49 protein-coding genes and 1 tRNA gene (1 of these 50 running past the window's edge) are annotated in these 52,451 nt (G+C 44.6%); 24 read left to right on the top strand and 26 right to left on the bottom strand.

All coding sequences use genetic code 11. From position 1 onward, the window contains the following. Positions 1 to 138: 138 nt before the first annotated feature. Entirely contained in the window at positions 139 to 858 is a 720-nt protein-coding gene (locus DDR33_RS03375) for an RluA family pseudouridine synthase (protein WP_109414350.1), read from the bottom strand. Between the two features lie 82 nt (positions 859 to 940). Here DDR33_RS03375 and DDR33_RS03370 point away from each other — a divergent pair, with 82 nt between their 5' ends. Beyond that, entirely contained in the window at positions 941 to 2,470 is a 1,530-nt protein-coding gene (locus DDR33_RS03370; protein ID WP_109414349.1) for a malate:quinone oxidoreductase, read from the top strand. A gap of 15 nt (positions 2,471 to 2,485) precedes the next feature. On the opposite strand, the gene DDR33_RS03365 is transcribed toward DDR33_RS03370, so the two are convergent. Next, a complete protein-coding gene (locus tag DDR33_RS03365; RefSeq protein WP_109414554.1) occupies positions 2,486 to 3,664 on the bottom strand; it encodes an MFS transporter in 1,179 nt (392 codons plus the stop codon). 114 nt (positions 3,665 to 3,778) lie between these two features. Here DDR33_RS03365 and queG point away from each other — a divergent pair, with 114 nt between their 5' ends. Then, the gene (gene queG / locus DDR33_RS03360; protein ID WP_109414348.1) at positions 3,779 to 4,747 is read left to right on the top strand and encodes a tRNA epoxyqueuosine(34) reductase QueG; all 969 of its coding nucleotides are present in this window, start codon (positions 3,779 to 3,781) and stop codon (positions 4,745 to 4,747) included. 3 nt (positions 4,748 to 4,750) lie between these two features. Here queG and DDR33_RS03355 read toward each other — a convergent pair whose 3' ends face one another. Beyond that, complete coding sequence (locus DDR33_RS03355) at positions 4,751 to 5,767, bottom strand: 3'-5' exonuclease (RefSeq protein ID WP_109414553.1); 1,017 nt, start codon at positions 5,765 to 5,767, stop codon at positions 4,751 to 4,753. A 216-nt stretch (positions 5,768 to 5,983) separates the two neighbouring features. On the opposite strand from DDR33_RS03355, the gene DDR33_RS03350 reads away from it, so the two are divergent. After that, on the top strand, positions 5,984 to 7,960 hold the full coding sequence (locus tag DDR33_RS03350) for a DUF3857 domain-containing protein (protein ID WP_109414347.1): 1,977 nt from the start codon (positions 5,984 to 5,986) through the stop codon (positions 7,958 to 7,960). Continuing rightward, a complete protein-coding gene (locus tag DDR33_RS03345; protein WP_238387649.1) occupies positions 7,957 to 9,858 on the top strand; it encodes a DUF3857 domain-containing protein in 1,902 nt (633 codons plus the stop codon). The genes DDR33_RS03350 and DDR33_RS03345 overlap by 4 nt, the downstream gene beginning before the upstream one ends. On the opposite strand, the gene DDR33_RS03340 is transcribed toward DDR33_RS03345, so the two are convergent. From DDR33_RS03340 to mutS, 4 genes are all read right to left on the bottom strand, one after another. Next, entirely contained in the window at positions 9,855 to 10,463 is a 609-nt protein-coding gene (locus tag DDR33_RS03340) for a thioredoxin family protein (protein WP_109414345.1), read from the bottom strand. The two genes, DDR33_RS03345 and DDR33_RS03340, sit on opposite strands and share 4 nt — an antisense overlap. 7 nt (positions 10,464 to 10,470) lie before the next feature. Then, positions 10,471 to 10,956, bottom strand: coding sequence for a TlpA disulfide reductase family protein (locus DDR33_RS03335; protein ID WP_109414344.1), 486 nt, complete (start codon positions 10,954 to 10,956; stop codon positions 10,471 to 10,473). Positions 10,957 to 11,012: 56 nt separating this feature from the next. Continuing rightward, entirely contained in the window at positions 11,013 to 11,585 is a 573-nt protein-coding gene (locus DDR33_RS03330; RefSeq protein ID WP_202913644.1) for a C40 family peptidase, read from the bottom strand. A 61-nt stretch (positions 11,586 to 11,646) separates the two neighbouring features. Continuing rightward, a complete protein-coding gene (mutS, locus tag DDR33_RS03325; protein ID WP_109414343.1) occupies positions 11,647 to 14,256 on the bottom strand; it encodes a DNA mismatch repair protein MutS in 2,610 nt (869 codons plus the stop codon). A gap of 212 nt (positions 14,257 to 14,468) precedes the next feature. Here mutS and DDR33_RS03320 point away from each other — a divergent pair, with 212 nt between their 5' ends. Continuing rightward, positions 14,469 to 15,788 (top strand): DUF6600 domain-containing protein, encoded by a 1,320-nt coding sequence (locus DDR33_RS03320; RefSeq protein ID WP_109414342.1) that lies wholly within the window; start codon positions 14,469 to 14,471, stop codon positions 15,786 to 15,788. A 96-nt stretch (positions 15,789 to 15,884) separates the two neighbouring features. Here DDR33_RS03320 and DDR33_RS03315 read toward each other — a convergent pair whose 3' ends face one another. Further along, positions 15,885 to 16,361, bottom strand: coding sequence for a hypothetical protein (locus tag DDR33_RS03315; RefSeq protein WP_109414341.1), 477 nt, complete (start codon positions 16,359 to 16,361; stop codon positions 15,885 to 15,887). 555 nt (positions 16,362 to 16,916) lie between these two features. Here DDR33_RS03315 and DDR33_RS03305 point away from each other — a divergent pair. From DDR33_RS03305 to DDR33_RS25530, 6 genes are all read left to right on the top strand, one after another. Then, positions 16,917 to 17,267 (top strand): hypothetical protein, encoded by a 351-nt coding sequence (locus DDR33_RS03305; protein WP_146198693.1) that lies wholly within the window; start codon positions 16,917 to 16,919, stop codon positions 17,265 to 17,267. A gap of 89 nt (positions 17,268 to 17,356) precedes the next feature. Continuing rightward, positions 17,357 to 17,881 (top strand): ferritin, encoded by a 525-nt coding sequence (locus DDR33_RS03300; RefSeq protein ID WP_109414338.1) that lies wholly within the window; start codon positions 17,357 to 17,359, stop codon positions 17,879 to 17,881. A 66-nt stretch (positions 17,882 to 17,947) separates the two neighbouring features. Beyond that, on the top strand, positions 17,948 to 18,166 hold the full coding sequence (locus DDR33_RS03295) for a YtxH domain-containing protein (protein ID WP_158280626.1): 219 nt from the start codon (positions 17,948 to 17,950) through the stop codon (positions 18,164 to 18,166). 83 nt (positions 18,167 to 18,249) lie between these two features. After that, positions 18,250 to 18,933 carry a DUF3291 domain-containing protein gene (locus DDR33_RS03290; protein ID WP_109414336.1) on the top strand — a complete coding sequence of 228 codons (684 nt, stop codon included), beginning with the start codon at positions 18,250 to 18,252 and terminating at the stop codon, positions 18,931 to 18,933. Between the two features lie 40 nt (positions 18,934 to 18,973). Beyond that, positions 18,974 to 19,222, top strand: coding sequence for a hypothetical protein (locus DDR33_RS03285; protein ID WP_109414335.1), 249 nt, complete (start codon positions 18,974 to 18,976; stop codon positions 19,220 to 19,222). Between the two features lie 304 nt (positions 19,223 to 19,526). Beyond that, positions 19,527 to 19,823 (top strand): hypothetical protein, encoded by a 297-nt coding sequence (locus DDR33_RS25530; protein ID WP_146198692.1) that lies wholly within the window; start codon positions 19,527 to 19,529, stop codon positions 19,821 to 19,823. A 1,078-nt stretch (positions 19,824 to 20,901) separates the two neighbouring features. Here the strand turns inward: DDR33_RS25530 and DDR33_RS25710 are convergent. The 4 genes from DDR33_RS25710 to DDR33_RS03260 all read right to left on the bottom strand — a co-directional run bounded on the left by DDR33_RS25710 (position 20,902) and on the right by DDR33_RS03260 (position 23,544). Further along, on the bottom strand, positions 20,902 to 21,057 hold the full coding sequence (locus DDR33_RS25710; protein ID WP_158280625.1) for a hypothetical protein: 156 nt from the start codon (positions 21,055 to 21,057) through the stop codon (positions 20,902 to 20,904). After that, complete coding sequence (locus DDR33_RS03270) at positions 21,054 to 21,971, bottom strand: IS1595 family transposase (RefSeq protein ID WP_109414332.1); 918 nt, start codon at positions 21,969 to 21,971, stop codon at positions 21,054 to 21,056. The genes DDR33_RS25710 and DDR33_RS03270 overlap by 4 nt, the downstream gene beginning before the upstream one ends. A gap of 350 nt (positions 21,972 to 22,321) precedes the next feature. Then, positions 22,322 to 22,543 carry a helix-turn-helix transcriptional regulator gene (locus DDR33_RS03265; RefSeq protein WP_109414331.1) on the bottom strand — a complete coding sequence of 74 codons (222 nt, stop codon included), beginning with the start codon at positions 22,541 to 22,543 and terminating at the stop codon, positions 22,322 to 22,324. A gap of 128 nt (positions 22,544 to 22,671) precedes the next feature. After that, positions 22,672 to 23,544 carry a fructosamine kinase family protein gene (locus tag DDR33_RS03260; protein ID WP_158280624.1) on the bottom strand — a complete coding sequence of 291 codons (873 nt, stop codon included), beginning with the start codon at positions 23,542 to 23,544 and terminating at the stop codon, positions 22,672 to 22,674. 80 nt (positions 23,545 to 23,624) lie between these two features. Between DDR33_RS03260 and lepA the strand changes: the two genes are divergently transcribed. Both lepA and DDR33_RS03250 read left to right on the top strand, forming a co-directional pair. After that, on the top strand, positions 23,625 to 25,412 hold the full coding sequence (lepA, locus tag DDR33_RS03255; protein ID WP_109414329.1) for a translation elongation factor 4: 1,788 nt from the start codon (positions 23,625 to 23,627) through the stop codon (positions 25,410 to 25,412). Positions 25,413 to 25,439: 27 nt separating this feature from the next. Next, positions 25,440 to 26,321 (top strand): bifunctional 5,10-methylenetetrahydrofolate dehydrogenase/5,10-methenyltetrahydrofolate cyclohydrolase, encoded by an 882-nt coding sequence (locus tag DDR33_RS03250; protein WP_109414328.1) that lies wholly within the window; start codon positions 25,440 to 25,442, stop codon positions 26,319 to 26,321. Between the two features lie 91 nt (positions 26,322 to 26,412). Here DDR33_RS03250 and DDR33_RS03245 read toward each other — a convergent pair whose 3' ends face one another. Beyond that, positions 26,413 to 26,850 (bottom strand): hypothetical protein, encoded by a 438-nt coding sequence (locus DDR33_RS03245; protein WP_109414327.1) that lies wholly within the window; start codon positions 26,848 to 26,850, stop codon positions 26,413 to 26,415. Between the two features lie 140 nt (positions 26,851 to 26,990). On the opposite strand from DDR33_RS03245, the gene DDR33_RS03240 reads away from it, so the two are divergent. The 3 genes from DDR33_RS03240 to DDR33_RS03230 all read left to right on the top strand — a co-directional run bounded on the left by DDR33_RS03240 (position 26,991) and on the right by DDR33_RS03230 (position 30,384). Then, positions 26,991 to 27,614, top strand: a complete 624-nt coding sequence (locus DDR33_RS03240) for a 7-carboxy-7-deazaguanine synthase QueE (RefSeq protein ID WP_109414326.1) — start codon at positions 26,991 to 26,993, stop codon at positions 27,612 to 27,614. Positions 27,615 to 27,693: 79 nt separating this feature from the next. Continuing rightward, positions 27,694 to 28,467 carry a dienelactone hydrolase family protein gene (locus DDR33_RS03235; protein ID WP_202913643.1) on the top strand — a complete coding sequence of 258 codons (774 nt, stop codon included), beginning with the start codon at positions 27,694 to 27,696 and terminating at the stop codon, positions 28,465 to 28,467. A gap of 15 nt (positions 28,468 to 28,482) precedes the next feature. Further along, positions 28,483 to 30,384, top strand: a complete 1,902-nt coding sequence (locus DDR33_RS03230; protein WP_109414325.1) for an OmpA family protein — start codon at positions 28,483 to 28,485, stop codon at positions 30,382 to 30,384. A 4-nt stretch (positions 30,385 to 30,388) separates the two neighbouring features. Here the strand turns inward: DDR33_RS03230 and DDR33_RS03225 are convergent, their stop codons facing one another. Both DDR33_RS03225 and alaS read right to left on the bottom strand, forming a co-directional pair. Beyond that, complete coding sequence (locus DDR33_RS03225; protein ID WP_109414550.1) at positions 30,389 to 31,078, bottom strand: sterol desaturase family protein; 690 nt, start codon at positions 31,076 to 31,078, stop codon at positions 30,389 to 30,391. 124 nt (positions 31,079 to 31,202) lie between these two features. Further along, a complete protein-coding gene (alaS, locus tag DDR33_RS03220; RefSeq protein ID WP_109414324.1) occupies positions 31,203 to 33,851 on the bottom strand; it encodes an alanine--tRNA ligase in 2,649 nt (882 codons plus the stop codon). A 110-nt stretch (positions 33,852 to 33,961) separates the two neighbouring features. Here alaS and DDR33_RS03215 point away from each other — a divergent pair, with 110 nt between their 5' ends. The 4 genes from DDR33_RS03215 (at position 33,962) to DDR33_RS03200 (ending at position 36,925) form a co-directional block, all read left to right on the top strand. Next, positions 33,962 to 34,297 (top strand): MerR family transcriptional regulator, encoded by a 336-nt coding sequence (locus DDR33_RS03215; protein ID WP_109414323.1) that lies wholly within the window; start codon positions 33,962 to 33,964, stop codon positions 34,295 to 34,297. Positions 34,298 to 34,311: 14 nt separating this feature from the next. Next, complete coding sequence (locus DDR33_RS03210) at positions 34,312 to 35,202, top strand: diacylglycerol/lipid kinase family protein (protein WP_238387647.1); 891 nt, start codon at positions 34,312 to 34,314, stop codon at positions 35,200 to 35,202. A gap of 313 nt (positions 35,203 to 35,515) precedes the next feature. After that, entirely contained in the window at positions 35,516 to 35,743 is a 228-nt protein-coding gene (locus tag DDR33_RS03205) for a hypothetical protein (RefSeq protein WP_109414321.1), read from the top strand. 12 nt (positions 35,744 to 35,755) lie between these two features. Next, positions 35,756 to 36,925, top strand: a complete 1,170-nt coding sequence (locus tag DDR33_RS03200; protein ID WP_109414320.1) for a baeRF7 domain-containing protein — start codon at positions 35,756 to 35,758, stop codon at positions 36,923 to 36,925. Between the two features lie 76 nt (positions 36,926 to 37,001). Here DDR33_RS03200 and DDR33_RS03195 read toward each other — a convergent pair whose 3' ends face one another. The 7 genes from DDR33_RS03195 to DDR33_RS03165 all read right to left on the bottom strand — a co-directional run bounded on the left by DDR33_RS03195 (position 37,002) and on the right by DDR33_RS03165 (position 45,960). Further along, entirely contained in the window at positions 37,002 to 37,625 is a 624-nt protein-coding gene (locus DDR33_RS03195) for a DUF4142 domain-containing protein (protein WP_109414319.1), read from the bottom strand. Between the two features lie 68 nt (positions 37,626 to 37,693). Continuing rightward, positions 37,694 to 38,674 carry an MBL fold metallo-hydrolase gene (locus DDR33_RS03190; protein ID WP_109414318.1) on the bottom strand — a complete coding sequence of 327 codons (981 nt, stop codon included), beginning with the start codon at positions 38,672 to 38,674 and terminating at the stop codon, positions 37,694 to 37,696. A gap of 76 nt (positions 38,675 to 38,750) precedes the next feature. Further along, positions 38,751 to 39,764 (bottom strand): Gfo/Idh/MocA family oxidoreductase, encoded by a 1,014-nt coding sequence (locus DDR33_RS03185; protein ID WP_202913642.1) that lies wholly within the window; start codon positions 39,762 to 39,764, stop codon positions 38,751 to 38,753. 36 nt (positions 39,765 to 39,800) lie between these two features. Then, positions 39,801 to 41,450: an AsmA family protein gene (locus DDR33_RS03180; RefSeq protein ID WP_109414316.1), complete on the bottom strand. Its 1,650-nt coding sequence runs from the start codon at positions 41,448 to 41,450 to the stop codon at positions 39,801 to 39,803. A 162-nt stretch (positions 41,451 to 41,612) separates the two neighbouring features. Next, the gene (locus tag DDR33_RS03175) at positions 41,613 to 42,182 is read right to left on the bottom strand and encodes a DUF4142 domain-containing protein (protein WP_109414315.1); all 570 of its coding nucleotides are present in this window, start codon (positions 42,180 to 42,182) and stop codon (positions 41,613 to 41,615) included. 86 nt (positions 42,183 to 42,268) lie between these two features. Beyond that, complete coding sequence (locus DDR33_RS03170) at positions 42,269 to 44,839, bottom strand: phosphoenolpyruvate carboxylase (RefSeq protein WP_109414314.1); 2,571 nt, start codon at positions 44,837 to 44,839, stop codon at positions 42,269 to 42,271. A gap of 245 nt (positions 44,840 to 45,084) precedes the next feature. Beyond that, entirely contained in the window at positions 45,085 to 45,960 is an 876-nt protein-coding gene (locus DDR33_RS03165) for an SDR family oxidoreductase (protein WP_317047411.1), read from the bottom strand. A gap of 98 nt (positions 45,961 to 46,058) precedes the next feature. Between DDR33_RS03165 and DDR33_RS03160 the strand changes: the two genes are divergently transcribed. Further along, positions 46,059 to 46,673: an IMPACT family protein gene (locus DDR33_RS03160; protein WP_109414313.1), complete on the top strand. Its 615-nt coding sequence runs from the start codon at positions 46,059 to 46,061 to the stop codon at positions 46,671 to 46,673. 95 nt (positions 46,674 to 46,768) lie between these two features. Here the strand turns inward: DDR33_RS03160 and DDR33_RS03155 are convergent, their stop codons facing one another. The 4 genes from DDR33_RS03155 to DDR33_RS03140 all read right to left on the bottom strand — a co-directional run bounded on the left by DDR33_RS03155 (position 46,769) and on the right by DDR33_RS03140 (position 50,842). Then, a complete protein-coding gene (locus DDR33_RS03155; RefSeq protein ID WP_109414312.1) occupies positions 46,769 to 47,032 on the bottom strand; it encodes a hypothetical protein in 264 nt (87 codons plus the stop codon). A gap of 110 nt (positions 47,033 to 47,142) precedes the next feature. Continuing rightward, the gene (locus DDR33_RS03150; RefSeq protein WP_109414311.1) at positions 47,143 to 49,362 is read right to left on the bottom strand and encodes a Tex family protein; all 2,220 of its coding nucleotides are present in this window, start codon (positions 49,360 to 49,362) and stop codon (positions 47,143 to 47,145) included. Positions 49,363 to 49,500: 138 nt separating this feature from the next. Continuing rightward, complete coding sequence (locus tag DDR33_RS03145; protein WP_109414310.1) at positions 49,501 to 50,208, bottom strand: DUF3307 domain-containing protein; 708 nt, start codon at positions 50,206 to 50,208, stop codon at positions 49,501 to 49,503. Between the two features lie 4 nt (positions 50,209 to 50,212). Next, positions 50,213 to 50,842, bottom strand: a complete 630-nt coding sequence (locus DDR33_RS03140; protein ID WP_109414309.1) for a hypothetical protein — start codon at positions 50,840 to 50,842, stop codon at positions 50,213 to 50,215. A gap of 200 nt (positions 50,843 to 51,042) precedes the next feature. Between DDR33_RS03140 and DDR33_RS03135 the strand changes: the two genes are divergently transcribed. The 3 genes from DDR33_RS03135 to DDR33_RS03125 form a co-directional block, all read left to right on the top strand. Further along, positions 51,043 to 51,113 (top strand) — tRNA-Gln (locus DDR33_RS03135). A gap of 188 nt (positions 51,114 to 51,301) precedes the next feature. After that, the gene (locus DDR33_RS03130; RefSeq protein ID WP_109414308.1) at positions 51,302 to 51,772 is read left to right on the top strand and encodes a DUF6265 family protein; all 471 of its coding nucleotides are present in this window, start codon (positions 51,302 to 51,304) and stop codon (positions 51,770 to 51,772) included. 218 nt (positions 51,773 to 51,990) lie between these two features. Beyond that, positions 51,991 to 52,451 carry the start of a PAS domain S-box protein gene (locus DDR33_RS03125; protein WP_109414307.1) on the top strand. Its footprint extends 2,422 nt past the window's final position, so only the first 461 of its 2,883 coding nucleotides appear in the window; its start codon is at positions 51,991 to 51,993; its stop codon lies off the right edge, out of view.

The following is a 52,451-nucleotide window of genomic DNA, read 5'->3' as shown; positions in this document are numbered from 1 at the left end:
CCTGTGGTTTTCAGGACTTTTTACTTTCTATCTGGACTTGGATTTTAAGCCTTCTAATTTTTGACTCTCATTTTGAACTTTCACCCTTGAATTCCAGACTTTGAACTTTTTACTTTCAACTCTGAACATTCAACTTTTTTATATATCAAATCTCTCCAGCTGCTTCAGCAGTGTAGCGAAGTCCTTCGGGTAAGGAGCTGTTACTGTGATTTCTGTTTCGGGGGCTATATGAAAAGTGAGTTCTTTAGCATGTAATGCAAAGCGCTTCATGATCGGCAGTTCTTCCTGATCCTTTCCAAGATGGTATCCCCTTTTGATATGAGAGAGGAATACGGGTTTGCCGCCGTACATTTCATCTCCGGCGATCGAAGCTTTCTGGGTGGCAAGGTGAATGCGGATCTGGTGCATCCTGCCCGTTACGGGTTGACATTCGATCAGGGTGTAATGCTTGAAGTATTTTATAGAATTAAAAAGCGTTTCTGCAGGTTTGCCTTCCTGTCTGCTGATGCTAACGTTTTTATTGCCAAGATTAAGGATGGGAAGGTCTATCCGGAGATCGTTAAAGACGTGAGTGCCGTTCACTACAGCGTGATAGACCTTCTTTATTTTGCGCCGTTCAAATTGCATGGAGACAGAACGGTAAGCCTCCGGTTTCTTTGCTATGATGAGGCAGCCCGAAGTTTCTTTATCAAGCCTGTGGCATACCTGGGCGTCGGCCGAATATTGCCTGGCAAGGCGTAAGATGCTTAGTTCCCCTCCTTCGCGTTCATCCAGCGAACTGATGAACGGCGGCTTATTCACTACAAATAGATCGTCATTTTCAAAAAGGATCAAATCCTGTATCTTCGGTATCTTCACGGCGCAAAAATACGCATTAAAGGGATAGTTTGGGTATGTGGCATATTTTTTGACTTTGTCAGGGTATCTATCTGTAAATAAAATGAATCAATCAAAGATATCCGGAGAACCGCGTACTGACGTGGTCCTTATCGGCGCTGGTATCATGAGCGCAACCCTTGGTATTATGTTAAAACAGCTTGAGCCAGAGTTAAGTATAGAAATTTATGAACGAATGGATGCGGCGGCGACGGAAAGTTCGGATGCCTGGAATAATGCGGGGACAGGTCATTCTGCTTTCTGCGAGCTAAACTATACACCCCAGCTGCCCGACGGCACAATCGAAACAGCGAAGGCTGTGAAAATTGCAGAATCCTTTGAGATATCCAAACAGTTCTGGGCTTCAACGGTGCAAAGCGGCTATATATGCCCACCTAAGAACTTCATCCGCAGCATCCCGCATATCAGCTTTGTGTGGGGAGAAAAGAATGCGGAGTATCTTAAAGAACGGCATGAAGCGATGGTCCAGCACCCTCTATTTAAAGAAATGGAGTTCTCTGATGATCCTGCAGTGCTCAGGAAGTGGATTCCTCTCGTCATGGCCGGGCGCAGTAAACAGGAGAAGGTTGCAGCAACCAGGATGGCTATTGGCACCGACGTGAATTTCGGAGCCCTCACTAAATGTATGTTTGCTAAGCTGAAGGATCTGCCGGATACAAACCTGCATTTTAAGCATGAAGTGAAGAAACTTCACCAGGGCAGCGACGGCACCTGGAACATCGAGGTAAAAGATCATGTGACTGGCAAAAGCCGTAAAGTGCGGGCAGGGTTTGTCTTTATTGGTGCCGGAGGAGGCTCACTACCACTACTTCTGAAGTCGGGAATTAAGGAAGGAAAGGGTTTTGGCGGCTTTCCTGTTAGCGGCCAGTGGCTCGTATGTACAAATCCGTCTGTTATTGAGAAGCACCATGCGAAAGTCTATGGAAAAGCGGAAGTTGGCTCTCCTCCCATGTCTGTCCCCCATCTGGACACCAGGGTGATCAACGGGCAAAGGGCTTTGCTGTTCGGGCCTTATGCAGGGTTTTCAACTAAGTTCCTGAAGCAAGGATCATTCCTTGACCTGCTCCTTTCGATACGGTTAAATAATATTATTCCTATGATCTCTGCGGGCCTTGCCAATATTCCGCTTACCCGGTATCTCGTAGGGCAGGTTGTGCAATCGCCGGAAGACAGAATCAGAGCTTTGAGAAGCTATTACCCCGAAGCGAAGGCCGAAGACTGGAAGCTTGAAGTGGCCGGGCAACGGGTTCAGGTAATTAAGAAGGATCCGGAGAAAGGGGGAATTCTGGAATTTGGAACCGAGGTGGTGAGTGAAGCAGATGGTTCCTTAGCCGCCCTCCTCGGGGCCTCGCCGGGAGCCTCTACTGCTGTTGCCATCATGCTTAACCTGTTAGAGCGATGCTTCAGCGGGAAATTCAAATCAGAAAAATGGCAGGCAAAACTAAAGGAGCTGATCCCTTCTTTTGGCCTTTCACTTGACGAGCATCCTGAACGTTGTGCGGAGCTAAGAGAGTGGACAAGCGCTGTCCTTAGTTTACATACAGAAGAAAAAGAACAGGTGAATGCAGTATAGCCGGGTGATTAGTGGCTAGATGGCTTCGGTTTTTTTTAATTTGTCTTTTCCAAGGATGTATAGCAAGGCTGCAAGCGATACTACAGCTGCAATATAAAAGTTCAGCGGTATCCTGCTTACCTCATTCTGATAGATCCATCCGGCCAGAAGTGCACCTATGCCAATGCCTGCTTCCAAAGCAATATACATTGTGGCCATCGCCATCCCCCGGCGTTCCGGATGGCTCAGATCTACCGTCCAGGCATTGATTGCCGGAGACAGGATCCCCGAGGCAATGCCATATACAACCGATGCAACCAGGAACGAAGCGGTCGAATCCGCCTTTCCTATCAGCACAAAAGCCAGGCAGAGCAAAACTAAGGCTACTTTAATTACTTTCACCCTCCCGTAACTATCGGATACTTTTCCCGCTATAAACCGGATCAACAGCGATGATATGGTGAAGGTCATGAAGAACAGACCTTTATTTGTCATTCCCAGGTGTTCCCCCTTGTCGGGTACCAGCGTGATCAGAACGCCGTACCCAAGGTAAGAAAGTAATGTGACGAGTGCCGCCGGGAATACTCTCCACTCAATGATCTCATTCCTGGAGATCTTTAAAAGGGAGGTACTGAAGCGCTGCTTCTGAGGAACAGTTTCTTTCATGTTCATCAGGATGATGATCGACATCAGTGCAAACGCCGAGGAACAGTAAAAAAGTACATTTATAGAGTAGCTCCCCGTTATGGCGCTTCCAATTGCAGGGCCTATGGCCATGCCCGTACTGAAACAAAGCCCGTGTATTCCCATGGCTTCCCCCCAGCGGTTTACCGGTACGATGTCTGCAACATAGGCTGCTGTGGCGGTAGGCTTAAACCCCGTTGAGAATCCATGAACCAGGCGCAGGAATAAAAAGCCCGAGACACTCGTAAGCACCGGGTAAAGAAAACCGCAGACAAAACATACAATGGATCCGACTGCCATTACAGGCACCCTTCCTACCGTATCGGTCAGTTTCCCGCTAAAAGGCCGGGAGATCCCTGCTGTAAGAGTAAATAAAGCTATGATCAATCCCTTATACTCAGCCCCTCCTATTTTTGTCAGATAAGCCGGCAGTTCGGGAATCAACATGTTAAAACTGGCAGAAAAAAGTAAGGAACTGAAGCAAAGGAGGCCGAATGACCAGTTATAAATAGGGTGACGCTGAATGGACATAGTAAGCTGCAAAAGTACAACCTCCGGGGGGATAAATGTCTTTTTATTTGAAAAGTGATGCCCGAATGATGAAATATTGATTGTAAAGCATAATTTTTGTGGTTTGATATCCTGATGTTCAGCACCGCCGCGCAATACAGCAAATTTATTAAAGATGAAGCCAGCAGGCTCGGCTTTGTATTTTGTGGTATTTCGAAAGCTGATTTCCTGGAAGAAGAAGCGCCCCGCCTGGAAAGCTGGCTAAAAAACAGTTTTCATGGAAAGATGGGATACATGGAGAATCACTTCGATAAACGGCTGGATCCCCGGAAGCTGGTAGAAGGTGCTAAATCCGTCATCTCCCTTGGATTTAACTATTATACAAAGGAAAAACAGGCTGATCCGGAGGCTCCGAAGATATCGAAATATGCCTACGGACAGGATTACCATGATGTTATAAAAAGCAGGCTGCGGGAACTGCTTCACGCGATGTCGGAAAAGATAGGTGATGTCGGGGGGCGGGCATTTGTTGATTCCGCGCCGGTGCTCGACAGAGCCTGGGCCAGAAAATCAGGACTTGGGTGGATTGGTAAACACTCCAATCTGATTAGCAGAAAGCACGGATCTTTTTTCTTTCTCGCCGAACTGATCGTTGATGTTGACCTCGCATACGATGTTCCTTTAACGAAAGATTATTGTGGTTCCTGTACACGTTGCCTGGATGCATGCCCTACCGAAGCGATCTTATCTCCGGGAATAGTAGACGGCAGCAGGTGTATCTCTTATCTTACGATAGAATTGAAAGACGAATTACCCGGTGGGTTCCGGGGAAAGATGGATAACTGGATGTTCGGGTGTGATGTGTGCCAGGATGTTTGTCCCTGGAATCGTTTTTCTTCCAGTCACGAAGAGCCTGCGTTCCGCCCGGCTGAAGGAATACTTGAGATGACTAAAGCTGAATGGCAGGAGATAACGGAAGATGTTTTCCGGAAGATATTTAAAGGATCTCCGGTAAAGAGAACCAAATTCAGTGGCTTAAAAAGGAATATAGACTTCCTTAAGCCTGTAAATTATTCTCCTTCCCCGGGGGAGGAAGGAGAATAAATACTATTTACCAAATTTCTGTTTCAGAAGTTCGAGCATGTCGTCAGTAATGGGTTCAGTCTTTTTCTTCGGCCCTTCTTCCCTGTTGCCCCTGTTATCAGGCCGGAAATTTCCTTTTTGAAACTGCGGCCGCTGTTCGCCACGGTGCTGATTGTCCTTAAGATCAGCACGGTCAATCACCACAGTTTTCTCTGTCTGTTGCTTGATGATTACCTTCTTTTCATTCCAGCGTACCCAGATCTTCTCCAGACAACGTTTGGTATACAAAGGAAAATCACCCTGCTGCATCCATGAGTAGTAGCTCGGTTCAGCCTGGAAAACCTCCTCCACGCATTTTCCCTTATGCTTACCGAAATTGAACACTTCAATTCCGTCTTCATTGAAGACAATTCTGCCCGCAAAATCTACCGGACGGCTCAGGTTTGTGAATGAATGAAGAGCCTCGATGTCGTTTTTTACAGGGACAGATTTGTTACCTTTCCTGTCTTCCCATTCCCTGCCTTCATATTTATCCAGCTGCGCCAGCAGCACCTCGTAGGTGGCCATCGTATCGGCCTCAGCAGAATGTGCATTTTCAATCGCTTTCCCGCAGTAAAACTGGTAAGCAGCTTTTAAGGTACGTTGTTCCATCTGGTGAAAGATGTTCTGGACATCAACAAACCGCCTGTTTTCCAGGTCAAATTCTACCCTCGCCCTTAAGAATTCCTCCATCAGCATCGGGATATCAAACTTGTTGGAATTGTAGCCTGCAAGATCACAATCTTTCAGGAATTCAGCCAGTTCAGGGCCAATTTCCCGGAAGGTCGGAGCCTCTTTTACATCCTCGTCAAAGATCCCATGGATCATAGACGTTTCGTAAGGTATAGACATCCCGGGATTAACCCGGGTGCTTTTCATCTCTTTTGTATCATCAGGAAATACCTTCAAAATGGCTATTTCAACTATTCTGTCCAAGCCAATAACTGTTCCTGTTGTTTCCAGATCGAAAAAAGCAATAGGACGTGTAAGATTGAGTTTCATCAGTGTTTTATTAAGGGCAAAAGTCCGCTTGCCCTCTATCGTTTTTTTCAAATGTCGGAAAATTAATGGGATTTACGATCTTTGATTAATGTTTTATGAATAATTCAGCAGGCGGGATCCAACATCTGTCGGTTTGAAGATCTTAAATAAAATACAAACAATCCTTGTATATATTTGTATCGGTGCCTATCTTGTCACGGGCTTATCCTTATTTCAATGAATAAACTAATTTATGCGATTTTACTCCTGAGCGTGACATCGGTTACTGCCCAGGAAACAGACTTTCCTTTCGGAAAACCTACCCAGGCTGAATTTGAGTTAAAGAGGTATGATAAAGATACCACAGCCAATGCTGTAGTGCTCCGTGAATTTGGCACCGCTTATGTCAGCACAAATGTCGATATCAGCGTGGTATTTGAGCACCATGTCAGGATTAAGATCTTTAATGAAAAGGGCTTTAAGAACGGTACGGTCAGCATCGTGCTCCATAAGAACGACGCAAACGTTTTTGAGAGAGTGAGTGATATTGAAGCTGTTACCTATTACCCGGACGAGCAGGACCTGATGAGGTCAGCCGCCCTCGATCCGAAGCAGGTATTTAAGGAAAACAGAAGTAAATACGCTGATATAACCAAATTTACCATGCCTAACCTCCGCAACGGGTGTATCATTGAATATAAATACCGTATCGAATCGCCCTTCCTGCGGCATTTCCGCAACTGGGAGTTTCAATCGGATATTCCAAAGATATACAGCGAATACCTGGCCCGTATTCCCGCTGTCTTTTCCTATAATGTATCGTTACGCGGCCCTTACAAGCTCACAAAAAACACCGGGACCGTAGAGAGGGAATGTTATAACGCCGGGGGCGGCTTTAAGGCGGATTGTTCGGCGCTGACTTATGCCATGGCAGATGTTCCGGCATTCATAGAAGAGGATAACATGACGGCTTCCTCTAATTTCCTGTCCGCCATGTTTTTTGAGTTAGCAGAGTATGTGGATTCCAGGGGCGTGAAACATAAAGTCACGCAGGAATGGAATGCCATTGACCGTGATCTGAGATCGAGCGAGGAGTTTGGTAGTCAGATGAAGAAGAAGGATTATTTCAAAGAGAAGCTTGCTCCGCTGACAGGTAATATCACAGATCCTCTGCAGAAAGCCCGCGCGATCTATGATCATATCCGGAACTGGTACAGGTGGGATAATATTTATGGGATCTATACAGAATATGGGATTAAGAAAGCGTACGAGAGTCATACAGGGAATGTAGCGGATATTAATCTGTCCCTGACCGCCGCACTGTTATCCGCCGGGCTGGATGCTGAAGCGGTACTTCTTTCTACCAGATCTAACGGCTTAATTAATAAACTTTTCCCGGTAACCAGTGACTTTAACTATGTCATTTCAAAAGTGAATATCAGCGGACAGTCCTATCTGCTGGACGCTACAGAACCGCTAATGCCTTTCGGACTAATCCCAATCCGGTGTATAAACGACCAGGGCCGGGTCATGAGCCTGAATAAGCCATCTTACTGGGCTGACCTGAAGGCTTCTCAAAAGGAATCCAAGACTTATACATTTGATCTTACTCTTGAAGAGAACGGCCTGTTAACCGGTAAGATGTCGTTTATCTCTTCCGGATACGCGGCGTATTCAAAACGTCAGTCTATGAAGAAGAGTACATCGACGGATGAATATATTGAAAAACTCGAAGAACGGTGGCCTAAACTCAAGATCCTGAAATCCCGGATAGACAATGTAGACTCCCTGGATAAACCGGTCACTGAAGTATATGATATTGAGATCAGGGCTTTTGACAATTTGAATAAAGACCGGATATTTCTAAACCCGTTTCTGATGGACCGGGTGAACGAAAACCCCTTTAAGCTGGCTGAGCGAAGCTACCCTGTTGACCTGGGTTCCGCGTCTGATACAAGGGTGGTACTGCATCTCCAGTTTCCTGCGAAGTATGAGCTGCAAAGTAAGCCGGAGACTATTGCACTTGCCCTACCTAATAAAGGTGGAAAGTTCATTATGCAGGCGAACCAGGAAGAGAATTCCTTTAACTTTTACCAACTTACTCAATTGGAAAAAGCTATCTATCAACCGGATGAATACCTTTATCTGAAAGAGCTGTTTAATAAGATCGTTCTGGTCCACAAAACAGATATTGTGCTTAAGAAAAAGATATGATGAGGTTTTTGCCCATTTTCGTGGTATTGTTCTGGTCCCTTCTGAGCTCTGCACAGGAGCGTTATGCTGTTTCTGTAATTCCCAAAAGCCTCATTAACAGGGCGTCTGCTGTGGTACGGGATCTGGATTATGAGGTGATTATGAACAAGCCTGACGATCTTGCTTATAAAGTGAGATCGGCCGTTACGGTGATGAACAGTGCCGGAGATGACGAAGGAGAGGTTGTTATTTTTTATGACAAGCTCTTCCAGGTAAAGTCGGTGAAAGGGATCATATACAATGAGTTCGGTCTTCCTGTAAGTAAATTTACTGAGAAGGACTTTAAGGATGTGAGCGCTGTAAGCAACGTCTCTCTGTATGAGGATGACCGCGTGAAGTATTTCAGACCTGCCATGACCACCTATCCCTATACAATCGTATATGAATCCGAAATCAGATCCAGGCAAAGTCTGTTCCTTCCCACCTGGCGCCCTGTGCCCTCAGAAGGCGTTGCTATCGAGAAAAGCACCTTCAGGTTTACCGGCCCTGCTGATTATAAGCTCAGGTACAGGGAGTATAATTATCCCGGAAAGGTTGAGGAGAATACGGAAAAAAATATAAAAACGTATAAATGGCAGCTATCTGATATTCCGGCTGCCAGGTTAGAGCCCTATAGTCCCGATCCCGACAGATACCGGACGCGGGTAAGGCTGGCGCCCGAAACATTCGCTTACCGCGGCATTACAGGTAAGTTCAGTAACTGGACGGAATTTGGTACCTGGGTGAACGAAAATCTGCTGAAAGGCCGGGATGTTTTAAGCCCGCTCACCAAACAGTATATCAGCGAACTGGTGAAAGATACGAATGATCCAAAGGCTAAAGCCAAAATGATCTATGAATACATGCAGAATAAATGCCGGTATATCAGTGTACAGATCGGAATCGGCGGGCATCAACCCTATCCGGCTATCGATGTTGATCGTCTTGGTTACGGCGATTGTAAGGGCCTTGTCAATTATACCAAGGCTTTGCTGAAGGCCGCAGGCATAGAATCATATTATTGTATTGTAAATTCCGGCGCTTTTAAAAAAGATGTCTCTCCTGACTTTGCTTCTTTAAATGACGGGGATCATATCATTCTATGCCTGCCATTTAAAAATGACACAACATGGCTGGAATGCACCAGCAAACACTATCCTTTTGGTTTTCTGGGTGACTTCACAGACGACCGCCTCGTTCTTGCCTGTACACCTGAAGGAGGTAAGCTTCTGAAGACACCTAAGTTCGCAGCTTTGGAGAACCGGCAAACCCGGAAGGCCAGTTTTAAGCTGGCGGAGGGCGGTGATCTCAGCGGTAAGATTCAGACGCGCTTTGAAGGGACCCAGTATGACAATCACGATATGCTCGAAGGTGAGCCATTTAAAGAGCAGGTGAAGGAGCTGGTCAAGCTCTATCCGCTTCCGAATCTTGAGATTGAGGCGTTTGAGTTTAAAAAGGAAAAGGGCTTAAAACCTGTTACCATTGAAAATATTGATTTCCAATCCAGGGCCTACGCCGCACTAAGCGGGGGGATTATGTATATCTCTTTAAATCCGGTAAATAAAGAGAAGCGGGTGATGCCGGATCTGAGGATCCGCAACAACCCGCTTTTTATTAACAGAGGATACATTGATGAAGACGAGTATACATTCGAACTTCCTGCGAAGGCTAAAATTGAATACCGTTCCGGCAATACCACCCTGGAAAAGCCGTTTGGCAAATATACAGCGACAGTAAATGTCAAAGATAATATTGTTACCTACCGGAGGGTACTGCAAATGAATGAGGGAACATATCCCAAAGAGCAGTATGCTGAGTTTGTGAAGTTTTACCAGGATATCGTGCAGGCCGATAACGACCGTCTGATACTGAAGTTTTAACTTTTCTTCCACTTGATGGCGCAGCCAACCGCTTTGGTAGTGCTGGTGGCAGGCTTCTGTCCTGTTGCGAGTGCATTAACCGCCTCTTCTACATAATTAGTTCTGCCGGTATTAGTTCCTTCAGTGTCGTTATCAATAGCGCCTATGTAAGATACCCTGTTTCCTGCAGATGTCTTTTGTAATATAAATACATGCGGAGTCTTTGTGGCGCCAAACCTTTTGGTCACCAGGTGATCCGGGTCGAGCAGATAAGGGAATGCATATCCTTTTTCTGTTGCCCGTTCCTGCATTTTTTCGAAGGAATCACCCGGCTGTACACCCGGATCATTTGGATTTACAGCAATTACGGGGTAATCCAGTTTACTGTATTTTGTATTCAGCTCTATTATACGCTGTTCGTAAGCATTGGCTACAGGGCAGGTATTGCAGGTAAAGATTACAATAAAGCCTTTCGCTGTTTTAAAATCTGAAAGAGAGACGGTCTTTCCATCTACATTCTTCAGGCTGAAGTCTTTGGCTATATCCCCTACCTGGTAACCGGCTACCGGTTGCGCCTTCAGGAACAAGCCCGTTAATACGAAGCATAATGTCATTAAACTTTTCATGGCTGTATTATTTGAATGATTGATATATGGTATTCAGTTCTTCAAATGTTAGTTCCTTTTCATAAAATTTACGCACCTTCTTCCCTCCGTTCGCGAACAGGGTGGCTGGAATTGCCCCCGACCAGTCTTTGCTGATTCTGTCGATGTATTCCTGCTGGTTGCTTTCATTCAGCAATAAAACTTCATTTTTCAGGCCGGTCTTTCTCACAAAGGGCTTTACCGCAGGCTCCAGCTTTGATTTGAAATCAAGGCTTATGAGCAAGATCTTCAATGGCTTACCTTCGTACGCGAGCCGGAGTTTTTCAAATCCCGGAAGTTCGGCTACACAGGGTGCGCACCATGTCGCCCAGAAATTAACGATGTAAGTGGTGTCTTTTCCGCTGGCAATACGCTCCTCCAGCTGATGGATGGTGATCAAGCGAACTTCCTGTGCTTTCATAGCGGTCGTAGAAAGCAGCAATATTAGCCCAATGATTATTCTTAATGAATTCATTATCAAACATAAAATAACAAAGCCAGGAAGAGCCTGGTTTGAATATAACGAAAAAATTACCAGCTTGTTGTTTTCCGGTCTCCGGCAGCTACTGTCTCCTTTACAGATCCGCACCGCGAAAAATACTTATAATACCACGGATCTTTCAGGTCGCTGATAATGACACCTTTGCTGGTGGAGACATGAACGAATTTGTTATTTTTAAGGTAGACTCCCACATGGTCGAACTTTTTACTGAAATCAAAGAAAACGAGATCCCCCTCCTGCAGCTCCTCCTCATACTTACGCTTTACATTTTCCGCCATATCGCGGGCGGTGCGGTCGACCTTCCTGTTGTAGATTTCCTTCTGGAGAATAGTTGTAAAGCCAGAACAGTCAGTTCCGCCTTTATCCATTCCGCCGCCACGGTGGGGCACTCCCATCCAGGAGTCAATGAACTTATACAGCTTCTCGTTTGTGATCTCCCTTTCAGGTACATTCAGTAAAGCGGAGTATCGCTGGGTGAGGCTTCCCGATACTGCTTTTCCCCTCATCCCCGATGCATCCGTCAGAATCTTCCTGCTCCCGCAGGAGGAGAAAAATAATGTAATGGTTACCAGGGCTGCAAAAGTTGTTTTCAAATGCTTCATCTTTCCTAATAGTTAGAGTCTCATATTCAGAGATCCCGGGTTGTCCTTACCCCTGTGGTGATCAGCTTTTTAATAATCTTTGTATATCGTCCAGCTTCATCAGTGCTTCTACAGGAGTTAAAGTATTTACATCAAGATTGTTGAGCATATCACGAATCTTGACCAGTACGGGGTCATCAATAGAGAACATTTGTAATTGATATGCCTGTTGCTGTACCTTCTTTATGCTGTCTTTTATATGCTCACCCCCGGTCCGCTCCTGCTCCAGCCTCTTCAGGATCTCATTTGCCCGGCCGATCAGTTTTGGCGGCATGCCGGCAAGCTTCGCGACGTGGATACCGAAGCTGTGCTCACTGCCTCCGGGAACTAATTTCCGAAGGAAGATCACTTTATTGCCTGCTTCTTTTACCGAGACATTAAAGTTCTTTACCCGGTTGAATGAATTGGCAAGTTCATTGAGTTCATGGTAATGAGTTGCAAACAAAGTCTTCGCACGTGCTCCGGGATGATTATGCAGATATTCCGCTATCGCCCAGGCGATTGAGATCCCGTCGTAAGTAGACGTCCCCCGCCCTATTTCGTCGAGGAGGATCAGGCTGCGGTTCGAAAGATTATTGAGGATACTTGCGGTCTCATTCATTTCTACCATGAAGGTTGATTCGCCCGAAGATAAATTATCCGAAGCTCCCACCCTGGTGAATATCTTATCCACCAGGCCTATCCTCGCCTGTTTGGCCGGTACAAAACAACCGATCTGTGCCATCAGTACGATGAGACCCGTTTGTCTTAAAAGGGCGGACTTACCCGCCATGTTAGGCCCTGTAATAATAATGATCTGCTGCGTTTCCGTATCCAGGAACACGTCGTTCGTAATATAATCCTCACCTACGGGCAGCTGTTTTTCAATCACAGGATGCCGGCCGCCTTTGATATCAAGTACGTTATCTTCCGTTATCAGGGGTTTTACATAGTAATTCTTTATAGCGATGGTAGCAAAGCACAGCAGCACATCCAGTTGCGCTGTAAGATGAGCATTCAGCTGGATTGGCTTAATGTATTCAGATAGGGCATATACCAGCTCATTATACAGCCTGGTTTCGAGTGCAAAGATCTTTTCTTCTGCCCCCAGAATTTGTTCCTCGTATTCTTTTAGCTCCGGTGTAATATACCGTTCTGCGTTGACCAGCGTCTGCTTCCGGATCCATTCAGACGGCACCTTATCTTTATGGGCATTGGTAACTTCCAGATAATAGCCGAAAACGTTATTAAACGCCACTTTCAATGAAGGGATACCGGTTGCTTCTGCTTCCCTTTTCTGGATTTCGACCAGGTAATCTTTCCCGCCGAATGCTATCTTTCGTAAATGATCGAGGTCTTCATTCACCCCCTCTGCAATAACACTTCCTTTTGCCACCATCACCGGGGGCTCAGCCTGCAGTTCCTTTTCTATCCTCTCTCTTATCAGGCTGCAGGGGTTCAGCTGCTCGGCTATTACTTTCAGGGAATTGCTGCCGGCGGCAGAACAATAATTCTTTATTTTCTCAATAGAATAAAGCGCCCTTTTAAGCTGGCAAACTTCCCTGGGATTAGCCCTTTGAAGGCCGATCTTCGAGATCAGCCGCTCCAGGTCGCCGATCTGCTTAATCTCCTGTAAAAGGTTTTCCCTGAGCTCTTCGTTGTCCTGCAGAAACTCTACAATATTCAGCCGGTCTTCAATCGGCTTTTGTTCTTTGAGAGGCATAACAATCCACCTGCGCAGCAGGCGTGCCCCCATCGGGGAACAAGTCTGATCCAGTGTATCCACCAGTGTAACAGCGTTTTCGTTGGAAGACCCGATCAGTTCAAGGTTTCGGATAGTAAAGCGGTCAAGCCACATGTACCGGTCTTCTTCCACTCTAGATATTGAGGAGATATGCTGCAGATTCCGGTGTTCTGTTTCATTAAGATAATGAAGGGCAACGCCGGCCGCTGTAACAGCGAGGTTCATCCTTTCAATCCCGAACCCTTTGAGTGAGTTCACCTCAAAATGCTTCAGTATTGTTTCATAAGCATAATCGCCGGTATACGGCCATTCATCGAGTGTATAGGTGTAAAACCTGTCTCCGTAACTTTCGGTAAAGTCGCGGTGGCGGCTTTTAGGAAAGATCACTTCGCTGGGCTTAAAACTCTGAAGCAGTTTATCGATATAGTCACTGGCGCCCTGAGCCACCAGAAACTCCCCTGTAGAAATATCCACGAAGGCAATCCCCACTGTATTTTTATCAAAGAACAGGGAAGCTAAGTAATTATTCGATTTTTGCTGCAGGATATTGTCATTGTAAGAAACCCCGGGTGTTACCAGTTCCGTTACCCCCCTCTTTACAATGGTTTTCACTGTTTTGGGATCCTCCAGCTGATCGCAGATCGCTACCCGTTGTCCGGCTCTTACCAGTTTCGGAAGATATGTTTCAAGGGAATGATGCGGAAATCCCGCGAGCTCAATATGAGATGCAGAGCCATTCGCCCTTTTGGTTAGTACAATGCCCAGAATGCCGGATGCCTTAACCGCATCCTCACCAAATGTTTCATAAAAATCACCTACTCTGAACAGTAATAAAGCGCCGGGGTATTTGGCCTTGATACTGTTATACTGCTGCATTAATGGTGTTTCTTTCGTCGTACTCTTTGCCAAGCGAATCTCCTTTTAAACCCGCTAAGTTAAATCTTTCCGTGGTTCGAGTGTTTTTTTGTGGAAAAAAGAGGAGATGTGGAAAGGATGAGGATGCAACCCTCTGCCGCTTTTTATTCGTCTTATATAAAATGAGTAAATAATAATACATGGATAAGCCGGTGGCGGCTAAACTATTGAGTGATTTACTTATCTAACATTTAAACACACACAAGATGAAAGCGCTTAGAAGAATTCCGCTGCTCTGTTTATTATTTCTGATTACAGGCAGCATTACGGGCACAGGACGAGCTAATGCCCAGCCGGGCGTTAGTGTTTCCCTACAGGTTTTTTATGATGAGCTTGCGCCGTACGGGCGGTGGATGGACTATCGCGGGCACGGACGGGTTTGGATCCCTGCTGTGGACGCCGGTTTTCAACCGTACGGCACCCGCGGCCACTGGGTAGTAACAGAATACGGCAATACCTGGGTGTCTGACTATGACTGGGGATGGGCGCCGTTCCATTATGGACGGTGGTTGTACGATGATTACTATGGCTGGATGTGGATCCCCGGCAGTGATTGGGGGCCTGCATGGGTAAGCTGGCGTTCGGGAGGAGGATATTACGGATGGGCACCATTGTCTCCCGGTATCGATATTAACATCAACGTTAATATTCCGCTTCTCCGGTGGATATTTGTGCCTGAACGTTATATAGCCAGTCCGGCAGTGTATTCCTATTGTATCCCGCAGACGCGGCGGGTGAATGTTTATCATTCTACCACCATTATTAATAATATCTATGTAAACAATAACAGACGATATTTCTATGGCCCGCAGCGGCGGGATATCGAAAGAGCAACCGGCAGCAGGGTTGTGGTAAGGCACGTAGATTATCAGGATCGTCCCGGAAGGACTTATGCTGACAACCGATCTGTCAGGGTTTACCGCCCGGAAGTAAGAAGGGACGGCGAAGGCAGGGACCGGAACGACCGCTATTCACCAGGTTCGCCTGGCAGGGACAACCTCCGCCCTGGTACTTATGACAGGCCGGATCGTTACAATCGTCCTGACCGCTTCCCATCATATTCTGATAACAAAAAGCCGGGCGACCGGCAAAATTCTCCGGACAAGGCAATCAGCAATCCATCTGAAAGGACTGAGCCGAGGGGAAATGATCAGAACCCATATTGGAGGGGCCGGGATTCACGGCCATCACGTGAAGCCGGTGATAATAGCGGCAGCCGTCCGGACCGCCCCCCCGGAAGAGAGTATCCGGCTCAAAGGCAGGAGCCTTCCCAACCCCAGCGCGATAATACCCCGCGTACAGGCGAAGGCCGGCAGCGACCCGATATCTTCAATCAACGGACTGAACAGTCCGGACCGCAGCGGGATAACAGTCAACGTACACCCGAAAGGCAACGGCCTGAAACGTATGAGCAAAGACCGCAGCGGACTGAGCGCGGCAGCCGGCCTGAGTCACAACAAAATCGTGGCAGAAGCAACTCTTCAGGGGAAAGGCCCGGGAGAGCAGAAAGACCAATGAGGGGTTAATTGCAATTGAGCGGTAAGCTATATCAGTTCAGGGCTTAATTGTATAAACTGAAGGCCGGATTATTGGGGAATCCGGCCTTTCTTCTTTTCAGGAGCTCATGCCCCTCCTTTTAATTTTTTATCCAGGGCTATTTCTTCCTTTGCCTTCTCTATATTCTCACGGAAGTTTTGCTCTATTTCACTGTCCCGGTACTTTGCCTCATTACTGGTCATATCCCCCGCATTGCCAGCTTCAAAAGCTGCCTGTTCGCTTCCGGGAGGATTGTCACCCAACAAGTTTTTTGTAAGGGGGCTGTTCGTTCCCACCGGACCAGGATCGCCAGGCGTGCCTGGTAAAGTCCTTTCTGTGAAGTTTTCGAGATCTTCTTCACCCTTGGAAGGCTCGCCTGTTGCTTCGTAAATATCTCCATAATCACCGGATACGGTATCCTCTTCTTCCAGTCTCTGAACGAGTTCATCGTCATTCCGCTGTTCCTGTTCTTCCAGATCCAAGGGGCTTACATTATTTGAGCTTTCGTCATCTTGTCCCTGAAGATTATCATCTTCCATGGGAAAATTCTCTTTTTCTATCATAGGTATGTTTTTACAGATTGAATCTAAAGAACATCAGTAAACCACATTTGTTCTTGCATGCAGTCACCTGCGCTCAGCCGGAGAGCAAATTCTGAAATCTTCAATTTCTTTTATATATGTATATATGATAAAATAAACCGTACATTTGGAACACACAAGCCTTTGAAGATCACCGCTTTTTACATCAAAAGACTATTCGGAAATCCTATTACCATTCAGGCATTCGCATTTTGCCCCTATCCTGCATGAATGCACTGTGTATCGGCGTTCACTCCACTGTGAGTCCACATTATCGGTCATATATGCGGACTCACAGTGGAGTGAACGCCGTTTGCCGGACGAAACTTGCTGGATTTCTCAGCAAAAGTACGTCAGGTTCAGAAGATATCATTTGTGGGGCCTTAAAAGTAAAGAGTACAGGCAGTAACGGTGAATGATGTATACGTTAAAGATAGAAATTTCGATGAGATGTTCCGGGAAATAATTTTAAAAAAAAGAACCAACTTATTTGGACTAATTACAAACAAGTCTTACTTTTACGGCAAGATTAAAAGGATGCAGGCTACTTGTACTCAGCTTACGGAAATTTTTAAAACAGGACATGGTGCTGTCTATCAGTGCAACAGGAATAATGTTTTAGTAATTGACTTCGCCGGTCAGCGCTGTTCTTTTAAAATAAGCCAGCTTTTTGATTTTACCAGGAAGGTAAACAATATAGATCTGGCGGCGATGATAGAAAATACCTCGAGGCACGCCGATGTCGCTATTCTGATGCCTTATTATACTGAAAGGTGCTTCGTTCTCACTATCCACGAAGTGGTTGCACTTAAAGAACTCCTTTGCGGTGCCAAAGCAATGATACAGCTAAACAGCATGATTAATGAGTGCTTATTGCAGTACGCCTGATTTAGATTAATTCTTTTTTGTTTTAGAGTCAGACTTTTAGTGCATTTTCTTGTTAATTTTACTGAATAGTAAATATTAAATGAATTTGTATGAAAGATCTTTTGAGGCTACGCACTTCCCTTTCTGAAGAAATGGAAGCGCTTTTAAATGAACAGATAAAGATGGAAGCGTATTCGTCGGCCATTTATCTTTCAATGTCTTCGTGGTGTAATCAAAACGGATACGATAACAGTGCGCAGTATTTAGAAAAGCAGTCAGGTGAAGAACGCGAGCACATGCTGAAGATATTCAGATATGTGAATGATATGGGAGGACGTGCCATATCGCCCGAAATAACGAACATTCCACAGGATTTTGAATCGTTCAGAGGGGTATTTGAGCAGGCTCTGCAGCAGGAAATTAACGTCACAGCCAGTTTCAACCGGATGGCAGACCGTTGCCTGAAAGTAAAGGATTTTATGACTCTCCAGTTCCTGCAGTGGTTTTTGAATGAGCAGCGTGAAGAAGAATATGTTGCCAGAAGAATACTGGAGCTCTTTGACGTGATCGGAGAAGAAGGAACCGGTAGATGGCAAATTGATAAACACATTCCCGGAGTAAGTTATTCTGAATAATTTAGATTTTTGGCATGATGTTTAGTGTATTCCATATAGAATTAAATTAATTTGACCATTATGGATATGAAAAACAAATCAACAATTGCAGGAGTTGTGCTGGCCGGGCTGGCAACAGGAGCTGCAGCATGGTATCTTTTTGGTACTTCTAATGGAAAAGAAGTATGCAGTAAATTGATGAACTCAGTAAAGGACCTGAGTGATTCAGTTGCAGAAAAAGCAAACGGAACCATCGACCATCTATCTAGCCGGATTAACAATGTATCTGACAGAGTAATGGCATAATTAGCATAAAAATATTTATTTTTGAGGCCCGTAAGGGCCTTTTTTTATGCTCCTGGGGTTGGTTTTTAGTGATATATTTTTGAATGATCGTTTCTCTGACTATAGTGCGGTATCCTAAGATTTATATTCCGGTTGCGGTACTTGCTATGGCTTTACATCGTATTCCTCTCTTGTTTAACGGTAAATGCTCCTTTTGGAAGCTGCTCGGTTCGGGATACGGCGGGACTTTTTCTTTGCGGCCGGATTTGCAGCAATGGGGCCTGTTCGCTGTATGGAGTTCAAGGGAAGATTTTGAATCCTTTTATCGCAGGTCGCTTATAAAAAAATGGTGGAGTACTTTTGGGAGCAGCAGCTGGACTATTCTTTGTACACCGCTGTCAGGGCATGGGAAATGGGACGGTAAAGAGCCGTTTGTATTTGATGAGGATTTAAAGGATTACAAGGGAAAGATAGCTGTGCTGACAAGAGCTACTATCAGGCCTTCCCGTCTGAAGAACTTTTGGAAAAATGTAGACGCGGTGTCACGCATTATGAAAAGTTCACCCGGGTATGTGATGTCTGTTGGGGTTGGAGAGGCTCCGCTATATAAACAGGCAACTTTCTCCTTATGGGAGTCGGAGGAAGACATGAAGAAATTTGCTTATTCTTCAAAAGAACACAGGGATGTTATCAGGAAGACCAGGGAGGAAAACTGGTATAGCGAAGAGCTGTTTGCACGGTTTAAACCGGTAGAAGTTTATGAGTCACCCGCAAAAAATAATTACTAATATATAGCCCTTAATCATTCACAAAAATAAATTTTCTTTTATGCGTATTGTTGCTGAATTGCCAAGGCCGGATTGTAAGATCACAATTTTCTCTTTGAATATGAAGTATCTCGTGAAGTTTGAAAAAGGTGTGTTTGAACAAACCTACAAGATTTCTGAACTCGAAATTACCGGAGGAGTTAATGGGGTATTTAAAGTGCTTGATGAGGCATTTATCTCTGAAGTTGTAAAACGGTTTGATGATATGAAAGCTGATTTTTCTGCGGCCTGGCAGCGAAATGAGGTGTAGTGTGTGTTGATGTGTTTAAATTTAAGATATTGACTGATAGTTGTTTGTGTGTTCTGCCAGAATTTAATTCTGTGGTTTAGTTCAGGTTGAGCTGTTTTCTTGGTTAGAATGTTAAATGTTTAGTTTGTTAATTGGATTTATTGTATTAATAATCAATTGATTATAATTGATTTAATGTCGGATTCAAAATATTATTTGGGCACTTATATACAAAGTTAACCCAAGCCAAATTATATTTCATTAAATATTCTAACATCTTGTATGGGAATGTTTTTAAATTGCATCTGTTAAAAACCCTTATAATATGAAAGAATATCAAGCCGATGCTTTAACAAATAAGTATGGTTATTTGGTTGGGAAGGTGGTTGATGGAAGATTTATATCTGCAATATTCAAGACTCCATTCAATCATACTAGAATACATGAAATTGCCCTTAATCTGATCAAGAATCTGTCCTCCTTTGATATATACCGGCATCAGTCTGAATTCGATGTGGTAGTTGCTTTTGATCTGGATAGTTGGAAGCCGGATCTGCCCTTCGACTGGCTCTCTCTTTTTCAATTTCTTGAAGAACATCCTGATCTATCTCTCCCAGATTAATGTGCATGGCAAAATTGAAATATTTTCCTTTTGCGAACCCAGGCACGTAAGTTTGGCATATTTCTACAATAAGTCCTTGGGGGAGCTTGTTTGCTTCTTCTTCTATTAAGGCTTCTATTTTTACCAATAGTGCCTCATACTGTTGTTTGATGGACTGTAATCTTTCCATGATTTTTTAAATTTTGAAGTGAATAAATTGATTTATACTTTCGCTGTATTGTTTGAAACTATATAACATAAAATAAAAAACTTGTACTGATAATTTATTGCTGCTCGAATTACGACCTCGATAGCCCACGCAATATAGATCATTTAGTACGCTGTCATGGCGTAGCTGTATCTTTATGCGTGGTAGGGCGTCGTAACCCTGAGTAGCTGAAGAATTTCTAGCTGCGCCATTTTTTTAACTCAAATTACGACAATATGAAGGTTCTGCTCACCGGAATAGTATCTATTCTATTATCCCTGCTAGTTTTTACATTTGGCAATTTTATTATCCAGCTTTTTTCAAATTGGCTATTTATTACCTTTCCCCACGCCCTAGCAGCTATTTCTTCTATATTAATATGTGGCCTTTTGATTTACAAGACAGTGGCTTACATGTTAATATTTCCTTATTCTTTCAGAAGAATGGAGACAATGATATTCTTTTACTGTTGGCTCATTCTATTGGTTTTAGCATTTATTTCTAATTGCTACCGGGAGGATTTTTATCTGGATAATAGTATCCCTAAATGGGTTCAGATAGTTTTTTCTTTTCTCTATATCTTCTTCTGGTACGGACAAAAAATCAATGTTAAGGCCGTTGCCAATGTAAATAGGGAAATGAGCAGAAATTACGAAGAAGAATATATGTCCGTGCCTAAAAAATCATCTATTAGCCAAAGATCAAAATATATAATAATGGGGATATTACTAGTTTTAATCCTTACGAATCCATCTAGGAGTTCTTTTACCTCCTATCTTCATAAATCACATTATGATGGGGTTGGAAGAGAATTTAACGGATTGGTGTTTTCGGTATATTCTTATAAAGATATAAGATACTTAGGAATACTTGGGAACTTTATCAGAATGCCTACTTCTCCTTTTTAGGGAACAGTAACCTGTCTATCGCTTCATCGAATGCTTTATCCCCACTGCTCTGCTTTGGGGATTCTTTTTGCTTTGGCGGCTCTAATAATAACCCTTCCTCTTTTTTAATAGTATTGGTTTTCCTGATCTTCTTTTTCATGCTATTAAGTCTTTATATTTCAACCTGCAACCCATATTAGAGACTATCGTTTCAAACTGTTCTTGGATGCCTAAGTTACGGTAATTATAACGAAAAACGCTTTCCTGAACGTATTTGTCCAAATGCTTCCGGCTAACCTTTATATGTGTACCCCCAATATGCCGCTTAAAATGTGACCAGAAGTTTTCTATCCCATTCGTGTGTACTTCACCTATTCCGTATATTCCCTTTCCATGATCACAACACTGAAGTTCGTAATGTTTATTCAATGCCCTGTACCCGTTAAATCCGTCTCCCATAACATCACTACCTCCTCTTACATGTATAAGCATTTGTTTTTGTATGGTTAGCATTAAAACGTTGGGGATCACAGATGCTTTAACTTTTCCTCCTCTCTGAAGCATCCCCAATACAGGAGTCTTATCTATCCATCCTCTTCCGGGATTATACTTAACCCGTTTATCTTTATGCCTAAACCGGCTTTTGCCTCCTACAAATGTTTCATCAATCTCTACCACTCCCGACAACTGTTCTGCTGGTTCATTCGCTAATACAGACCTTAGACGGTGTAATACGAACCATGCTGTCTTCTGTGTTACCCCTATATCCTTTGCAAGCTGTACAGAGCTAATACCGCGCTTATGCATGATCAAATAGATAGCTATAAACCATCTTGCTAGAGGGATTTTACTGCTCTCAAATACTGTCCCGGTACGTGCTGTGTATATTCTATTGCAAGACTTGCATTTATATCGTATACCGTCCTTAAATACGTAACATTCGTCCCCTTCACATCCTTCATGTGGACATGTCATATAACCGTTCCAACGTCTGGATGCTAAATATTGATGGCAAGACCTTTCATCTGGGAATCTTTTTACGAGATCGTAAATGGTTTTAAACTCTGGTAACATCGTATAATAAAGTACTAATAATAATTTTTAAGTTTAAAGAGTTGGTTTTGCGTCCAATCGGTAAATGAAGAAGCCGAAAGGACGCGGCCTGATGTCAGTCCAATATGGTTAAATTCAACTTGGATAATATGGCTCACGCTAAAAAACCAACCAAGTTTGAACGGGTATATCGCCGCGACCTGAAAAATGGTAGCGCATATTACCTTCGTTCAAAACGAAATCCTAAAAAGGGATCATAACCCTTAAGGAGGCCGGAGATAGTTTAACAAGACGCTCCGGCTTTTTAGTGACAATCAGGTTAACCAACATATCATAAGATATTTTTTATTAAGTCAAATATACTCATTTATTTAAAGAGATTGTTTAGATTGCTTCTTGCCTTTGGCTACTGTCCTAGCCAGTATTACCCCTAGATGAAACATCGTATTGGCACCATGCTTCGCCCTTACTTTTTTAAGGAGCTTTTCAATAGAACTCAGACAATTAGGCTTATATCCTTCTATTTTTAAAATGTCGGCAATCTCTGCCTGCGTCTTTCCTTCGAATAGGAGTTCGATCATTCTTTCTTCCATGACTTTTTTTTGATAAAGATATTGGAGAAGGGTTGAGCTAAATTATGGGTTCCCGTAGAGACAGTAATTAAAGCTATTATTTAGGTTAGCTTAGTATATAAATGCCATTATTTGGTGTAAATCTCCTGCTATTTCGTGCGATCGTACTTTGCAAGACTGCTTTTGATTGCTGAAAGATAGGATATGCCGAACAGGTTTAAGTGGATCAGCAAGGGATATAAATTCCACAGCGGTAACCTTTCCTGCCAGCCCTTTTGCAGCGGAAAGGCGTTATTGTAGCTGTCGTAAAATGATTGGTTGAAGCCGCCAAATAACGTGGTCATTGCGATATCAAATTCCCTGTGGCCAAAAGAAATTGCAGGATCTATCAGCACGGGCTCCCCGCCCTCTGTAATTATATAGTTTCCGCTCCACAGGTCTCCGTGTATTAATGAAGGCGCTTCCTCCGGAAACAATTCAGGTAGCATATCGTACAGTAGGTTAAATTTATCAGTTAAGGTGCTGTCTAATAGGTGTTTTTTGGTTGCCATCTGAACCTGTGGGATAAGTCTTTCGTTGATAAAAAAGGACGCCCATGACTTGTGACGTTTATTTGATTGACCCAGGGATCCCATATAATTGCCGTAACCGAGACCGAAGCTGTGCGAGCTCACCTGGTGCATCTTTGCAAGGTTCTCTCCGAGCTTCTCCCAGGCCTGGCGACTTCCTGTCTTTTCTTCTACCCAGTTCAAAATCAGATACTGTTCTATTCCCGCTGTGCCCTGTGCGATAACGGCGGGCACATTGATCGCGTTTGTGCTGCGTATTGTTTTCAGTCCCTCTGCTTCTTTCAGGAACATTTCCGGGTATTTTCGTGAATCATTTATTTTCAGAAAAAAACATTGTTTGCCGGCACGCAGTTTATAACATGAATTGATACTGCCTCCGCTAACGGGGAACTCGACGATGACAGGTTCGTTCACGTTAGTTATCAATTTAAGTGACTGATTAATAACCTCCATTGTTTCTGCTTTTATATACATATTCTTATGGCTGGGACATCATTAAAATATGAATTCAAAAAATTATCTTTGCGGTTCGAATGAAACATATCCGGAATTTTTGCATCATAGCACATATCGATCACGGAAAAAGTACGCTGGCGGATCGATTGCTCGAATATACGAATACCATTACGCAACGTGAAGCGCAAGCTCAGCTTCTCGATGATATGGATTTGGAACGGGAACGTGGCATTACCATTAAGAGCCACGCGATACAAATGAATTATAAGCTGGATGGTCAGGAATATGTTTTAAATCTTATTGACACACCGGGACATGTGGACTTTTCCTATGAAGTGTCGAGATCTATCGCAGCCTGCGAAGGAGCTTTGCTGATAGTGGATGCTTCACAGGGGATTCAGGCGCAAACGATTTCAAACCTTTATCTGGCACTTGAGCATGATCTTGAAATCATCCCCATATTAAATAAAATGGATCTTCCGGGTGCAATGCCCGAAGAAGTGAAAGATCAGATCATTGAGCTTATCGGCTGCAAACGTGAAGAGATCATTCCGGCGTCGGGTAAAACAGGTATGGGGGTGCTTGATATCTTAAGAGCTATCATCGATCGTGTGCCGGCTCCCCAGGGAGATCCGGGAGGCGAACTTCAGGCTCTCATTTTCGATTCGGTATTCAATTCATTCCGGGGAATCATTGCTTATTTTAAAGTAGTAAACGGCGAGATCCGGAAAAACGATAAGGTTAAGTTCATTGCTACCGGCAAAGAGTACATTGCTGATGAGGTAGGTATTTTAAAACTGAATCAACAACCCAAAGACAGCATCAAAACCGGAGACGTGGGGTACATTATATCCGGTATTAAGGAAGCCAGGGAAGTAAAGGTCGGAGATACGATCACTCACGTGGAAAGGCCTGCAAAGGAAGCGATTCAGGGATTCGAAGAGGTAAAGCCGATGGTATTTGCCGGTATCTACCCTGTTGATACCGAGGATTTTGAAGAGCTCCGTGAAAGTATGCATAAGCTTCAGCTTAACGACGCGTCCATCGTGTTTGAGCCGGAGTCGTCTGCCGCCCTTGGTTTTGGATTCCGTTGTGGTTTCCTTGGCATGCTGCACATGGAGATCATACAGGAAAGGCTGGAACGGGAATTTGATATGACCGTTATCACGACAGTACCGAACGTTTCCTATATGGCCTACACGACCAAAGAGGATGTTATTATCGTGAATAATCCTTCCGATCTCCCTGACCCAAGCAAGCTTGAGTTCGTAGAAGAACCCTATATTAAGGCAAACATTATCACAAAGTCTGACTTTGTAGGACCTGTGATGTCCCTTTGTATCCAAAAACGCGGAATTATTGTTAATCAGTCTTACCTGACATCCGACCGCGTGGAACTGGTGTTCGAAATGCCAATGGGAGAAATTGTATTCGACTTCTACGACCGACTGAAGACGATATCCAAAGGGTATGCGTCGTTTGATTATCACCAGATCGGGTACCGGCAATCAGACCTTGTACGTCTAGATATAAAGCTCAATGGTGAGCCGGTAGATGCTCTTTCGTCCCTGATCCACAGGAGTAACTCGTATGATTTCGGGAAAAAGATCTGCGAGAAACTGAAGGAGCTGCTTCCCCGCCAGCAGTTTGAAATTGCTATTCAGGCCTCTATCGGCGCAAAGGTTATCGCCAGGGAAAATGTGCGGGCGCTGCGAAAGGATGTTACCGCGAAATGTTACGGTGGGGATATCTCCCGTAAGCGGAAACTCCTTGAGAAACAGAAGAAGGGAAAGAAACGTATGCGGCAGGTTGGAAATGTTGAGATCCCGCAGTCGGCATTTATGGCAGTTCTAAAGTTGGATTAATTTTTTAACATCTCCAAGTTCATATACATGCAATTACTAGACGGAAAATTTGTAGCAGAAAAACTTAAACTGGAAATAGCGGAAGAAGCAGCATCCGTGTTGGCTGTGTCCGGCAGGAAGCCTCATCTTGTGGCAATCCTGGTAGGCCATGACGGAGGAAGTGAGACCTATGTTGCCAGCAAAATGAAAAACTGTGAGAAAGTTGGGTTTAAATCCTCTTTAGTCCGCTACGAAGAAACAGTTACAGAAGCCGAGTTGCTTAATAAAATAGATGAGATTAACCAGGATCCGGGGGTTGACGGACTAATTGTACAGCTTCCCCTGCCTAAGCATATTGACCCAGAGAAGGTTACCGAAAAGATAGATTACAGGAAGGACGTTGACGGATTCCACCCGGTTAACCTGGGAAGAATGATGCGTAACCTCCCCTGCTTTATTCCTGCCACTCCTTACGGAATCCTTCTGATGCTCGAGGAATATAAAATTGAAACAGCCGGGAAGCATTGTGTTGTGGTAGGGAGAAGCAATATTGTCGGAAGTCCCATGAGTATCCTACTGGCCCGCAACGCTTATCCGGGAAACTGTACAGTGACGCTGACCCACAGCAGAACTGCTAACCTGAGTGAAATGGTGCGATCTGCCGATATCATCGTAGCTGCTATAGGAAGGAAGAATTTTATAACAGCGGATATGGTGAAAGATGGAGCTGTTATCATTGATGTAGGAATCAACCGGGAAGTATCTGAATCAACCCGGTCGGGATATAAGTTGTATGGGGATGTAGATTTTGATCATGTAGCTCCCAAAGCATCCTGGATCACCCCTGTACCGGGTGGTGTAGGTTTAATGACCATTGTTGGATTGCTCAGGAACACGCTGGCTTCGGCTAAGAAGGAAATTTATAAATAGGATCATAATATCCTCAAGTTAAACCGTCTTTGATCATCCTTCAGGAGATCGGGACGGTTTGGTTTGTTTTAGGCCATTTAACCTTTATTTATTATATTAAATAGGTTTCGGGAATTGAGAACTCTTCGGTTTCGTCTGTCCACACCATCGAAACGATCTGCCATTTTCCTTCCGTAAAGATGAACTGGATATAGTTCACCCCTTTTTTCCATGGCTGCTGGGTTTCTGCTGTAAACGAATATTCATAAACGCTGATCCTCTGGGCCGTATTTCCAAATACCTCAGTTGTATCCGATATTTCCTGCTGGGAATAGAATGAGGCATTTCCATCTTCAATCTGACGCATAACAGCCTGGATATAGCTTTGCAGCGTAAAGTCGATAGGCTTGTCGTAATTATTGTCTATGAGTTTTCCGGCACCGAAAAAAAGTTCCCCGAGCTGATCGAATTGCGGATAATGTTCCTGGCTGAAGCTGATGCCTTTATAAAACTGCTCTGTCAGCTTATCTATTTCCTGAATATTTATCATTTGAAGAATGTATGTTTCCCAATGATATAACCGGACGGGCAAGTATTAAGTTTTCGCATTTGCTAAATAACATCATTCTGCTGCAATTTTATGCGTCTGTTTAGTCATCAACAGAAACTATCGGTATATTTGCACCCTTCATGACAAATCAAGTACCAGAGGACGGATCGGTCTTACCATTAATGGAAGAGTTTTACACTATCCAGGGTGAAGGCTATCATAGTGGAAAAGCGGCTTATTTTATCAGGCTTGGGGGATGTGATGTTGGTTGCCACTGGTGCGACGTTAAAGAAAGCTGGGATGCTGAACTTCATCCTCTGACGCCCGTCAGCCGGATCATTGAAAATGCGTCCATGTATCCGGGAAAAGCAGTGGTGATTACCGGTGGCGAACCCCTGATGTATAACCTTGAACCTCTGACATCCGGACTGCAGTCGCTGGGAATAAAAACTTTCATTGAAACTTCGGGGGCCTATCCCCTTTCAGGGCAGTGGGACTGGATCTGCCTTTCGCCGAAAAAGTTTAAAGCCCCGCTTCCGTCTATCGGGCCTGTGGCTGGAGAATTAAAGGTAATTGTCTTTAATAAAAGTGATTTTGAATGGGCTGAGAAGTACGCAGAGATCGTTTCGCCCGGGTGTAAGTTGTATCTTCAGCCTGAATGGTCAAAGGCTCCTGTAGTTACGCCTATGATCATCGAATATGTGAAGGCTAATCCTAAATGGGAAATTTCTTTACAAACACACAAATATCTGAACATTCCTTAATACAGAATGTTAAACTGGTATTTAATCCGGATTAACTTATAAAACAATTCGTTAAGTTTGTAATACTAATTAACCTTCTATGAATAAATCTGTTCTGAGTATTCTGCTCCTGAGCATGAGCCTGACAGGACTTGCCCAGGAAAAGGATGTGTCTTATTCAGATAACGGTACAGTTCTGAAAGGCCATCTGGCGGTACCCAAAAAGGGTACTGGAAAACGACCTGGTGTGGTGATCATCCATGCGTGGACGGGAATCAATGACTTTATAAAAACCTCGGCTTCCAGGCTTTCGGAACTTGGATATTATGCCTTTGCCGCTGATATTTACGGCGCTGACAAGCGACCGCAGAATACTGCGGAAGCGGGGAAAACTTCGGGCTTTTACAAAAGTAACCGTGATCTTTTCCGTTCGAGAATCAAGGCTGCTATTGAACAGCTGGTAGAGGCTGGTGCTGATGAGAACAACATTGCCGTAATCGGTTACTGCTTTGGCGGAACCGGTGCACTGGAAGCGGCCAGGGCAAATTTCCCGATTAAGGGAGTTGTCTCTTTTCACGGAGGGCTGGATAAAAGAGAAGATAAGCAGGAAGCGGATGTGATCAGGCCTAAGGTACTTGTGCTGCATGGAGCAGATGATCCGTATGTGCCGGAAACGCAGTGTGCCGCTTTCAGGGAGGAAATGAAAAGCCGTAAAGCAGACTGGCAGATGATCTATTATGCTAATGCTGTTCATGCATTCACAGAACCTTCAGCCGGGGATAACAATTCTAAAGGCGCTGCGTATAATGAATCTGCTGCCAGGCGATCCTGGGAACATATGAAAACGTTCCTGAGTGAAATCTTCGCAGATTGAGCATTATGAGATACGATGAAGTACATTTTCATTTTTTTCCTGCTGACCTCTTCCCTACTGCTTAAAGCACAGGAAGGACGCCGGTCTGAGGACAAACAGGCACAAAACCATTACGAGCAAGCGGGACGTTACATATCTGCAGGGAAGTATCCGGCGGCGATCACAGAATTACAAAGGGCTGTAGCTGCCGACAGCAAGTTTACGGCAGCTTACCAGCAGCTTGGCGACTTATCCAGGAAGGTTAAGAATCATAAAGATGCTGCCACCTATTACAGGAAGGTACTGGACCTCGCTCCCGAATTCAGTTCGCTTACCTATTATGGGCTTGCTGAAAGTGAATTGAATCTTGGAGATTATGCCAATTCACTTCAGCATTTTATAAAGTATTCTTCTTATCCCGGACTTTCGGACGCCAGCAAGAGATTAGTCAATAAGCACATGGCTGATTGCAGGTTCAGTATTGAAGCGCTCAAAAAACCTGTTCCTTTTAAGCCAGTAAACCTGGGAGAAGGTGTTAATTCTGTGTACCAGGAGTATCTTCCGGTGATTACGGCGGATGAAGGCCGCCTGATATTTACAAGACGTGTAAATAATAACGAAGATTTTTACCAGAGCTTAAAGGATACTGATAAATGGGGAAAGGCCGAATATCTCAGCTCGAAAATTAATACCGCTAATTTCAACGAAGGAGCGCAGTGTATTTCTCCTGACGGCCTTTATCTTTTCTTTACTGGCTGTAATCGTCCCGAAGGCCTTGGCAGATGTGATATCTATGTTTGTAAACGGGAAGGAAAAGACTGGAGCGAGCCATTTAACATCGGCCCCCCGGTAAATACCGCAGGCTGGGAGTCGCAGCCCTCTTTGAGTGCTGATGGCAAGACTCTGTATTTTGTCAGCAACAGGGCCGGTGGGATGGGCGGGTACGATATCTGGCAGGCCAGCCTGCTGCCGGAAGGAAAATGGTCAAAGCCGGTCAACCTGGGCCCCTCTGTTAACACACCCTTCGACGAACACTCCCCTTTCATACATCCTGACAACAGCACTCTTTATTTTTCGTCGAACGGATGGCCTGGTTTCGGCAACCGCGACCTGTATGTGAGCAGAAAGGATGCAGCCGGAAAATGGCAGCAGCCCGAAAACCTGGGATACCCGATCAATACGCCGGGAGAAGAAAGCGGGCTAACGGTGACAGCGGACGGACAGACTGCTTTTTTTGCATCTGATATGAAAGGCGGATTTGGGGGGATGGATATCTACTCATTTGTGCTTCCCGAGAAGAACCGTCCTCAGCCGGTCACCTATGTTAAAGGTAAAGTGATAGACGCCGGAACAAAAGCGCCGCTGAGTGCGGATGTAAGGATCACAGAACTGAAGTCGAATACCGTAATCTTCGACGAGGAGAGTGAAGACGAAAATGGCGGGTTCCTGGCAACTATGCCAGAAGGAAAGATGTTCGGACTCACTGTGTTTAAAGAGGGATATCTGTTTCACTCGGAGAATTTCTCGCCTGCGCAGGGGCCTAATAATAAGAAACCGTACCGGATAGTTATTCCACTTAAAAAGATTATTGCCGGAGAAACGGTGGTTTTAAAGAATATCTTTTTCGAAACCAATAAAGATGAACTGATGGCTGAGTCTATGCCTGAGCTGAATAATCTTCTGAACTTTATGATATCTAATCCCGGAGCTGTCATCGAAATTACAGGGCATACGGATGATACCGGCAGTGATGCGGCTAACGAACTGCTTTCTGGAAACAGGGCTCGTAACGTATATAATTTTCTTATATCGAAGAAGATAAATCCATCCAGATTAAGTTTTAAAGGATACGGAAAGTCACGTCCGGTGGCAGACAATTCAACGGAAGAAGGACGCCAGGCCAATAGGCGCACCGAAGTGAAGATCTTAAAGAATTAATGGTTTATTCAGGCGTACGGGTTTCTTCTAAACGCCTGTTCCCTTTTAACGAGTTTACTTTTGCTTCCTCCTTCGCTGGAAGCGTATTAAAAACAACGTCCCAGATCACGGAGCTAACACCAAAGGCTTTTTCGGGTTCTTTATAGTGATGCAGGTGATGGTTGCGCCATATCGCCTTTAATCCCCTTGGAGGCGCGAAGGCATGGATGGCATAATGCATGGAAACATATATGAGATAACCGGTTATGAATCCCGGGAAGAATATGAATGCGTAATCTCCTGTTCCTGTGATGAGGAATGAAGCGCCATAGATGATTCCAAACACAACAGATGCAAGAATAATGCTTGGCACAGGCGGCATAAAAAGCCTCATCCTGTCTCTTGGATACTCATGGTGATTCCCATGAAAAATGTAGACAATTTTCTTTCCAAGGCTGCTTGTCGCTTCATAATGGAACAGGTAGCGGTGGGCAAAATATTCAAAGAGAGTCCAGAATGAGAGCGCAGCAAAAAACAGCCCGGTAATGAACCCCAGTGAGAAATTGAGTACTGTATGGGCGTAGTATAAAAGCCATGCATTGAACGGTAGATATAAGCTGTAGATCACCCATGGACGTGTTTTGGTTAAACTCTCCAGGAAATCGTTTTTAAACAGTCTGGCCTGTCCTTTATTATAAATTTTATCGAAGTGCATATTAAGTACCTTTGTCGAACCCCCTTGAAATTCAACAGGCGATGCGTTTTTTTGTTTCTTAATAAAAAAAAGAGGCCGCATCTCGTTGATACAGCCTCTTTTTAATTAAGAATCATGCTGCGGATCAGAGCTCTGCAGCTACAATCTCCCGTGCTTTGCGGAGAGCCGCATCCAGGCCGGCAGCATCCTTCCCTCCTGCTGTAGCGTAAAATGGCTGGCCGCCTCCCCCGCCTTTAATCTCTTTTGCTAGTTCTCTTACGATATTACCCGCATGGAATTTCTCACCCACCAGGTTTTCAGAGATCATTACTGTCAATGATGGCTTGCCCTCATTTTCGCTTCCGAGTACAAGGAAGAGATTGTCCATCGACTCTTTCAACGAATAAGCGAGATTTTTGATAGCGTCTGCGCTGCCAAGCTCTATTTTGGCTGCAATAAAATAAATACCGCCAATGTCTTCAGCTTTTCCTTTGAGATCGTCCTTCAGTCCTGCGGCTTTTTCGTATACGTTTCTCTCAATTTCCTTTTTCAGCTTGCTGTTTTCCTCAAGAAGGCTTTCCACTGATTTCGACAAGTCTTTCGGGTTTTTGAGAAGGTTCTTCAGCTGGTTTATAAGCTTGCTTTGTTCATTTACGAAAGCTTCAACCGCTTTTCCGGTGATCGCCTCGATCCTTCTTACCCCGGCAGCTACTGCACTTTCTGATACGATCCTGAAATAGCCAATCTGTCCGGTTGCCTTTACATGCGTACCTCCGCACAGTTCTTTTGAATACTGGTCATCAAAGGTGATGATGCGCACGAATTCACCGTACTTCTCGCCGAACAATGCTGTTACCCCTCTTTTTAAAGCTTCCTGGAAAGGAACATTCCGCTCTTCTTTCAAAGGAATATTTTCCCGGATCTTCTGATTTACGATCGTTTCTATCCGCTCAAGTTCTTCATCGCTTACTTTTGTGAAATGAGAGAAGTCGAACCGCAGATATTCTTCATTCACGAGTGATCCCTTCTGCTGAACATGGGTGCCCAGTACCTGGCGTAGTGCAGCCTGCAGAAGATGCGTGGCTGAGTGGTTGTTTTCCGTATCGAGGCGTCTTTCTGTATCGATCACACATCTCACCTTTCCGGCAAGGTCGAAACCTTCCGGTATGCTGTCGGTAAAATGGATGATCAGTGCATTCTCCTTCTTTGTATCGGTGATTCTGAGGGCGTTCTCCTTGTCAAATGCGCCCGACTCCGGAAATATATAGCCGGTATCACCAACCTGGCCCCCGCTTTCCGCATAAAACGGAGTTCTGTCGAGTACCAGCTGGTATTGCTCTTTTCCTTTTGCTTTTACTTTGCGGTATTTCAGGATAGTAGCATCCGATTCAGCAGCATCATATCCGACAAACTCATTCTCGTCCCCCTCATTCAGAATGATCCAGTCACCTGTATCCACAGATGTCGCTGCTCTTGACCGGGCTTTCTGTGCCTCCAGCGCTTTATTAAAGCCGTCCATGTCGACAGTGAGGCCTTTTTCCCGTGCCATCAGTTCGGTGAGGTCGATCGGGAAGCCAAAGGTGTCATAAAGCTCAAATGCAAACTCTCCGTCTACGAGAGAGGTTTCCGATGTATATTTTTCGAAGCGCTGGATGCCGGTAGCAAGCGTTCTCAGAAAGGAAACTTCCTCTTCAAAGATCACCTTCTGAACGAATTCCTGCTGTGCCTTCAACTCGGGGAATACACCGTCAAACTGTTCGGCCAGTACCGGCACCAGGGTATTGAAGAAAGGCTCCTTAAATCCGAGGAAGGTATACGCGTATCTTACCGCCCTTCTCAGGATCCGCCTGATGACATATCCAGCCTTTACGTTGGAAGGCAGCTGTCCGTCGGCAATGGCAAAGGAAATCGCCCGGATATGATCTGCCATCACGCGCATTGCAATATCTGTCTTCTCCATGCTTTCCCCCTGGTTATAAGCGATGCCGCTCTTTTCAGAGATAAACCGGATAAGTGGCTGGAACACGTCTGTATCGTAGTTGGACGATTTTTCCTGGAGAATACGAACCAGGCGCTCAAGTCCCATTCCCGTATCCACATGCTGAGCTGGTAAGAGCTGAAGAGAACCATCTTTAAGACGGTTAAATTGCATGAATACGTTATTCCATATCTCGATGACCTGAGGATCGTCTGCGTTCACCAGGAATCTTCCGTCTTTCTGCTGCCGCTGATCGTCTGGGCGGCAGTCTACGTGAATTTCAGAACAGGGGCCGCAGGGACCGGTATCTCCCATTTCCCAGAAGTTGTCCTTTTTATTTCCCAAAAGGATCCTGTCTTCATCAATCCATTGTTTCCAGAAATCATAGGCTTCCTGGTCTTTGGGAAGGCCTTCCTTTTCATCCCCCTCGAAAACCGTTACGTAAAGGCGGTCTTTCGGGATGCCATATACGCCTGTCAGCAACTCCCAGCTCCAGGCAATAGCTTCTTCTTTGAAGTAATCGCCAAAGCTCCAGTTGCCAAGCATTTCAAACATTGTATGATGATAGGTGTCAATCCCTACTTCCTCCAGATCATTATGTTTTCCCGACACCCGCAAACATCTCTGAGTGTCGGCCACCCTTGGATATTTAACAGGTTTTTCTCCCAGGAAAATTTCTTTAAACTGGTTCATTCCTGCATTCGTGAACATCAAAGTAGGATCATCCTTCACAACGATAGGAGCTGAAGGAACGATCTGATGTCCTTTGGCCGCAAAAAAATCTAAAAAAGCCTGCCTTATTTCCTTAGTAGTCATTCTGAATTTAATTTAATCCGCAAAGTTAACAAGCTTACTGAAAGTTGAAAGATCGTGATTAACAAATTCATTTGTAACACCGAACAATTTAAAACTTATCTTTGTGCATTATGCCGTACAAAGAAAGAGATATCAGCAAACTCTATTATACCATGGGAGAAGTTACTGAGATGTTCAACGTAAATCCCTCTCAGATAAGATTCTATGAGAAAGAGTTTGATATACTTCAGCCTAAAAAGAATAAAAAAGGCAACCGTCTTTTTTCGCCGGAGGATGTGGAGAACCTGAAGATCATATTTCACCTTGTAAAGGAAAAAGGGTTTACGCTTCAGGGGGCCAAGGAGCATCTGAGAGGCAACCGTACAGAGATCCGTGAAAACCAGAAGGTGATCGACTCTCTGGAAAAATTAAAAAAGTTTCTTCTTGAAGTCAAAGAGCAGCTTTAATTGTTATCATCCCTGTGAAAGTATTATTCATCATTAATACAAAATCTGGTAACCGTCTGGGTGCCGGATTAGAAGCGATCATCTCCGAAGAGTCACGAAAAACCGGCTTTGAATATCAGATATACCGTCTCCATCAGGACAATACCGAGCAGATGATCCGGGAGGAGATTGATGAATTTAAACCGGATGTAGTTGCCGCCGCCGGTGGCGATGGGACGGTAAACCTGATGTCGAAGATCCTCTGTGATTCTGAACTGCCCCTGCTGATCATACCGGCAGGATCAGCCAACGGTATGGCAAAGGAACTTGGCATTGGAAACAGGATAGAATCGGCTCTTTCTCTTCTTACCACAGGCGTCCGGCGAAAAATAGACCTGCTGAAGATCAACAACATCCATTGTATCCATCTTGCGGATGTTGGACTTAATGCCCGGATCGTAAAGCGCTTTGAGAATGACGTCAGGCGGGGTATGCTTACCTATGCCAAGCACCTTCTGGCCGAGATATTCCTGATCAGGCAGTACAGGTTCCATATCACAACAGATGGAGAAAGCATTGTCAGAAAGGCTGTTTCACTTACCTTTGCCAATGCTTCGAAGTATGGTACCGGTGTGGTGATCAATCCGATAGGTAAACTAGATGACGGCAAATTTGAACTGGTGATCATCAAACCTTTTCCCCGCGCTAAACTGCTGTCGATAGCCTGGAAGATGTTTAACGGAACCCTGCAAACCTCAGAATATGCCGAAGTGATCCGTTCTGGCAAAGCCTCCATCAGGACCTCCAGAAGAACTACTCTCCAGGTAGATGGAGAAGTTATCGGAAAAACGCGCCAGATCGAAGTCCGTATCCTTCCAGGTGCGTTAACTGTAATTACTCCCCGGCAGGAAGAACCGGGCTCCTAATGTCTTATAAGCCTTTTTTTAATATAAAATAAGTATTTTTTAAAACTCTTTTTTCTGAATAGAGTTAGAATTTAAAGCGATCAGTTAATGATAGCTTTAATAAAATTTAACCTACTGCTATGAAGATCTCAGTTTTAATGACACTTAAGCATTATTGCTATCCTGTCCATAACGATGGAGTGATTTCGGGGAATAAAATACCAGAGAACAGATTAATTTAATTTATTAAACCAGGGCATTCTGCCCTGCAATAACAGCCGGATATGACCGGCTTTCTGAATAACGTTTAATTTAAGCCTCAAATTTTTTTATTATGGGAAAAAGCAAAACAGGGTTTGTTCCACCCAAAGGAAAACCAAGCGGTAACGGACGTGAAACACATGGATTAAAGGATGCTTTTGCAGTAAACGACCTGGAACAGGATAATGAAATTGCTGAAAAGTATACGGATGGTGCCGACGAGCTCTCCGCAAATGTCAACGTGAGACATATTAACCGGAATCTCGCTAAGGGAGAAGACAATACCAACGATAATAAATAATCTGTATAGCCTATGATTATCTCAAGAGAAGAATTAAGCGAGCTTGCGAACTACCATGGAGAGAACTGTGTGACAGTTTTCATGCCTGCACATAGCTCGGGATATGAGGTCAACGAAAAGCATGACGTCATCACATTTAAGAATATCCTTCAGAAAGCAAGGCAGCAAATGGAAGCCAAAGGCCTTGATCAGGCAGCTATAGAGAAGGTATTGAAGAAAGGGTTTAGCATGGTAGATGATGAACCATTCTGGAAGAGCCAGCTAAAAGGACTGGCAGTATTTCTTTCTGAGAGTTTTTTCAAAGTTATAAAGCTTCCTATCAGTGTGAAAGAGACTCTGATCGTAAACAATTCATTTTATATTGCTCCTCTCCCTTCGTTAATGAAGACCAGAAAGCCTTTCTATGTACTTGTACTGAGTAAACACGACGCGCAATTCTATGAGGCGGATTCATTTGAGATAAAAAAGCTCGAGGTTGAAGGCCTGCCGAATGGGATGGATGACGTGATCAGGTTTGAGGAAAAAGGCGGCAGACAGCTTATGAGAAGGGCTGGCGCCAGTACGGGAGCTGCGGCAACTGTGGGCGCTAATTTCCATGGTCACGGAGCCGGCTTGTCTGATGACGACGAATACCTGGAACAATATCTGAAAGAGGTAGATCAGACTCTGTGGAAGGAAGTGCTTTCAACGCAGAATGCCCCTCTGATCGTTGCAGCTGTTGATTATGTACTTGCTGCATATAAGCGTGTTACCAAATACAAAGGCATCTGGACAGATCATCTTACCGGTAACTTTGAATATGAGGAGAAACACACTCTTTATGAAAAAGCAAAGGCAAAGATGGATGCTTATTTTAAGGAAGATACCAGGAAGGCACTTCAGAATTACTATAATAATTCGGCAAAAGAGCTTACTTCTTCTATCCCCGGTGAGGTGATCCCTGCAAGTTATTATGGCCAGGTATCCGACCTTTTTGTACTGAAGGACGCACATATATGGGGGCAGTTTAATGAATCAGACAACCAGCTTACCGTTCATGATTCAGAACAACCTGGAGATGTCTGCCTGATTGATAAATCGATCATGAAGACGATCATGAACGGAGGTGAGGTTCATATCCTCGAAAAAGAGAGAATGCCTGCCGACAGTAAGGTCGCAGCGTTCTTCAGGTACTCAGCTTAATCAGTTAAATATAAATGTAATAAGAAAAGCCCTGGCTTCGGCCGGGGCTTTATTTTTAGATGTCCGCGTTATGAGCTTATCTTAAAGGAAGTGTTTCGACACCGTCTGTAATCTCTCCCGGATCGACAGTGGCTTTAATCACTTTATTTATGGATCTCAGGGAATCGTAATGTGCTTTTAAAACCGGAAGGGATTTTGATGCGAAATCCTTCAGGTCAGCATCGATGCCCTCTTTTGCTGCATTTTTGAATTCTGCAATATCAGAACGATGCACCTGGAGCATTTTTTTGACATAACTCTTATCAAATTCTACCCCTTTCTTTCCCTTCAGATCCTCCAGGTCTTTCGTCTGTTCGTCAGTTAATGCGGACGGAAGCGTAATTCCTTTCCTGCCCGCAATCGCCTGTAGTTCTTCTGTTGATTTTGAGTGATCGTTTATCATCAGCGATCCGAAATCCTTTACCAGTTTATTCAAGCCCTGATTACGGGCAAGTTTTCCAAGTTCTGTTTCAAATAGCACGCTTGTAGCTGCTTTGGCTGCAAATTCAGTGGAAGCGGCAGAGATAGCTCCCCCCTTGCCTGCTGTACTATCGGTAACCGTGGAAGACGTATCGCCGCCCCCGGAAGTCCCCTGTTGCGAATTACCGCAACCAGCAGCCAGCATGGCTGCTGCAATCCAAACAAAATTCCTTTTCTTCATAGTTCTGCATTAAATTTAAGGATGTTAGTTATATATGTCAGGTTTAATGTCGCTGTTTACCGGAATTTTCAGAAAGCTTTAGCTGTTTTCCTGATGCCCCATATAAGGCCTGCGGCAGCTACCATACCGATAACTGCAGCACCGGCCAGCAAACCTGGATTCACTACCTTACGCGGGATATACTGTACCCCATTCTTGTTAGCTCTTGCCGGTTCCCTTACATAGCGTCCGTAACCCGGTACAGCCTCCTTTTCAAAGTTCTCTGCAAGGTGCTTTAATCCTGATCTCAGTTCTTCCCCGTAAACAGGATACCCGTGTCCCGTTGCGGCAGTTTCAGGCTCCAGTGCGGATAATGTCGCAACTGACTTTCCTGCCGCGTTCCAGTCGATAGTAAAATACTTCGGAGGGCCTGAGAGCTGTTTCTTTTGAGTGATGACGGAAAAGGCAGATTCCTGCTTTGTGGTAACGAAGGCATCAGCTGCAATCAGCGTCCTGTCGGCTTCCCTGAAGAGCGCGATCTGTCCGGGTGAATGTCCGGGTACATGTATGAAGCGCCACTCCGGGAGACCCGGAACCGCATCATCTGTCCCGAGGCGATGAATCCTTTTCCCAAGATCTTTTGGGCGCTTAGGGAACATCCATGACATCATGCTCATAAGTCCTCCGCCCACCATTGGATCCGGCGGCGGGTAGCTGGAGATCCCTTTAAGGTAAGGTAGTTCGAGGTAATGGCTGTAAACGGGCGTATTCCATACTGTGAGCAATTCTTCAAGTGACCCTACATGATCGAAATGCCCGTGCGTGAGCACGATGGCTACAGGCTTTGCCCCGGGGCCAAAGATATCTTCGGCCATCCGGACGATTTTGTTCCCAGAACCTTTAAGTCCTGCGTCAACCAGTATAAAGTTGTTGCTTCCTTCGTCTCCCGCTGCAATGAGGTAAACATTTACAAAGACTATCCTCATACCCCATACTCCGGGGGCGACGGTAAAGTATGTCAGTCCGGGCCGGCTGATCTTCGTGTATCCATTTTCTTTTATGGTTTCCATCTGGCAGATATTTTTATCTGCCTATTAAACAGCTTAGTAATCTGCCTGTTTTAAAAAAACGTAGCTGTCCGGGAATTTAGCTTTCCAGTATCTCCATCTGCCATATGATCTCCTCTTCGCTGACAGGAAAAGGCTCATTCTTCCGGATGCAGCTGAATACTGCCTGAAAGAGATGATTATAGGTAGACCTCAGGGATGTAAGATATTGCGACTGTTTATTTCCCTCCTTATCTATAGTGGTAAGCTGCCCTTCTGAGCCGTCAGGCTCAACACCATATCCCTCTTCAAGCGGAGATATTCCCTTCTCTAACTGAGCTTCCTGTACATCGGTACGCGATTTAATAAATGTACCTTCTGTGCCATGAACGACAAACGACGGCAAGGGTTGGGCGACCAGCAGACTTGAAGTAAGAAATACATTCAGACCTCCTTCATATTTAAGATGGAAATGCACATAGTCGTCCACCTGCGACCCGGGACGGAAAATGCCTGTGGTCTTTGAGAAAGAAGCTGGTTTGCCAAAGATGCTGATGGCCTGATCCAGCAGATGCGGGCCAAGATCGTAAGTAAGGCCGCTCGCCGGCAGGTTCTCTTCTTTGAATGTCTTTTGGCTGATCTCCCTCCGGTAACGGTCGTACCTGAAATAAACTTCCATCGGGTCTCCAAGAAGTCCGCCGCGGATAACAGATTTTACCTGCTGAAAATCTGAATCCCATCGCCTGTTCTGGTAAACCATCACTTTACATCCTTTTTCCCTTCCCAGATCGAACAGTTGTTTTGCTTCAGCAGAGGTAGCAGCAAAAGGTTTTTCCACCAGTACATGTTTGCCGGCCTGGAGGGCTTTCAGTGCATATTCAAAATGAGTGTTGTTGGGTGTATTTACAATGACGAGCTCAATGGCCTGGTCATTCAAAAGCTCCTCAACAGAGTTATAGCTGATTATCTCAGGATAACGTTTCTGAGCATTTTTTGAGCTTCTTTCTGTTACGGCATATAAACGAAATCCCGGGTTGGCATTTACAAAAGGCGCATGGAAAACACGGCCCGACATGCCATATGAAAGGATACCGGTGACAATAGGCTGATCCATAATTTTATTTTTCTACAATTATACAATCCTTCCTGCTCAAATTCCAACAGGTTCTTTCAGTCCGTTAAAAATTGTTTTCCAGATGAGTGAAAAGAATGAGCGGTTGAGCGGGCGGCGGAAAGAGGAAGGAAACGTTTCCGCTTTTTTATCCTTTTTCGGATAGCTTTCATTTATCTTAAAATTATTGGCAATGAAAGTCACCAGGCCCCGCTTTTTCAGTTTTCCTTCGTCATCTTTTTTTAGTACGCTGATCTTGAGGTCGTCGTAAGTAACAAATATGCGGCCCGTAGCAGTATAGTTGTTTCCGTCTATGTCTGCTTTGAACCGGTTTATCCTTGCCTGCTGGATCTCTACCGATCCAAGAGGAACCGTAGCGGCGTTAAGTGCCGTCCCGTTCATATTCTGAAGATCAGCATAAACAGAAAAAATACCTTCTTTTTGCCTGGCCAGGTTAAAGCGGAAACCGGCTTTTAAAGATCCTGTTTTCATAAACTGAGTGGTCGCGTCAATCTTTAAAATACCATTATTCACTATGTGCTCTGGCATATTGGTGATGTTGCTGACAGTGGCGAAGGTATTCTGGAAAATAATGTCTCCCTCCTTCCCTGTTTTTATATTCAGTTCACTGTAAGTAATATCGAGGTTCCTGACATTAATCTTCTTTACAAACAGCGGCATATCCATCTTGAAGAGCTGCTGATGAGGATAGTTTCCGATCTTCTTTTCATTACTCCCCGGTATCCCCTTGTCACTGTAGATCTCTATCCGGCCATTCGAGATCCAGACATCCTCTACAAAAAGGCCGTCGTCCTGGATAAACCGCCACCAGTCGGTTTGTTTAAGCACGATGTTGTTAATGGTGATATCGTAGCGGTCTTTTCTTGTCTTCACCTGCTTTCTGAATGCCATTTTGCCCGCACGGGGTTCTACTCTAAGTTTTTTAATGTTCACCTCGTTCCTGGCGGCATGGATGGAAATGCTGTCGAGCCTGAAATTATAGATGCTGTCGGCCGTTTTATGTTTAAAATCCCGTAGGGAGATCAGTGCATCTTTTGCATATAGAAAACGGCTGGTATCGTGCTGGGTTTCTTCATCAATCAGAATATTATCCAGATCGATCATCAGGTCTTTGAAGCTGGTCTGTACCTTGTCTCCGGATTTATGGTATGTAAAGTCGACTTCCTTCAGCGACAGCTTTTTAACGCCGAAACTTCCGATTTCCTCCCTGATAAGCTGATACACGCTTTTACCTTCTTTTTTCTGATCATTGACGGCATCCTTATGATGATAGATATTGACCACCGGCTTGTCTGCTAAAACAACATTCAGGCGGATATCCTGCCGGGTGATGAGGTCTTTGGGGGTGATGCCGTCTACCGCAAGCGAGCGCAACTTGATATCAAAGACGTTTGCAGGGGCCGATTGTTCACTGATCAGCCGCTGGTAGACCACGGAATCATAAGTAATATGGATATTAGAAAGAATAATCCTTGAATCGACTACGTCCGCATTGATTTTTTCTACGTTAAGCTTGTAGAGCCCATTGCTGCCTTTTGCAACTATCTGCTGTAGTTTCTCTTTAAGCTGCGGTTCAAAATCATCAAGTTTGCGGAATTTCAGGTATAAATAGGATCCGAGTGCAACCAGCACGACTGCGATGCCGGCAACCAGTATCTTTTTCTTCATTAACCTTACAACAACTTAACAGGCCTAAAGTTCAGGATACAGTATTTTAATGCAGTGCGGGTGGAGCAACAAAATAACCACTGAATCTACTTTAAAAAAATTCTAAACGCAAAAGAGGCTGCCCTTTTGAGGTAGCCTCTTTTGCATTTGCCTATGGAATTACTATTTTTTTACCGCCTCGTTTATTTTCTTTGCGGAATCGAGATGTATTTTTAAAACAGGCGCTGTTTTAGCAGCGAATGCTTTAATTTCTGCATCTGTTTCATTTTTAGCAGCGTCATCGAAAAGGTTGATGGTTTCAACATGGTCGTTCACCATCATATCCATATAGTGTTTATCGAAATCAGCGCCCTTCATTTTTTTCATTTCTTCGAAATGCTTCTGGTGCTGATCGTCCAGGGTAGCCGGAAGGGTTATGTTTTTTGCAGAAGCCAGGGCCTTCAATTCGTCATTCGCTTTGGTGTGGTCTTTCACCATCATGGCACCGTAGTCTTTCACTCTCTGGCTGACGCCATTTTCCTGGGCGAGTTTCCCCAGCTCAACTTCTGCCATTCCTCCGGCAGCTGCTTTCACCATAAAGTCGGATACTCCGTTGTCTACGGAATCCTTTTGTTCATTTACCTGTGACGCCTGTTCGGTGCTGTCTGTTTTTCCCGAGTTGCTGTTTCCGCATGATTGGAACACCAGAACGCCTGCAGTAATGATAGGTAAGAGATATTTGCTGTTTTTCATAATGTAGTGTTTTTTATCAAAGCACTAACATCCTAAAACTTTTAAGGTTTTAACCTTCAGCAAATATCTCCTATCAGACTTTTGAATTAAGCTACATTTCGTCCGGCGTTGACAATTCCGTAGACTGTGCGTATGATCAGTTTATTGAGTACACGGACTGTTTCTTCATCATTCTTGTTCGACTCGAGCTGCTGCAATGCGAAGTGCTGAATAATAACAAGCGGCAGGATGATCCGTTCTCTCAGGCCGATCGACTTCCTCTCTATCGGGTACTGCTCCAGTAACACCGTAGTTCCGGTGAGTTCAAGCATCAGCTGGCGGGTGAGATCAAACTCATCTTTCAGTCGTCTCCAGAAGCTTCCGAAGACTGCATCTGATTCGAGGTATGCGGTGATCCTGAAGTCGGCCTTCGACATCGACATTATACAGTTGTCCATCATCGTTCTGAACTGGCCGGAAATCTCGTATAAGGATTTTACTTCGCTCCAGACCCCGTCCTCTTTCGCTTTTTTCAATGCCGAACCCACTCCGTAAAATCCGGGGATGTTCTGTTTTAACTGGGTCCATGCTGTGACGAAACTAATCGCGCGGAGATCTTCCAGCTTTAATTCGCCGCCAGAGTTCCTCTTAACAGGACGGCTGCTGATATTGATCTGGGAAAGCAGCTTTAAGGGGCTGTGCTGTTCCAGGTACTTCAGGAACAAAGGATCTTCCCGGAGAGAAACGAATGCTTTATGGCTGGTGGAGGCCATCGAAGCAAGAAGTCCTTTTTGCTGATCTGTCAGTGTATTTTTATCGTTGTTATCGTCGAAGGAAGACAGTACCCCGGCATTTACCAGCTGAGAAATATTGAAATGCGCCGAGTCGAAAGACCCGTACTGGCTGCTGATGGTTTGTCCCTGTATAGTCAGCTGGATATGATCGTTGGCAATTTCCCTTCCCATAGTGGCATAGAACCGGTGTGTTTTACCCCCGCCTCTGGCAGGAGGCCCGCCGCGTCCGTCAAAGAAGGCAAGTTCTATACCGTATCTTCTTGCAAGAGAGGTCAGCTCAACTTTAGCCTGGTAAATAGACCAATTGGCCATCAGGTAACCGCCGTCTTTTGTGCTGTCGGAGAATCCAAGCATGATCACCTGCTTATTACCCCTGCTTTTAAGATGTTCTTTATAGAAAGGATGTGAATACAAACGCTCCATTACCGTTCCGGCAGCTTTGAGATCCTGTACAGTTTCAAACAAGGGAACAAAATCAATAGTCAGTGCGTCTTTCTTCCAGCCGCTCCAAAGAAAGAGAGTAATGAGCTGGAGAATATCGGAAGCTTGCTGGCAGTTACTGATAATGAAACGGTGGGAAGCATTTTCACCTCCTGCGGTCTGCATTCTTTTCATCAGCCGGATCGTAGTGTAGGTATCCGTAGTGAGGTCATCGTATCCCTCAGAAGGAATATCCGCTTCGTCGAACTTAATCAGTTTAAGCTTTTCTTCTTCAGATAAAGTGTCGTAGTTATCCGGAAGATCAGCATTTGCATAAGCTCTGCCCTGCTGGTGTGCTGTTCTCAATACCCGGCTGTCCTGCCGGATATCCAGTGATGCAAAGTAGCATCCAAACAGTCTTACTTTACGGATGAGATCATCGATCTTATCTACAAATAAGCCATCGTGCACTCTTAGCAATACATCTTTTACTGCTTCCAGGTTGTCAATGATTTCCGTTTGCTGGTCCCGGGGTTCCTCTGCTTTGACAAAACTGTTCTGATAAAACAGGTCCTGCAGGCGGTTCATGTTCTCTTCTACGCCTCTGAATGTGATCCTGCGTTTGAGTAACCTGAAATCGCGGTAATAACAGCGGAAGAGGATCTCACGGAGGAGATCGGATACTTCTTTAGTTGTCTGGCTGTTGACATTCGGATTTCCATCGCGGTCACCACCGGGCCAGAACCCCAGTTCAATCAGCTGATGGGCGTTAAAGATCGGCGACTCAAATTCGCCTTCAACCTGTTGCTGCAGATCAGAGACCACGTAATAAAATACGTTTTCAAGGAACCAGGCAAGGCTGGCCGCTTCGTTTACCGGAGTCGGCTTTTGCTTATTGAAAAATGGTGTTTTTCCTAATTGCTGTAAAAGAAGGTGAATGTCGTTAATGTTATTCGCCTTTATCGCCTGTGTCAGATCTGTAATGATGGCCAGCACGCGTCCCGGATAAAACTGGGTGGGGTGAGCCGTCAAAACCAAACGCAAAGAAAATTCCTGTAACTTCTGTCTCAATTTAGCTTTGAGCGCCGGCTTAAATGCCGCCTGCTGTAATAACGAAACAATAGAACCAGTTTCTTCCTGCGTGTGTGTTTTGCTGAATGCTGCATCTTCTATCGCATCAAACAGTACAACCTGACGTTCGATATACTGAATAAACCTGAAGAGCAGGTCAAACCTGTCCGACGCCTGAACATACTGTTCATACTGCGCGAAAAAGCTTTCAATAATATCAGCCGGAGCAATGTTTTGCCTGACGCTTTCTTCGCAATGCGAAGTAAAAAATGGCAACAAGGTACCGGTGTGTTTTACCCGGTAAAAAGGGAGGGTCAGGAATAAGCTGTTATACAGCTCAAACCGTGTGACAACCTCACTGGCAAATACTGCCTCTTTCTGACTTAATTTCATTAAAATATATCGGTTGAGAAAACAAAAATAACAGGATTATGCCTTTACCAAAATTTTATTAAACAGTAAGAGAGTGACTTAAAATTAAAAACCTGCCGGATCTGGCGCCGGCAGGGGTATATAGTCCGGTTATTTAATTGATCTTTAAAGGATTATATTTATTAGAAATAATACAAATAAAAAAGGAATTTTATTTTAAAAGTTTCAACAAACATCCCGGTTTTTTATTCATATTTTAAAATTTACTATCCGTTTATGATTTCGCCCCCGTTCGGGTGAAGTACCTGTCCTGTCATGTAACTCGAGTCTGCTGAAGCCAGGAACACATAGCATGTGGCCACTTCTTCGGGCTGGCCGGGACGCTTCAATGGTACATCGTTGCCGAAGGTAGCGACATGGTCTTCCGGGAAGCTGGCAGGAATAAGCGGTGTCCAGATCGGTCCGGGGGCCACACCATTCACCCGGATACCTCTGGGCGCAAGTGTGGCAGACAGTGAGCGGGTAAACCCAACAATAGCACCTTTGGTGGAGGCATAATCAATGAGATGACTGCTGCCGCGGTATGCTGTTACGGAAGTGGTGTTTATGATGGTACCTCCCTTTGGCAGATATTTCAGTGCGGCCTTCGTCAGGAAGAAATAGGCGAAGATGTTTGTCCTGAATGTTTTTGTGAGCTGCTCTTCGGTGATGTCTTCCAGGTTATCCTGGGGATATTGCACCGCTGCATTGTTGACTACGATATCGAGTCTTCCGAACTCCTGAATAGTCTTTTCCACTATTTCAATACAGTGGGCTTCTGAGCCTACGTCGCCCGGAATAAGGATACACTTCTGTCCTTCGCTCTCCACCTGCCATTTTGTTTCTTTTGCATCCTCATGTTCGTCGAGGTATGATACCACCACGTCAGCTCCTTCCCTTGCGAATGCAAGCGCCACTGCCCTGCCAATGCCGCTATCGCCCCCGGTTATGATAGCTACTTTTCCGGCCAGCTTGGAGAATACATCCTGATCCTCTCCTTCATACGCAGGCCGTGGCGTCATCTCCGATTCTATTCCGGGTTGCTTGTCCTGATGCTGAGGTGGCTGAGCGCCCTGTTGTTCATTTGATAGTTGCATATTCATATGTAGATAGATTTCTTTAAAATGACTGTACTGTTTAACAACGGAACTAAAACTGGGTTTTAATTTTAGACTTTCGGCTTTTTACTTATTATTGCCGGATGTTGTTTGACGACACCTACAGAACGATAACGGAAGCATCCGAAGGATTATTTAAAGACAAGGGCAGCAAATTCATTGCCTATGCTTATCCTGTCAGATCGGAAGAAGAAGCAAAGAGCTATTTGGCGGAGGTTAAAGCAGCGCATCCGAAAGCCCGTCATCATTGCTGGGCCATGCGTCTCTCTTCTGATAGATCCGTTTTCAGGATCAACGATGACGGTGAACCTTCGGGAACGGCGGGGCGGCCTATTCTCAATTGCCTGCTGTCTGCTGACCTGACCAATTTAGTGGTGATTGTAGTTCGTTATTTCGGAGGTACTCTGCTGGGGGTGCCGGGATTAATCAATGCTTATAAGACAGCCACGCAGGAAGCCCTTGGTGCCGCAAAAACAGTGACAAAAACTGTAAACGACATCTACGGACTGCGTTTCGATTATCTCAGGATGAATGAAGTGATGAAAATCATTAAGGATGAAAACCTGAACCTGTTAAAACAGGAGTATGATAATGTTTGTGTTTTTGAAGTTGAGATCCGCAAGTCTTATCTGAACCATGTCCTTGATAAGTTTGAAAAGGTAGAGGGACTGAAGCAGGAGTATTTATACACCCTTTAAGTTTTATATCCCTGTAAATAAATAAAGCTTCCTTTTGGGAAGCTTTGACGTATGACTAAAGAAATATCCGTTTGCGAAAAATTCTTTAGTAATAACTAGTTACTTAACTTTCTGTCCATACCCTGAGTGATTTTGCCGACCACTGACGCCGGGATATTTCCTTTGACGAGCTCCCAGGAATGGTCGTTGTTGCGTGCAAGGGTGCAAAGATAGATTTCGTCGTCCAGGTTAACCTGGTATCCGTCGACTTCTTTCCTTACCACTACTTCGTTAAACTCGCCGTAATCGAACAGATTGATGAAAAAATTAAAGCTATCAGGCTTTGCATTTGCAGGGGTATTGTTTTCCGTGAGATCCATATTGTTACAACACCAGGGGTAAATGAAATGTTCTGGAAATCGAAAAAATATTTAATGTTTTTTTAACATTGAACGCCGCCCCGTAAAAGCCCGTTTTTAACTTCAATCAACTACGAAAATTTGCTTTTAAGGGCAGCAAGTTTCGCGTTAAAATCAACCTTCTCAGGTCTCTTTTCGCCCTTTTTCTGCTGTTGTGCTGGACGTTCCTCTTTTTTCATTGAAAGGGAGATCCTGCGCCGGGCCACGTCAACTTCCGTTACCGTTACTTCTACCTTCTGGTGCACTTTTACTACCTCATTCGGATCTTTAACGAAGCGGTTTGAGAGCTGGCTGAGATGAACAAGGCCATCCTGGTGAACTCCGATATCGACAAAGGCACCGAAATTAGTGATATTAGTGACAATACCGGGCAATTTCATCCCCGTCCGTAAGTCCCCGATCTCATTTACGCCATCTGTAAAGCTAAAAGTCTCAAATTTTTCCCTCGGGTCCCGTCCTGGTTTAGCCAGTTCCTGAAGAATGTCGTTGAGTGTCGGCAAGCCAACTTTTTCACTCACATACTTTTCCGGTTTAATCTTTTTGCGGAGCGTGTCGTCTTTCATCAGATCCTCTACCGTACAGTCAAGATCTTTGGCGATTTGTTTAACCAATGTGTAGCGTTCAGGGTGTACAGCACTTGCATCCAGCGGGTTTTCAGCATTGCGGATGCGCAGGAAGCCGGCCGACTGTTCAAAGGCCTTTTCGCCCAGTCTCGGAACCTGTTTCAATTCCTCTCTTCGCTTAAACGCACCATTCTTGTTCCGAAACTCCACGATACTTTTCGCAAGCTGCGGCCCAAGTCCGGAAACATACGCAAGGATCTGCTTAGATGCAGTGTTTAACTCTACTCCTACTGCGTTCACGCAGCTGATCACGGTATCATCCAGGGAAGTCTGCAATTTATTCTGGTCTACATCATGCTGATACTGTCCCACTCCGATTGATTTGGGATCTATCTTGACCAGTTCAGCAAGCGGGTCCATCAGACGCCGTCCTATTGACACGGCCCCTCTTACGGTAACGTCTTTGTCCGGAAATTCTTCCCTCGCCACTTCAGAGGCGGAATAAATGGAAGCACCGCTTTCGTTCACCATGACAATCTGCAAAGCAGGAAGATTAAGCGCCCTGATAAATGCTTCGGTCTCGCGGCCCGCAGTTCCGTTGCCAATTGCTATAGCCTCTACAGAATACCTGCCGGCAAGATGAATGACCGTTTTTTGAGCTTCCGCGGCACCGCCCGCGCCGGTATGCGGATAAATAGTGGTGTTTTCAAGCAACTGCCCCTGCTCATCCAGGCATACCACTTTACAGCCGGTTCTGAATCCCGGGTCTATCGCCATGATCCTCTTTTGCCCCATAGGGGCGGCCAGCAGCAACTGCCTCGCATTCTCTGCGAACACTCTTATTGCTTCTTCGTCTGCTTTTTTCTTGGTCAGAAGGCGGATTTCTGTTTCCATGGAGGGCTTTAAAAGTCTTTTAAAGCTATCAGCCACAGCCAGGCGTACCTGATCTGAAGCAGCAGTATTACCCTTTACAAAGAACCTGTCGAGGATAGCAATGGAATCATCCTCCGGAGGGTAAACATCCAGGGAAAGAACGAGTTCTTTTTCTCCCCTTCTCATGGCAAGTATGCGGTGAGAAGGAGCTGTTTTCACCGGCTCGGTCCATTCAAAGTAGTCTTTATATTTGGCGCCCTCCTCTTCTTTGCCTTCGATAACTTTTGAACTGAACTCGCCTTTTTCAATGAATAATTCACGTATTTTAGCCCGGGCATCGGCATTCTCGCTGATCTGTTCCGCTATGATATCCCTGGCACCTGCCAATGCCTCGGCATCGCTGTTCACTCCTTTCTGGTCATCCACAAATTTAGAGGCTTCTGCCAGTATATCGAATGCCCCCTGTTCCAGTATCCTGTCTGCTAAAGGTTGCAGTCCTTTTTCTCTTGCAGCACTTGCCCTGGTTTTTCTTTTCGGACGGTAAGGAAGGTAAAGGTCTTCAAGAACACTCAGTGTTTCTGCCTCATGGAGGCTTTTCTCCAGTTCGGGACTCAGTTTACCGAGCTCTGTTAAAGATTTTAAAATAGCTTCACGCCGTTTGTCAAGTTCCCGTAATTGTTCTGCCCGGTCGCGGATAGCTGCAATCTGAACTTCATCAAGGCTGCCCGTCATTTCCTTACGGTAGCGTGAAATAAAGGGCACTGTCGCCCCTTCGTTGAGCAATGCAACAGTCGTGCTTACCTGCTTCTCACTTAATGAAAGTTCTGCGGCAATCTTTTTAAAATGTGCAATCATATCTCTCTCAAAGATGTCAAATAAAAAGTCCGCGAATTTGCCGCAATCTGATGATAATTCAAAATTTGCTTATCAACAAACCCCTAATCATCAAAAGGCCCCGATACTTTAAACTTTCAACTCTGAACTTTCAACTCTTTAATTCAAGGCCGTCTTCACAAGAAGCCCGGTAACGATAGCTGTGGAAATACTTATCAGCGTACCGATCAGAACATATTCCGTCCGCTGCGGGGCATCTTTGGTGTCACTGAACCGCAGGATAGATTTAGCTGCCGTGAGTAAACCGATCGCGGCATACTGGTCGAATACTACCAGGACAAATATGATCAGCCGTTCCAGTATTCCTATCCACTTCCCTGCATTGGCCAGGCTGTTTTCCTGTGGCTGAATCTGTTCTCTCCACCTGGTGGTCAGCATGCCGATTATGATCCCTGATGGGTATGAAAGGAAGATGATCGCTATTGCACAAACCCAGGCGTTTTTGTTGTTTAGTAAGCTGATAACAAACGCTGGTTCGGGCATTTGTTCCGGAAAGATCATGAGCCCCAAAAGCAGGATGACCGCAGTGTGTAAAAATTGGTCGGCAAAGAAATAGACGAGTTTTGCGGGTCTGTAAGACTTCCACAGGTCTATAAGGCAATGGCTAACCAGAATAAATACAAGAACCTGCCAGTGTTCAAAACCGGTAAAAAGCCAGGCAACGAAGGCCGTAAGGGCGGAGTGCAGGTAAAGGTGCCACGACTGCCAGTGCCGTTCCATTCTTCCTTTGACCCATGAGTTGGGTTGCAGTACAAAGTCAGTAAGCAGATGAGCACAAAACATTTTGATATACCACAGAAACAGCATAGGTCTATTTAATCAGAGATACAAGTTTACGATATATTTCAACAGATCTTTCCAATTCTTTCCAGTTTGCGGATTGTGCGAGCTTATTGATCGTTGACTGGCTCTTTCTCAGCTTTTTTGCAGTTTCCGTCTGCGTAGCACCCATCAGCAATTCACTGATAGCCTCTGATTGCTTGGCAGACATTTTTTGTGTAAGCATATCCGCAAGTACGGCAATTCCCTGCAGCCCCGGATCTATTTTCTCATCTGCGCAGCGTATCGAAAGCCGGTCGGAGGTTCTGACAAGTGTGTCAAGCTCCCTTCCGGAAATGACAAAAGCTTCTCCCTTGGCGGTTGCCATGCTCTTTACCGGCTCCTCCACGTTGCCTATTCCGATCGCAATCCGGATGTCAATGCTCTCATCTTCATTTTGCCACATTCCCTGCCTGGCTATCGTCCTGAGCCGGAGTGCCAGGTTTAAGCCTTCAGAAGCTTCGCACAGAGCGTGAAAACTGTCTCCCCGGTAAAAGTCGTTTTTGGCGTTTTGCCACTTAAGTTCCGTCTTTATTGCAAAAAGAAGTTCATCCAGCTTTTTTTCATTCAGCAAGGTAGAATTCACAATATCACCAGTCAGGATCGCTTTGATGCTCGTCATATGGACAAATATAGATATATATGGCGATAAAATACAATTATCGCCTTTTAAGTCTATAATATGAAATTATCGTATTATGTGGCGATAATCGTGTGTTAGCTGAAAAGAAAATCAGAAAAGTGGAAATAGATTTCCTTCCAATAATTTTTATTGTATTTTTGCAGCACCAAAAAGAAACGATCTTGCTGGTATGTTCTGATAGTCTTGTAGTGTAATGGTACCACGTCAGATTCTGGCTCTGAAAATCTAGGTTCGAACCCTAGCAAGACTACAAAAACCCGCTTATTTAAAAGTAAGCGGGTTTTTTATTTAAATATTGTTGGTTTCTGATATTGATTTCAATTTAAATGCCGGATTAAATCGGGATCTTCCAACCCGTTCCGGATCAAGCGTACACATTTTTATAATTTTGATTTCCCTGTAATTCCGATATTAGTCTCTATAGAAAACATTAAAAAGATGCATAAAATTGGAGGTCATGCTTTCATCCTGATATTGCTTTCCGGTTGTAGTTTTAAAATCTCTAACAGGATCGGTAAAGCCGAATGGTTAACCGGCACCTGGGAAATGACGACCAAAAAGGGAAATGTGTATGAAAGCTGGAAGAAAATAAACAAGGATGAGTTCTCTGGCAAGAGTTATATACTGAAGAACCGGGATACGATCATCCTGGAGACCGTGAAACTCGTACAGAAAGGTGACAGTTTATTTTATATCCCCACTGTAAGAGAACAGAACGATGGCCTGCCTGTACACTTCTCAATGAAATCTGTTTCCGGCAAGAAAATTATATTCGAAAATCCGTCACACGATTTTCCGCAAGTTATTTCTTATACACGGACTGGTAAGGATTCGTTAATGGCTCAAATATCGGGGATGCAAAATGGAAGACAACGCAATGAACGGTTTCCAATGCGAAGGGTTAAATAGGCTGCACCATTTAAACAGTTTTCAGAGCATACCTGTCCTGCTATCCCAAACCCTGAGGCCGGTGCTTTTGAGCAGCGATAAAATGCCTCATTTTTAACTTTTCCTGTAAGCATGTTTACCCCCAGACGATAAAAGATTTTACACATAGGAAACCTTATTGATTCTACATACGTAAAACGGTGCATGTCTGATACTATTAATAATATTTTTTGTGCTCCATGGTAAAGTCTGAACACATATCCAGGATGCTTCTGATCGCATTCACCGGCTTCTTCATTAGCCTTGGTTGTTTTGCGATGCTGATTTATCAGGATTTGCAGATTGTAAGAAAAAATAACGAACAGCAGGAGAAATTAATAGAATTCTTTCATACGACCACCCATCTGAACATCCACCTGGAGAACATTCATGAAGATATAGCGAACTGCAAACCCCAAAATGAAGATTGCCGGAAAAGAGCAGATCAATTCATTTCAGAATATCAGAAGGAGCTTGCAAGTCTTAAATCATATTTAAGCGGGCGCGACCTGGAGTTGTATAAAGATTTGCAGGAAGAAAGCAGGATATATTTGTCCGATATTAAACTAGCATATGTAAAGGGAACAGCCCGTTCTAAAAAGATTCTATCTCCTGTTAAAGTCCGGAACACGCCAGTCGCAAAAATCCAGACACTCATAAC

Source organism: Pararcticibacter amylolyticus, from assembly GCF_003130405.1.
GTDB lineage: Bacteria > Bacteroidota > Bacteroidia > Sphingobacteriales > Sphingobacteriaceae > Arcticibacter > Arcticibacter amylolyticus.
Note: the sequence above shows the minus strand (reverse complement) of the source record. Positions and strands in the feature narration are given on the sequence as shown.

Excerpts from the sequence above, each read along its gene's own strand:
- DDR33_RS03285 (WP_109414335.1), top strand. The coding sequence starts at position 18,974 with ATGCGTATTGTTGCTGAATTGCCAAGGCCGGATTGTAAGATCACAATT.
- DDR33_RS03235 (WP_202913643.1), top strand. The coding sequence starts at position 27,694 with ATGAATAAATCTGTTCTGAGTATTCTGCTCCTGAGCATGAGCCTGACA.
- DDR33_RS03215 (WP_109414323.1), top strand. The coding sequence starts at position 33,962 with ATGCCGTACAAAGAAAGAGATATCAGCAAACTCTATTATACCATGGGA.
- DDR33_RS03315 (WP_109414341.1), bottom strand. The coding sequence starts at position 16,361 with ATGATAGAAAAAGAGAATTTTCCCATGGAAGATGATAATCTTCAGGGA.
- DDR33_RS03350 (WP_109414347.1), top strand. The coding sequence starts at position 5,984 with ATGAATAAACTAATTTATGCGATTTTACTCCTGAGCGTGACATCGGTT.
- DDR33_RS03305 (WP_146198693.1), top strand. The coding sequence starts at position 16,917 with ATGCAGGCTACTTGTACTCAGCTTACGGAAATTTTTAAAACAGGACAT.
- DDR33_RS03330 (WP_202913644.1), bottom strand. The coding sequence starts at position 11,585 with ATGAAGCATTTGAAAACAACTTTTGCAGCCCTGGTAACCATTACATTA.
- DDR33_RS03300 (WP_109414338.1), top strand. The coding sequence starts at position 17,357 with ATGAAAGATCTTTTGAGGCTACGCACTTCCCTTTCTGAAGAAATGGAA.
- DDR33_RS03340 (WP_109414345.1), bottom strand. The coding sequence starts at position 10,463 with ATGAAAAGTTTAATGACATTATGCTTCGTATTAACGGGCTTGTTCCTG.
- DDR33_RS03145 (WP_109414310.1), bottom strand. The coding sequence starts at position 50,208 with ATGCTGTTTCTGTGGTATATCAAAATGTTTTGTGCTCATCTGCTTACT.
- DDR33_RS03150 (WP_109414311.1), bottom strand. The coding sequence starts at position 49,362 with ATGATTGCACATTTTAAAAAGATTGCCGCAGAACTTTCATTAAGTGAG.
- alaS (WP_109414324.1), bottom strand. The coding sequence starts at position 33,851 with ATGACTACTAAGGAAATAAGGCAGGCTTTTTTAGATTTTTTTGCGGCC.
- DDR33_RS03180 (WP_109414316.1), bottom strand. The coding sequence starts at position 41,450 with ATGAAGAAAAAGATACTGGTTGCCGGCATCGCAGTCGTGCTGGTTGCA.
- DDR33_RS03155 (WP_109414312.1), bottom strand. The coding sequence starts at position 47,032 with ATGGATCTCACGGAAAACAATACCCCTGCAAATGCAAAGCCTGATAGC.
- DDR33_RS03245 (WP_109414327.1), bottom strand. The coding sequence starts at position 26,850 with ATGATAAATATTCAGGAAATAGATAAGCTGACAGAGCAGTTTTATAAA.
- DDR33_RS03170 (WP_109414314.1), bottom strand. The coding sequence starts at position 44,839 with ATGAAATTAAGTCAGAAAGAGGCAGTATTTGCCAGTGAGGTTGTCACA.
- DDR33_RS03370 (WP_109414349.1), top strand. The coding sequence starts at position 941 with ATGAATCAATCAAAGATATCCGGAGAACCGCGTACTGACGTGGTCCTT.
- DDR33_RS03335 (WP_109414344.1), bottom strand. The coding sequence starts at position 10,956 with ATGAATTCATTAAGAATAATCATTGGGCTAATATTGCTGCTTTCTACG.
- DDR33_RS03200 (WP_109414320.1), top strand. The coding sequence starts at position 35,756 with ATGATTATCTCAAGAGAAGAATTAAGCGAGCTTGCGAACTACCATGGA.
- DDR33_RS03190 (WP_109414318.1), bottom strand. The coding sequence starts at position 38,674 with ATGGAAACCATAAAAGAAAATGGATACACGAAGATCAGCCGGCCCGGA.
- DDR33_RS03195 (WP_109414319.1), bottom strand. The coding sequence starts at position 37,625 with ATGAAGAAAAGGAATTTTGTTTGGATTGCAGCAGCCATGCTGGCTGCT.
- DDR33_RS03320 (WP_109414342.1), top strand. The coding sequence starts at position 14,469 with ATGAAAGCGCTTAGAAGAATTCCGCTGCTCTGTTTATTATTTCTGATT.
- DDR33_RS03230 (WP_109414325.1), top strand. The coding sequence starts at position 28,483 with ATGAAGTACATTTTCATTTTTTTCCTGCTGACCTCTTCCCTACTGCTT.
- DDR33_RS03265 (WP_109414331.1), bottom strand. The coding sequence starts at position 22,543 with ATGGAAGAAAGAATGATCGAACTCCTATTCGAAGGAAAGACGCAGGCA.
- DDR33_RS03260 (WP_158280624.1), bottom strand. The coding sequence starts at position 23,544 with ATGGAGGTTATTAATCAGTCACTTAAATTGATAACTAACGTGAACGAA.
- DDR33_RS25710 (WP_158280625.1), bottom strand. The coding sequence starts at position 21,057 with ATGAAAAAGAAGATCAGGAAAACCAATACTATTAAAAAAGAGGAAGGG.
- DDR33_RS03250 (WP_109414328.1), top strand. The coding sequence starts at position 25,440 with ATGCAATTACTAGACGGAAAATTTGTAGCAGAAAAACTTAAACTGGAA.
- DDR33_RS03205 (WP_109414321.1), top strand. The coding sequence starts at position 35,516 with ATGGGAAAAAGCAAAACAGGGTTTGTTCCACCCAAAGGAAAACCAAGC.
- DDR33_RS03185 (WP_202913642.1), bottom strand. The coding sequence starts at position 39,764 with ATGGATCAGCCTATTGTCACCGGTATCCTTTCATATGGCATGTCGGGC.
- DDR33_RS03240 (WP_109414326.1), top strand. The coding sequence starts at position 26,991 with ATGACAAATCAAGTACCAGAGGACGGATCGGTCTTACCATTAATGGAA.
- lepA (WP_109414329.1), top strand. The coding sequence starts at position 23,625 with ATGAAACATATCCGGAATTTTTGCATCATAGCACATATCGATCACGGA.
- DDR33_RS03160 (WP_109414313.1), top strand. The coding sequence starts at position 46,059 with ATGTTGTTTGACGACACCTACAGAACGATAACGGAAGCATCCGAAGGA.
- DDR33_RS03295 (WP_158280626.1), top strand. The coding sequence starts at position 17,948 with ATGAAAAACAAATCAACAATTGCAGGAGTTGTGCTGGCCGGGCTGGCA.
- DDR33_RS25530 (WP_146198692.1), top strand. The coding sequence starts at position 19,527 with ATGAAAGAATATCAAGCCGATGCTTTAACAAATAAGTATGGTTATTTG.
- DDR33_RS03130 (WP_109414308.1), top strand. The coding sequence starts at position 51,302 with ATGCATAAAATTGGAGGTCATGCTTTCATCCTGATATTGCTTTCCGGT.
- DDR33_RS03175 (WP_109414315.1), bottom strand. The coding sequence starts at position 42,182 with ATGAAAAACAGCAAATATCTCTTACCTATCATTACTGCAGGCGTTCTG.
- DDR33_RS03290 (WP_109414336.1), top strand. The coding sequence starts at position 18,250 with ATGATCGTTTCTCTGACTATAGTGCGGTATCCTAAGATTTATATTCCG.
- DDR33_RS03165 (WP_317047411.1), bottom strand. The coding sequence starts at position 45,960 with ATGAATATGCAACTATCAAATGAACAACAGGGCGCTCAGCCACCTCAG.
- DDR33_RS03345 (WP_238387649.1), top strand. The coding sequence starts at position 7,957 with ATGATGAGGTTTTTGCCCATTTTCGTGGTATTGTTCTGGTCCCTTCTG.
- queG (WP_109414348.1), top strand. The coding sequence starts at position 3,779 with ATGTTCAGCACCGCCGCGCAATACAGCAAATTTATTAAAGATGAAGCC.
- DDR33_RS03225 (WP_109414550.1), bottom strand. The coding sequence starts at position 31,078 with ATGCACTTCGATAAAATTTATAATAAAGGACAGGCCAGACTGTTTAAA.
- DDR33_RS03355 (WP_109414553.1), bottom strand. The coding sequence starts at position 5,767 with ATGAAACTCAATCTTACACGTCCTATTGCTTTTTTCGATCTGGAAACA.
- DDR33_RS03140 (WP_109414309.1), bottom strand. The coding sequence starts at position 50,842 with ATGACGAGCATCAAAGCGATCCTGACTGGTGATATTGTGAATTCTACC.
- DDR33_RS03365 (WP_109414554.1), bottom strand. The coding sequence starts at position 3,664 with ATGTCCATTCAGCGTCACCCTATTTATAACTGGTCATTCGGCCTCCTT.
- DDR33_RS03270 (WP_109414332.1), bottom strand. The coding sequence starts at position 21,971 with ATGTTACCAGAGTTTAAAACCATTTACGATCTCGTAAAAAGATTCCCA.